This is a genomic window from Candidatus Allofontibacter sp. (assembly GCF_038145245.1).
Lineage (GTDB): Bacteria > Pseudomonadota > Alphaproteobacteria > Pelagibacterales > Pelagibacteraceae > Fontibacterium.
The window spans coordinates 1-56,566 of record NZ_JAYQPI010000004.1 but is presented as its reverse complement, the minus strand read 5'-3'; the positions used below and the strand labels follow the sequence as shown (position 1 = coordinate 56,566).

Annotated in this window: 60 protein-coding genes and 1 tRNA gene; 22 read left to right on the top strand and 39 right to left on the bottom strand. The window is 30.2% G+C overall.

The window, feature by feature from the left end:
* Together AC8IGH_RS01695 and AC8IGH_RS01690 are read left to right on the top strand one after the other, a co-directional pair.
* A partial coding sequence (locus AC8IGH_RS01695) for a putative 2OG-Fe(II) oxygenase (protein ID WP_507418985.1) occupies positions 1–276 on the top strand: 276 nt, incomplete at its 5' end.
* On the top strand, positions 269–649 hold the full coding sequence (locus tag AC8IGH_RS01690; RefSeq protein ID WP_507418984.1) for a DUF2237 family protein: 381 nt from the start codon (positions 269–271) through the stop codon (positions 647–649). The genes AC8IGH_RS01695 and AC8IGH_RS01690, both read left to right, overlap by 8 nt.
* Before the next feature lie 87 nt (positions 650–736).
* Here AC8IGH_RS01690 and AC8IGH_RS01685 read toward each other — a convergent pair whose 3' ends face one another.
* From AC8IGH_RS01685 to AC8IGH_RS01670, 4 genes are read right to left on the bottom strand one after another with little or no spacing between them, the layout of a single operon-like run.
* Entirely contained in the window at positions 737–2,431 is a 1,695-nt protein-coding gene (locus AC8IGH_RS01685; RefSeq protein ID WP_507418983.1) for a GMC family oxidoreductase, read from the bottom strand.
* Positions 2,432–2,445: 14 nt separating this feature from the next.
* Entirely contained in the window at positions 2,446–4,359 is a 1,914-nt protein-coding gene (gene dxs / locus AC8IGH_RS01680; protein ID WP_507418982.1) for a 1-deoxy-D-xylulose-5-phosphate synthase, read from the bottom strand.
* On the bottom strand, positions 4,359–5,243 hold the full coding sequence (locus tag AC8IGH_RS01675; protein ID WP_507418981.1) for a polyprenyl synthetase family protein: 885 nt from the start codon (positions 5,241–5,243) through the stop codon (positions 4,359–4,361). The genes dxs and AC8IGH_RS01675 overlap by 1 nt, the downstream gene beginning before the upstream one ends.
* A gap of 2 nt (positions 5,244–5,245) precedes the next feature.
* On the bottom strand, positions 5,246–5,527 hold the full coding sequence (locus AC8IGH_RS01670) for an exodeoxyribonuclease VII small subunit (RefSeq protein WP_507418980.1): 282 nt from the start codon (positions 5,525–5,527) through the stop codon (positions 5,246–5,248).
* A 16-nt stretch (positions 5,528–5,543) separates the two neighbouring features.
* Between AC8IGH_RS01670 and AC8IGH_RS01665 the strand changes: the two genes are divergently transcribed.
* Genes AC8IGH_RS01665 through AC8IGH_RS01655 form a run of 3 tightly spaced genes read left to right on the top strand, consistent with a single transcriptional unit; the run spans position 5,544 to position 8,021 of the window.
* The gene (locus AC8IGH_RS01665) at positions 5,544–6,500 is read left to right on the top strand and encodes an L-threonylcarbamoyladenylate synthase (protein WP_507418979.1); all 957 of its coding nucleotides are present in this window, start codon (positions 5,544–5,546) and stop codon (positions 6,498–6,500) included.
* Positions 6,493–7,230: an ABC transporter ATP-binding protein gene (locus tag AC8IGH_RS01660; RefSeq protein WP_507418978.1), complete on the top strand. Its 738-nt coding sequence runs from the start codon at positions 6,493–6,495 to the stop codon at positions 7,228–7,230. The genes AC8IGH_RS01665 and AC8IGH_RS01660 overlap by 8 nt, the downstream gene beginning before the upstream one ends.
* Complete coding sequence (locus AC8IGH_RS01655; RefSeq protein ID WP_507418977.1) at positions 7,227–8,021, top strand: ABC transporter permease; 795 nt, start codon at positions 7,227–7,229, stop codon at positions 8,019–8,021. The genes AC8IGH_RS01660 and AC8IGH_RS01655 overlap by 4 nt, the downstream gene beginning before the upstream one ends.
* A gap of 8 nt (positions 8,022–8,029) precedes the next feature.
* On the opposite strand, the gene AC8IGH_RS01650 is transcribed toward AC8IGH_RS01655, so the two are convergent.
* The 3 genes from AC8IGH_RS01650 to AC8IGH_RS01640 are packed head-to-tail and all read right to left on the bottom strand — an operon-like array spanning position 8,030 to position 10,832.
* Positions 8,030–9,433, bottom strand: coding sequence for an NAD(P)(+) transhydrogenase (Re/Si-specific) subunit beta (locus AC8IGH_RS01650; protein ID WP_507418987.1), 1,404 nt, complete (start codon positions 9,431–9,433; stop codon positions 8,030–8,032).
* Entirely contained in the window at positions 9,433–9,735 is a 303-nt protein-coding gene (locus tag AC8IGH_RS01645; RefSeq protein WP_507418976.1) for a proton-translocating transhydrogenase family protein, read from the bottom strand. The genes AC8IGH_RS01650 and AC8IGH_RS01645 overlap by 1 nt, the downstream gene beginning before the upstream one ends.
* Positions 9,735–10,832 (bottom strand): Re/Si-specific NAD(P)(+) transhydrogenase subunit alpha, encoded by a 1,098-nt coding sequence (locus AC8IGH_RS01640; RefSeq protein ID WP_507418975.1) that lies wholly within the window; start codon positions 10,830–10,832, stop codon positions 9,735–9,737. Before AC8IGH_RS01640 ends, AC8IGH_RS01645 begins: the two co-directional genes overlap by 1 nt.
* Before the next feature lie 189 nt (positions 10,833–11,021).
* On the opposite strand from AC8IGH_RS01640, the gene AC8IGH_RS01635 reads away from it, so the two are divergent.
* Positions 11,022–12,692, top strand: coding sequence for a formate--tetrahydrofolate ligase (locus AC8IGH_RS01635; protein ID WP_507418974.1), 1,671 nt, complete (start codon positions 11,022–11,024; stop codon positions 12,690–12,692).
* Between the two features lie 7 nt (positions 12,693–12,699).
* On the opposite strand, the gene AC8IGH_RS01630 is transcribed toward AC8IGH_RS01635, so the two are convergent.
* The 6 genes from AC8IGH_RS01630 to AC8IGH_RS01605 form a co-directional block, all read right to left on the bottom strand.
* Positions 12,700–13,011, bottom strand: coding sequence for a hypothetical protein (locus AC8IGH_RS01630; RefSeq protein ID WP_507418973.1), 312 nt, complete (start codon positions 13,009–13,011; stop codon positions 12,700–12,702).
* On the bottom strand, positions 12,969–13,997 hold the full coding sequence (locus AC8IGH_RS01625; protein ID WP_507418972.1) for a branched-chain amino acid ABC transporter permease: 1,029 nt from the start codon (positions 13,995–13,997) through the stop codon (positions 12,969–12,971). The genes AC8IGH_RS01630 and AC8IGH_RS01625 overlap by 43 nt, the downstream gene beginning before the upstream one ends.
* 3 nt (positions 13,998–14,000) lie before the next feature.
* Positions 14,001–14,906 carry a branched-chain amino acid ABC transporter permease gene (locus AC8IGH_RS01620; RefSeq protein ID WP_507418971.1) on the bottom strand — a complete coding sequence of 302 codons (906 nt, stop codon included), beginning with the start codon at positions 14,904–14,906 and terminating at the stop codon, positions 14,001–14,003.
* On the bottom strand, positions 14,899–15,696 hold the full coding sequence (locus AC8IGH_RS01615) for an ABC transporter ATP-binding protein (RefSeq protein ID WP_507418986.1): 798 nt from the start codon (positions 15,694–15,696) through the stop codon (positions 14,899–14,901). The genes AC8IGH_RS01620 and AC8IGH_RS01615 overlap by 8 nt, the downstream gene beginning before the upstream one ends.
* A 31-nt stretch (positions 15,697–15,727) precedes the next feature.
* On the bottom strand, positions 15,728–16,558 hold the full coding sequence (locus AC8IGH_RS01610) for an ABC transporter ATP-binding protein (RefSeq protein ID WP_507418970.1): 831 nt from the start codon (positions 16,556–16,558) through the stop codon (positions 15,728–15,730).
* A gap of 100 nt (positions 16,559–16,658) precedes the next feature.
* Complete coding sequence (locus tag AC8IGH_RS01605; protein WP_507418969.1) at positions 16,659–18,008, bottom strand: ABC transporter substrate-binding protein; 1,350 nt, start codon at positions 18,006–18,008, stop codon at positions 16,659–16,661.
* Positions 18,009–18,165: 157 nt separating this feature from the next.
* Here AC8IGH_RS01605 and AC8IGH_RS01600 point away from each other — a divergent pair, with 157 nt between their 5' ends.
* Complete coding sequence (locus AC8IGH_RS01600; RefSeq protein WP_507418968.1) at positions 18,166–18,660, top strand: HPP family protein; 495 nt, start codon at positions 18,166–18,168, stop codon at positions 18,658–18,660.
* Positions 18,661–18,663: 3 nt separating this feature from the next.
* Here the strand turns inward: AC8IGH_RS01600 and fdhF are convergent, their stop codons facing one another.
* The 4 genes from fdhF to AC8IGH_RS01580 are packed head-to-tail and all read right to left on the bottom strand — an operon-like array spanning position 18,664 to position 24,343.
* On the bottom strand, positions 18,664–21,426 hold the full coding sequence (fdhF, locus tag AC8IGH_RS01595) for a formate dehydrogenase subunit alpha (RefSeq protein WP_507418967.1): 2,763 nt from the start codon (positions 21,424–21,426) through the stop codon (positions 18,664–18,666).
* A gap of 3 nt (positions 21,427–21,429) precedes the next feature.
* Complete coding sequence (locus AC8IGH_RS01590; protein WP_507418966.1) at positions 21,430–23,079, bottom strand: NADH-ubiquinone oxidoreductase-F iron-sulfur binding region domain-containing protein; 1,650 nt, start codon at positions 23,077–23,079, stop codon at positions 21,430–21,432.
* A 13-nt stretch (positions 23,080–23,092) separates the two neighbouring features.
* Positions 23,093–23,938 carry a formate dehydrogenase accessory sulfurtransferase FdhD gene (gene fdhD, locus AC8IGH_RS01585; protein ID WP_507418965.1) on the bottom strand — a complete coding sequence of 282 codons (846 nt, stop codon included), beginning with the start codon at positions 23,936–23,938 and terminating at the stop codon, positions 23,093–23,095.
* Positions 23,939–23,947: 9 nt separating this feature from the next.
* Complete coding sequence (locus AC8IGH_RS01580) at positions 23,948–24,343, bottom strand: iron-sulfur cluster assembly scaffold protein (RefSeq protein WP_507418964.1); 396 nt, start codon at positions 24,341–24,343, stop codon at positions 23,948–23,950.
* A 43-nt stretch (positions 24,344–24,386) separates the two neighbouring features.
* Here AC8IGH_RS01580 and mobA point away from each other — a divergent pair, with 43 nt between their 5' ends.
* The gene (mobA, locus tag AC8IGH_RS01575; RefSeq protein WP_507418963.1) at positions 24,387–25,001 is read left to right on the top strand and encodes a molybdenum cofactor guanylyltransferase; all 615 of its coding nucleotides are present in this window, start codon (positions 24,387–24,389) and stop codon (positions 24,999–25,001) included.
* Positions 24,994–26,241, top strand: a complete 1,248-nt coding sequence (locus AC8IGH_RS01570; protein WP_507418962.1) for a molybdopterin molybdotransferase MoeA — start codon at positions 24,994–24,996, stop codon at positions 26,239–26,241. The genes mobA and AC8IGH_RS01570 overlap by 8 nt, the downstream gene beginning before the upstream one ends.
* A gap of 2 nt (positions 26,242–26,243) precedes the next feature.
* Here the strand turns inward: AC8IGH_RS01570 and AC8IGH_RS01565 are convergent, their stop codons facing one another.
* Positions 26,244–26,768, bottom strand: coding sequence for a molybdenum cofactor synthesis domain-containing protein (locus AC8IGH_RS01565; protein WP_507418961.1), 525 nt, complete (start codon positions 26,766–26,768; stop codon positions 26,244–26,246).
* Positions 26,769–26,803: 35 nt separating this feature from the next.
* Here AC8IGH_RS01565 and AC8IGH_RS01560 point away from each other — a divergent pair, with 35 nt between their 5' ends.
* A complete protein-coding gene (locus AC8IGH_RS01560) occupies positions 26,804–27,544 on the top strand; it encodes a sulfite exporter TauE/SafE family protein (protein ID WP_507418960.1) in 741 nt (246 codons plus the stop codon).
* Here AC8IGH_RS01560 and AC8IGH_RS01555 read toward each other — a convergent pair whose 3' ends face one another.
* Both AC8IGH_RS01555 and AC8IGH_RS01550 read right to left on the bottom strand, forming a co-directional pair.
* Positions 27,545–27,787, bottom strand: coding sequence for a c-type cytochrome (locus tag AC8IGH_RS01555; protein ID WP_507418959.1), 243 nt, complete (start codon positions 27,785–27,787; stop codon positions 27,545–27,547).
* An 88-nt stretch (positions 27,788–27,875) separates the two neighbouring features.
* A complete protein-coding gene (locus AC8IGH_RS01550; RefSeq protein ID WP_507418958.1) occupies positions 27,876–29,078 on the bottom strand; it encodes a sulfite oxidase in 1,203 nt (400 codons plus the stop codon).
* Positions 29,079–29,204: 126 nt separating this feature from the next.
* Here AC8IGH_RS01550 and moaA point away from each other — a divergent pair, with 126 nt between their 5' ends.
* From moaA to rpoH, 8 genes are all read left to right on the top strand, one after another.
* Positions 29,205–30,194, top strand: a complete 990-nt coding sequence (gene moaA, locus AC8IGH_RS01545) for a GTP 3',8-cyclase MoaA (protein ID WP_507418957.1) — start codon at positions 29,205–29,207, stop codon at positions 30,192–30,194.
* Positions 30,194–30,739, top strand: a complete 546-nt coding sequence (gene moaC / locus AC8IGH_RS01540) for a cyclic pyranopterin monophosphate synthase MoaC (protein WP_507418956.1) — start codon at positions 30,194–30,196, stop codon at positions 30,737–30,739. Before moaA ends, moaC begins: the two co-directional genes overlap by 1 nt.
* Before the next feature lie 31 nt (positions 30,740–30,770).
* The gene (locus tag AC8IGH_RS01535) at positions 30,771–31,040 is read left to right on the top strand and encodes a hypothetical protein (RefSeq protein ID WP_507418955.1); all 270 of its coding nucleotides are present in this window, start codon (positions 30,771–30,773) and stop codon (positions 31,038–31,040) included.
* Positions 31,040–31,480, top strand: a complete 441-nt coding sequence (locus AC8IGH_RS01530) for a molybdenum cofactor biosynthesis protein MoaE (RefSeq protein WP_507418954.1) — start codon at positions 31,040–31,042, stop codon at positions 31,478–31,480. Before AC8IGH_RS01535 ends, AC8IGH_RS01530 begins: the two co-directional genes overlap by 1 nt.
* 139 nt (positions 31,481–31,619) lie before the next feature.
* A complete protein-coding gene (gene pal, locus AC8IGH_RS01525; protein ID WP_507418953.1) occupies positions 31,620–32,096 on the top strand; it encodes a peptidoglycan-associated lipoprotein Pal in 477 nt (158 codons plus the stop codon).
* A gap of 802 nt (positions 32,097–32,898) precedes the next feature.
* A tRNA-Arg gene (locus AC8IGH_RS01520) sits at positions 32,899–32,973 on the top strand.
* Between the two features lie 12 nt (positions 32,974–32,985).
* Positions 32,986–33,969, top strand: a complete 984-nt coding sequence (locus AC8IGH_RS01515; protein ID WP_507418952.1) for an RluA family pseudouridine synthase — start codon at positions 32,986–32,988, stop codon at positions 33,967–33,969.
* Positions 33,970–34,007: 38 nt separating this feature from the next.
* A complete protein-coding gene (rpoH, locus tag AC8IGH_RS01510) occupies positions 34,008–34,907 on the top strand; it encodes an RNA polymerase sigma factor RpoH (RefSeq protein WP_507418951.1) in 900 nt (299 codons plus the stop codon).
* On the opposite strand, the gene AC8IGH_RS01505 is transcribed toward rpoH, so the two are convergent.
* From AC8IGH_RS01505 to AC8IGH_RS01415, 19 genes are all read right to left on the bottom strand, one after another.
* On the bottom strand, positions 34,897–36,186 hold the full coding sequence (locus AC8IGH_RS01505; protein ID WP_507418950.1) for an adenylosuccinate synthase: 1,290 nt from the start codon (positions 36,184–36,186) through the stop codon (positions 34,897–34,899). The genes rpoH and AC8IGH_RS01505 overlap by 11 nt on opposite strands.
* 37 nt (positions 36,187–36,223) lie before the next feature.
* Positions 36,224–37,018, bottom strand: a complete 795-nt coding sequence (gene thiD, locus AC8IGH_RS01500; RefSeq protein ID WP_507418949.1) for a bifunctional hydroxymethylpyrimidine kinase/phosphomethylpyrimidine kinase — start codon at positions 37,016–37,018, stop codon at positions 36,224–36,226.
* Positions 37,019–37,020: 2 nt separating this feature from the next.
* Complete coding sequence (gene glmM / locus AC8IGH_RS01495) at positions 37,021–38,358, bottom strand: phosphoglucosamine mutase (RefSeq protein WP_507418948.1); 1,338 nt, start codon at positions 38,356–38,358, stop codon at positions 37,021–37,023.
* Between the two features lie 2 nt (positions 38,359–38,360).
* Complete coding sequence (folP, locus tag AC8IGH_RS01490; protein ID WP_507418947.1) at positions 38,361–39,425, bottom strand: dihydropteroate synthase; 1,065 nt, start codon at positions 39,423–39,425, stop codon at positions 38,361–38,363.
* Positions 39,426–39,440: 15 nt separating this feature from the next.
* Entirely contained in the window at positions 39,441–41,339 is a 1,899-nt protein-coding gene (gene ftsH / locus AC8IGH_RS01485; protein ID WP_507418946.1) for an ATP-dependent zinc metalloprotease FtsH, read from the bottom strand.
* Positions 41,340–41,382: 43 nt separating this feature from the next.
* Positions 41,383–42,714, bottom strand: coding sequence for a tRNA lysidine(34) synthetase TilS (gene tilS / locus AC8IGH_RS01480; RefSeq protein ID WP_507418945.1), 1,332 nt, complete (start codon positions 42,712–42,714; stop codon positions 41,383–41,385).
* Positions 42,680–43,663 carry a tol-pal system protein YbgF gene (gene ybgF / locus AC8IGH_RS01475; RefSeq protein WP_507418944.1) on the bottom strand — a complete coding sequence of 328 codons (984 nt, stop codon included), beginning with the start codon at positions 43,661–43,663 and terminating at the stop codon, positions 42,680–42,682. Before ybgF ends, tilS begins: the two co-directional genes overlap by 35 nt.
* Positions 43,664–43,746: 83 nt before the next feature.
* Positions 43,747–44,223, bottom strand: a complete 477-nt coding sequence (gene pal / locus AC8IGH_RS01470; RefSeq protein ID WP_507418943.1) for a peptidoglycan-associated lipoprotein Pal — start codon at positions 44,221–44,223, stop codon at positions 43,747–43,749.
* A gap of 82 nt (positions 44,224–44,305) precedes the next feature.
* Complete coding sequence (gene tolB, locus AC8IGH_RS01465; protein ID WP_507418942.1) at positions 44,306–45,646, bottom strand: Tol-Pal system beta propeller repeat protein TolB; 1,341 nt, start codon at positions 45,644–45,646, stop codon at positions 44,306–44,308.
* A 1-nt stretch (position 45,647) separates the two neighbouring features.
* Positions 45,648–46,454, bottom strand: a complete 807-nt coding sequence (tolA, locus tag AC8IGH_RS01460; protein ID WP_507418941.1) for a cell envelope integrity protein TolA — start codon at positions 46,452–46,454, stop codon at positions 45,648–45,650.
* Between the two features lie 4 nt (positions 46,455–46,458).
* Positions 46,459–46,893, bottom strand: coding sequence for a protein TolR (gene tolR / locus AC8IGH_RS01455; RefSeq protein WP_507418940.1), 435 nt, complete (start codon positions 46,891–46,893; stop codon positions 46,459–46,461).
* On the bottom strand, positions 46,894–47,541 hold the full coding sequence (gene tolQ / locus AC8IGH_RS01450) for a protein TolQ (protein WP_507418939.1): 648 nt from the start codon (positions 47,539–47,541) through the stop codon (positions 46,894–46,896).
* An 82-nt stretch (positions 47,542–47,623) separates the two neighbouring features.
* Entirely contained in the window at positions 47,624–48,037 is a 414-nt protein-coding gene (locus AC8IGH_RS01445; protein ID WP_507418938.1) for a YbgC/FadM family acyl-CoA thioesterase, read from the bottom strand.
* A complete protein-coding gene (locus tag AC8IGH_RS01440) occupies positions 48,030–48,527 on the bottom strand; it encodes a crossover junction endodeoxyribonuclease (protein WP_507418937.1) in 498 nt (165 codons plus the stop codon). Before AC8IGH_RS01440 ends, AC8IGH_RS01445 begins: the two co-directional genes overlap by 8 nt.
* Before the next feature lie 4 nt (positions 48,528–48,531).
* Positions 48,532–49,275, bottom strand: a complete 744-nt coding sequence (locus tag AC8IGH_RS01435) for a YebC/PmpR family DNA-binding transcriptional regulator (protein WP_507418936.1) — start codon at positions 49,273–49,275, stop codon at positions 48,532–48,534.
* A gap of 4 nt (positions 49,276–49,279) precedes the next feature.
* Positions 49,280–50,089, bottom strand: coding sequence for a TIGR00282 family metallophosphoesterase (locus AC8IGH_RS01430; RefSeq protein ID WP_507418935.1), 810 nt, complete (start codon positions 50,087–50,089; stop codon positions 49,280–49,282).
* The gene (locus AC8IGH_RS01425) at positions 50,089–50,637 is read right to left on the bottom strand and encodes a 5-formyltetrahydrofolate cyclo-ligase (RefSeq protein ID WP_507418934.1); all 549 of its coding nucleotides are present in this window, start codon (positions 50,635–50,637) and stop codon (positions 50,089–50,091) included. Before AC8IGH_RS01425 ends, AC8IGH_RS01430 begins: the two co-directional genes overlap by 1 nt.
* A 5-nt stretch (positions 50,638–50,642) precedes the next feature.
* On the bottom strand, positions 50,643–51,071 hold the full coding sequence (locus AC8IGH_RS01420) for a cell division protein ZapA (RefSeq protein ID WP_507418933.1): 429 nt from the start codon (positions 51,069–51,071) through the stop codon (positions 50,643–50,645).
* On the bottom strand, positions 51,065–51,589 hold the full coding sequence (locus AC8IGH_RS01415) for a hypothetical protein (protein WP_507418932.1): 525 nt from the start codon (positions 51,587–51,589) through the stop codon (positions 51,065–51,067). The genes AC8IGH_RS01420 and AC8IGH_RS01415 overlap by 7 nt, the downstream gene beginning before the upstream one ends.
* Before the next feature lie 75 nt (positions 51,590–51,664).
* Between AC8IGH_RS01415 and tkt the strand changes: the two genes are divergently transcribed.
* From tkt to thiE, 4 genes are read left to right on the top strand one after another with little or no spacing between them, the layout of a single operon-like run.
* Positions 51,665–53,647 (top strand): transketolase, encoded by a 1,983-nt coding sequence (tkt, locus tag AC8IGH_RS01410; protein WP_507418931.1) that lies wholly within the window; start codon positions 51,665–51,667, stop codon positions 53,645–53,647.
* A gap of 12 nt (positions 53,648–53,659) precedes the next feature.
* Entirely contained in the window at positions 53,660–54,847 is a 1,188-nt protein-coding gene (locus tag AC8IGH_RS01405; protein WP_507418930.1) for a phosphoglycerate kinase, read from the top strand.
* Positions 54,848–54,874: 27 nt separating this feature from the next.
* Entirely contained in the window at positions 54,875–55,891 is a 1,017-nt protein-coding gene (locus tag AC8IGH_RS01400; protein WP_507418929.1) for a class I fructose-bisphosphate aldolase, read from the top strand.
* Between the two features lie 4 nt (positions 55,892–55,895).
* On the top strand, positions 55,896–56,510 hold the full coding sequence (thiE, locus tag AC8IGH_RS01395; protein ID WP_507418928.1) for a thiamine phosphate synthase: 615 nt from the start codon (positions 55,896–55,898) through the stop codon (positions 56,508–56,510).
* Positions 56,511–56,566 lie beyond the last annotated feature (56 nt).

Here is a 56,566-nt window from a genome sequence, read left to right as displayed (position 1 = left end):
GTTGGTTATCTTAAAGTTCCAAAATCTCTAAATGAAGATATAAGAACTCACAAACACAATTTAAAAACCCATGGCACAATTGATTTTATTCATGGATCAAGAAATTTTTTAAATAAAAGTATTTATAATCATATACCAAAAGTTGGCGATATGATCTTATTTCCAAACTACTTAATGCACACTGCTTACCCTTTTCAATCAGGTGATGAACGAAGATCATTTTCATTTAATGCAACCATTGATGAAAAAATTGCAAACGTTTTTAAACATGAATAAAATTCCAAAACAAAAAAACGTACTAGGTGAAGATATTGAGCCTTGTTCTATGAATCCAGTAACCGGTTGGTTTAGAGATGGTTCGTGCAACACAGATAAAACAGATGTTGGAATGCACTGTGTCTGCGCAAAAGTTAATAGTGACTTTCTAAATTGGTGCAAAGAAAACGGTAATGATTTAATTACGCCTCATCCTGAGTTTGGATTTGAAGGTTTAAAAGATGGAGATAATTGGTGTGTTTGTGCAAGTTGGGTAAAACGGGCAATTGACGCTGGACACGGATGTAAAATCTATCTTAGAAGAACTCATTTAAAGACCTTGGAAGTCATACCCATGGACACTTTAAAGAAGTTTGCTGTGGATATCTCTTAATTCAAAGTTCAGATGTTCTCGTTTTGATTCCATTTTGATTCCATTTTGAATCAAATTTTCTACTTTAAAGAGTGTATGTTAATAACTCTAAATATTAGATAAAATCTCCCTAGCAACTGTTTCTGCAATAACCATTACAGGGGCATTAGTATTACCTGAAGTAATTGTTGGCATTGAAGATGCATCTACTACTCTCAAACGCGATATTCCTCTAACTCGGCAATTTGAATCGAGAACTGTTAGTTCATTTTCCGCAACTCCATTACTATCTATTTTTCCCATAGCACAAGTTCCAACTGGATGAAAAATAGTTGTTCCTAAATTTCTTGCAGCATTTATTAAATCATTGTTTGTTTGAATATTTTCTCCTGGAAGAATCTCTTTTGGACTAAATGGCTCTAAAGATTTACTATGCATAATCTCTCGTGTTTTTTTTAAACCTATAACTGCAACTTTAAGATCTTCTTCTGTAGATAAATAATTACAAAATATTTTTGGATAATTCATTGGATCTGGACTTACAGCTCTAATCCATCCTCTAGAAGTTGGTCTTAAATTACAAACGCTTGGAGTAATGGCGTTATAAGGATGTAAATTTTCTCCAAATTTAGGAAGGGATAAGGGTTGAACATGCCATTCCATATTTGCGCTTGCTTGACTGGAGTCGCTTTTTGCGAATGCACCTAATGTAGAAGGTGGCATGGTAAGAGGTCCTGATCTAAATATGGCATACTGCAAAGCCATTCCAACTCGAGTTATTAAATTTTTATATAATGTATTTACAGTCTTACAATTTGAAACCTGATAAACTGATCTAATTTGCAAGTGATCTTGTAAATTTTCTCCAACTCCTTTTAAATTTAAAACAGGATTTACTCCTATAGACTTCAGATAATCTGATGATCCTATTCCTGAAATTTGTAATAAATGTGGAGAGCTTATAGCCCCCGAAGCTAGAATAACTTCATTCTTTGCCGTAACTATTTTTTTATTGTTTTGATTTAATATTTCTAGTCCATAAACTTCATTTTTAGAATTGGCCCATGCTTTAGTTTGATAACATTTTTGATTTCTTGTCGTGTCTGAAATGTTTTTTGTAAGGATTTTTAAAACTTGAGTTTGTGTCATTACAGTTAAATTTTTTCTATCTCGAATAGGATGTAAAAAAGCATCTGCCATAGACCAACGCACACCTTTTTTTTGATTTACATGAAAATATGCAGAGCCAAAATTATCGCCTCTATTAAACTCTGGAATTGAAGGAATGCCTTGTTCACTTGCAGCCTTTTGCCAAGCATCTAAAATTTTCCATTTTACTCTTGGTTTTTCAACTCGGATCTCTCCTTTGTCTCCATGCCACTCATTCGCTCCATCAAAATAATTTTCTATTAATTTATGTGTCTCTAATACATTTTTCCAATTCCAATTTTCATCTCCTGTAACTTTAGCCCAATGATTGTAATCACCAGATTGACCTCGCATATAAATCATTGCATTAATTGATGAGGACCCACCAACAACTCTTCCTCTTGCATAATGGATCGATCTTCCATTTAATCCAGGATCACATTCAGTTTTAAAACACCAATCAGTTCTAGGGTTTGTAATAGTAAATAAATAGCCAACGGGTATTTTAATCCAAAACCAGTTATCTTCTCCGCCTGCCTCAATTAATAAAACTCGATGATTTGAGTCTTTAGACAAACGATTTGCAAGTAAACACCCTGCGCTTCCAGCGCCAACAATAATTGTATCGAAATTTAATTGATTTGAATGGTTCACATCAAATCTTCTAATTACTTTATTGATCTAGATAAAGTTTTCTCACCAAAAAAAACATCTAGAGCTTTTTTAGATATGTGCGAAGCATTAAGCTCTGCAACATCATACATTCTTTCTGGTTTATCTTGATCGATAAAAACATCTGGTAAGATCATAGATCTAAATTTTAACCCTTTATCAAAAACTCCACTCTCTGCTAATAAATGCGAAACATGGGAACCAAATCCACCTATAGACCCTTCTTCAATTGTAATTAATACTTCGTGATTTTTTACAGTCTCTAAAATTAACTCTTCATCTAATGGTTTTGCAAATCTTGCATCAATAACTGTTGTAAATATTCCTTTTGCATCTAATTGCTGAGCTGCTTTAACGCATTCATGTAATCTTGTCCCTAAACTTAATAAGCAAATTTTATTTCCTTTTTTGATTACTCTTCCTTTTCCTATTTCTAATACTTCATTAATATTTGGAAGATTAACTCCATAACCATTTCCTCTTGGATATCTAAATGCTGAAGGCCTATCGTTTATTGTAACAGCAGTATTAATCATTCTAACTAATTCTGCTTCATCGCTTGGTGCCATTACTATAAAATTTGGAAGTGTTGCAAGATAAGTAATATCAAATGAACCTGCGTGTGTTGGACCATCTGCGCCTACTAAACCCGCTCTATCAATTGCAAATCTTACTGGGAGACATTGAATTGCAACATCATGAACTACTTGATCATAAGCTCTTTGTAAAAATGTTGAGTAAATTGTTGCGAAGGGTTTGTATCCTTCTGTAGCAAGTCCTGCTGCGAAAGTTACTGCGTGCTGCTCTGCAATACCAACATCAAATGTACGTTTTGGAAATTTTTTTGCAAAAATATCTACCCCTGTTCCTGAAGGCATTGCTCCTGTAATTGCAACAATTTTATTATCTATTTCTCCATGTTTCGTAAGAGTTTCACCATAAACCTTTGTAAATGTCGGTGCATTAGATGTAAGTTTTACTTGCGTTCCTGTAATGACATCAAATTTATTAACCCCATGAAACTTATCCTCTGAAGTTTCTGCTGGCTTATAACCCTTTCCTTTTTGTGTGATAACGTGAACTAAAAATGGTCCACTATGTTTTGAGTCTCTTACATTTTTTAACACTGGAATTAACTGATTAAAATCATGTCCATCGATAGTTCCTACATAATAAAATCCAAGCTCGTCAAATAAAGTCCCTCCAACTGCCAGACCTCTAAAATACTCCTCAAATCGTGCAGCTCTTGATTTGATTGATTTTGGAAACAATGATGCAATTTTTTTTAAAAAACCTCTAAATCCTATATAAGTTTTTCCTGAAAGTAATTTTGCAAGATATGATCTCATTGCACCCACTGGAGGAGCGATAGACATATCGTTATCATTTAAAATAACAATTAATCTAGATTTCATTGAACCTGCATTATTCATGGCTTCATAAGCCATTCCTGCACTCATGGCTCCATCCCCAATGACGGCTATCACATTGTTATTTCTATCGTCCAAATCTCTTGCAACGGCCATTCCTAATGATGCTGATATAGAAGTTGAACTGTGTGCCGCGCCAAATGGATCATAAATACTTTCAGATCTTTTTGTAAATCCAGATAACCCCTTACCTTTTCTTAGAGTTCTAATTTTATCTCTTCGCTCTGTTAAAATTTTATGTGGATAAGCTTGATGACCTACATCCCAAACCAATCTGTCATTAGGAGTGTCAAAAAGATAATGAATTGCAATAGTTAATTCAACAACACCAAGGCCGGCACCAAGATGCCCTCCTGTTACTGAGACTGCATCAATTAATTCTAATCTTAATTCATCAGCTAAAGTTTTAAGTTGAGAAACTTCTAACTTTTTTAAATCTTGAGGGTTTTTAATTTTATCTAATAACGGGGTATTCAACATTAATGATCTCTTCTTAGTAAAAAATTGACAGAATCTATCAATCTATCAGCTCTTGATCCATATTTATTTTTTAATTTTTCAGTAATTTCATCTAAAAGCTCATAACAAAATTCAATAGTTTTATTTATGCCAAGACTTTTAATAATTGTTGCTTTACCTTTTTGTTTATCTCTTCTTGTAGGTTTGCCAGTTTTATTTTTATCTCCGTATAAATCTAAAAGATCATCTGTAATTTGAAAAAGAAGACCTATACTCAATCCAATTTTTTTTAAAAATTTTCTCTGTAAATTCTTATTTGCCAAAATTGCAACACTTTCTGTACAAAAACTAATCAATTCGCCTGTCTTTTTATTTTGCATATCAATAATTAAATTTTTATTTACTCTCATCTTTTCAAATTTAAGATCTAAAAATTGACCTCCAGCAATACCAGCATACCCTGCTGAAGATGCTAATGCGTTAATTAAATTTATTTTTGATTTGGCATTAATGCTAATATTATTTGAGCTTAAAATTTCAAAGGCAAGTGTAAGCAAAGAGTTGCCTGCTAAAATTGCAGTCGCTTCTCCAAAAACTTTATGGGTACTTTTTTTTCCTCTTCTATAATCATCGTCATCCATACTTGGAAGATCATCATGAATTAATGAATATGAGTGTATGCACTCGACAGCTGCTCCAACAGCGATCAGTTTTTTATAATTTAAATTAAAGAGTTTTCCTGAGGTGACTATTAAATAAGATCTAAATTTCTTGCCACCTGAGAAAAGTCCATACTTCAATGCTTCGTATAGTTTACTCTTTTGCGATTGCTTCCTTAGATAATTTTTAAGAAAGATATCAACATGATTAGCGACTTTTAGAATTTGCTTCTCAGTGTTTTTCATTCTTAGGAATTTTTATTAAATTCCTTAGTTGAAAATTTACCGTCTTTATCAATAATAATTTGTTCTACTTTTAATGTTGCTTCCTTTAATTTATTTTCACAATGATTTTTAAGATGAACGCCCCGCGTATATTCTTCAATAGACTCTTCTAAATTAATAGACCCATCCTCTAGCTTACTAACAATATCTTCTAGCTGTTCTAATGCTTCCTCAAAGGACAGTTTTGCAATATCTGGAGAAATATTAGATTTTTTCATATAAGTATTTTTTTTAGAATTACTCATTTATATTAAATAATTAATGAAAAATATCTATTCAAATATTTATAAACCCACAAAAAATAATTTAAACAAAGCTAAGATTGCCCTAGAAAAAGGAGATGTAGTTGCAGTTCCAACTGAAACTGTCTATGGTCTTGCAGCTAATGCTTACAATACTAAGGCAGTAAAAAAGATTTTTTTATTAAAAAAACGACCAAGTAATAATCCTTTAATTATTCACTTTAGGAATATTAAACAAATAAAAAAAGAAGCCATAATTAATAAAAATTTTTTAAAACTTGTTAAAAAGTTTTCACCGGGACCTTTAACTTATGTTTTAAAAAGAAGAATAAGTTCTAAAATATCAAAACTCGCAAATAAGAATCTTGATACAATTGCTGTAAGAATCCCTAGTGAAAAAAACATAACTAAATTATTAGATATTCTAAAATTTCCGCTAGCTGCTCCAAGTGCAAATAAATCAAAATCTTTAAGTCCGACAACTGCAAAACATGTTGCGGAAGAATTTGGCGCCAATATTAAAATAATTATTGATGGTGGAGTTAGTAAAATTGGTATTGAATCAACAGTTATAGACTTAACAACTAAACCCAAAATATTAAGAGAAGGTGGAGTATCCTCTGAAATTATTGAAAAATTTTTTAAAATTAAATTAGCTCATAATAAAAATAAAATTATTAAATCACCTGGACTAACTGGCCTTCACTATTCACCTGGCATGCCAATTTATTTGAATAGAGAAAAGGCTGCTAGAAATGGTGCATTAATTACTTTTGGTAATACAAACTATAATAATCAAAGTACTTTTAACTTAAGTACCAGAGGTAATTTAAAAGAAGCTGCTAAAAATTTCTTTAATATTTTAAGAGTTATTAAAAATAAAAAATTTAGATCTATAAGTGTTAATAAAATACCAAATAAAGATTTAGGCAAAGCAATCAATGATAGACTAAGAAGAGCTGCATATTATGAGTGAAAATATTATAGAAGTTAGAAATCTATCAAAAAAATTTAAAAATCATTATGCAGTAAACAATATTTCCTTTGATTTAAAACGAGGTGAAATAAAAGGAATCTTGGGTGCGAATGGAGCTGGAAAAACAACTACAATAACAATGCTGTTAGGATTGTTAACTCCAACCTCGGGAAGTATTAAAATATTATCAACAAATATCTCTGTCGATAGACATAAAATCTTAAACAAAATAAATTTTTCATCTCCTTATGTAGATTTACCAAAAAAATTAACTGTAAAACAAAATTTGCTTGTCTACGGAATGTTATATGGAATTAAAAATATAAATAAAAAAATTAAAAGTGTTGCAAAAGAATTAGGTTTTGAAAGTTTGCTTGATACTAAAGTGGGTGAGCTTTCTTCTGGTCAAAAAACCAGAGTATCTTTGGGTAAAGCAGTAATTAATGATCCGGAAATATTATTTTTAGATGAGCCTACTGCCTCATTAGATCCAGATACCGCTGATCGCGTTAGGACTTTTTTTGAAAAATTTTGTAAAAATCACAATACAGCAATTATTCTGGCTAGTCATAATATGGAAGAGGTTACTAGACTTTGTGACACGATAATTATGATGAAGAATGGAAAAATTACAGATCAAGGATCTCCTAACAGTCTATTAAAAAAATATGGGAAAAAAAAATTAGAAGATGTATTTCTTAAAATCGCAAGGGATAAAAATAATTCATGAAGTCTTTAATTAGAATTTTTGCATTAGTTGTTAGATATTTTTATTTAATAAAAACTTCTTTTCCTAGAATTTTAGAACTCATGTATTGGCCAACATTTCAAATGATATTATGGGGATTAATTTCAAAATACTTAACAAACTCTAATGACACCGCCATACAAATTGGTGGTGTATTAATTGCGGGAGTTTTGTTGTGGGATGTATTGTTTAGAAGTCAATTAGGTTTTTCTTTATCCTTTTTAGAGGAAATATGGTCAAGAAACCTTGGACAGTTATTCGTCAGTCCTCTTAAACCATTAGAAATGGTTTTATCGTTAATGACTATAAGTTTTATAAGAACAATAATTGCAATCATTCCAGCAGCTCTACTTGCAATACCACTCTATTCATTTTCTTTATTTCAAATGGGGTTGAGTCTTATGATGTTTTTTACAAGCTTGTTAATGACAGGATGGATACTAGGAATATTTATTATTGCAGCAATTATTCGATTTGGCGTCTCTGCTGAAAGCCTGGCTTGGGGAGCTATTTTTACATTGGCTCCATTGAGTGCTGTTTATTATCCCGTTGAAACATTGCCTGAATGGATTAGATGGCTTTCATTATCGTTTCCACAAACTTATGTTTTTGAAGGAATGCGGGAAATTTTATTTAATAATAGTTTTAACGGTACCTATTATTTAAAATCTCTAGCTTTAAATGTTGTGTATGCATTTATTGCAGTTGTAGTCTTTTTAGTATCTTTTGAAGGAGCACGAAAACGAGGCGGACTTATTAATACGGGGGAATAAATTATTACTTAATCAAGATTTTTGATTATGTCTTCAACCATTTTTTTTGCATCAGCAAAAAGCATTAGAGTATTATCTTTATAAAAAAGTTCATTATCCACCCCAGCATACCCAGCTGCCATTCCCCTTTTTACAAATAAAACAGATTTTGATTTATCAACGTCTAATATGGGCATTCCAAAAATTGGGCTTTTTGGATCAGTTTTAGCTGCTGGATTAGTTACGTCATTTGCTCCAATTACGAATGCGACATCTGTATTTGAAAAATCATTATTTATATTTTCAAGTTCAAATACTTCATCATAAGGTACATTTGCCTCGGCTAACAAAACATTCATATGCCCAGGCATTCTCCCGGCAACAGGATGAATTGCATAAGAAACTCTTACACCTAATTTTTTTAATTTATCTGCCATTTCGCGAAGAGCGTGTTGAGCTTGTGCGACTGCCATTCCATAACCTGGAACAATAATAACTGAAGAAGCATTTTTCATTAAAAAGGCCGCATCATCTGCCCCTCCTTGTTTTACAGGCTTAGTATTTTTTTGAACTGCTGCAGTAGAGGTATCGCCACCAAAACCACCAAGAATAACATTAAATAACGAACGATTCATTCCTTTACACATAATATAAGAAAGGATGGCGCCAGAAGATCCAACTAAGGCACCTGTAATAATAAGAGCAATATTTTCTAAGGTAAACCCTATACCAGCGGCCGCCCAACCAGAGTAAGAATTTAACATCGAAACAACTACTGGCATGTCCGCTCCTCCTATTGGAATAATAATTAAAAAACCAATTAGGGTTGAAATAATTATAATTGCCCAAAATAAATTTTCAGATTGTAATTTTGTGAAAGAAAATATTAAAAAAATTATTAACAATCCTATAAATAAATTTATAAAGTGTTGCCCTTTAAATATTATTGGACTTCCAGACATCAAGCCTTGAAGTTTTAAAAAAGCAATACAAGAACCGGAAAATGTGATTGCTCCAATCGCTATTCCTAAAGACATTTCGATTAAAGATAGAATTTTAATATTCCCAACTTGTCCTATTCCAAATGATGAGGGGTTATAAAATGCTACAATTCCAACAAGAACCGCTGAAAGACCTACTAAACTATGAAAACCTGCAACTAATTGCGGCATTGCTGTCATGGATACTCTAAACGCTATTAATCCACCTATTAATCCACCAATAATAATTGGAACTAAAATATAAAAAATATTTTCTTTAATTTGATTAATGTCGCCAAGAGATAAAAGCGTTACAATTATTGCAAGCGACATACCTAAAATTCCAAAAAAATTTCCAGTTCTTGAAGTTTCAGGAGAAGAAAGTCCTCTAAGAGCCATAATAAATAGTATGCCAGTTACTAGGTACAATGTTGCAGTAATATTTGCTGAGATCATTTCTTTTTATTTTTTTTATACATTTTTAGCATTCGTTGGGTTACCAAAAAGCCGCCAAAAATATTAACTGATGCAAGTAAAATTCCAAGAATTCCTGGAAACTTCGCAAAAAATCCTTGTGTAATAGGAGACAATCCTACTGCAACCAAAGCTCCTACAATAATTACTGACGAAATTGCATTAGTCACTGACATTAAAGGTGTATGCAAAGCTGGGGTTACACTCCACACCACATAATAACCTACAAAAATAGATAAGATAAAAATAGCAAATCTAAAAATAATTGGGTCAATTTCCATTAATTAATCTCCTTATTAATATAAACTGCTTTAATAATTTCATCATTTTCATCAATCTTTAATTTTTTTTGAACCTTGTCATAAATAATCTCTAAAAAATTTAATATATTTTTTGCTAATAAAATAGAAGCGCTTTCTGAAATTCTGCTTGGAAAATTTTTATACCCTATAATTTTGACTCCATTTATAACAACAACTTTTCCTGGCTCAGAAAATGCTGAGTTGCCACCTTGCTCTACAGCTAAATCACAAATCACTGAACCACTCTTCATTGATTTAACCATCTCTTCTGAAATAATTCTTGGAGCTTGTTTTCCAGGAATTAATGCAGTGCAGATAACAATGTCTTGATTTTTAATTGTGATTTTTAACAATTCTTCTTGTTTTTTTTTGTCTTCAGCATCTAGTTCTTTTGCATAACCACCGCTTGTTTCTAAATTTTTTGAACTTTCGGCAAAAATAAATTTTCCACCCAAACTTTCGACCTGCTCCTTAGAGGCAAGTCTTACATCTGTTGCTGACACAACTCCTCCTAATCTTTTTGCTGTAGCAATAGCTTGAAGTCCAGCAACACCTGCTCCGACGATAAAAAATTTTGCAGGGGTGATAGTTCCAGCGGCTGTCATCATCATTGGAATTGCCTTATTAAATTCATAAACTGAATCTATAACTGCTTTATAACCAGCTAAATTAGCTTGGGACGATAAAATATCCATCGATTGAGCTCTAGTAATTCTTGGAAGTAATTCTAAAGAAAATATTTTTATATTTTTTTTTAATATCTTATTAATTTTATCTTTATTTAAGTGAGGAAAAAAACTACCAATTAATACTGCCCCCTCTTTTATTGATGAAATCTCAGATTCGCTAGGACAATTAATTTTTATAATAATATCTGAAGTTTTGTAAATTTCATCTTTAGTTAATATTTTAGCACCTAATTTTTGTAGCTCACTATCGCTAATATTTGAATTTTTACCAAAGTCTTTTTCTAACTGTACAGAAAATCCATGAGAAATGTATTTTTTAATTGTGTCTGGAGAAATTGCTATTCTCTTTTCATTTATATCGTTTTCAATAACTGACCCTAATATCATTCTGGATAACTCTTAATAAAATTTAAAATAATTTAAAAAATTATTGAACATGTTCTATTATCAAATATAAATTTCAATTAATAGAAGAGAAAATAATACACGTAATAAGTGCTATTAATTTTTCTAATATCTTTAAAGAAACTACAAACGCTGTTATCTCATTGGTACTTAAAAAATAATTAAAAAAATATGCTTAGTGATATCGAAATAGCTCAAAAGGCCAAAATGCGTAAAATAGTTGATATTGCAAAAGAGCGTTTGGATATTCATGAAAATGATCTTGAGAACTATGGTCGCTATAAAGCAAAAGTATCATTCTCCTATTTAGATAAATTAAAAAATAAAAAAGATGGAAAATTAATCTTAGTTACAGCTATTAGTCCAACTCCTGCAGGTGAAGGTAAAACTACAACCACTGTAGGATTAGGAGACGCATTAAATTGTATTGGAAAAAAAACAATGATTTGTTTGCGCGAACCTTCTTTAGGTCCAGTATTTGGAATCAAAGGTGGAGCTGCTGGAGGAGGACTTGCACAAATTGTGCCAATGGAAGATATAAATTTACATTTCACCGGTGATTTCGCTGCTATTGCAGCTGCTCATAATTTGTTAGCGGCAATGTTAGATAATCATATTTATCACGGTAATGAATTAGGAATTGATGTCAAAACTATTCAATGGAAACGTACTGTGGACATGAATGATCGTGCTCTTCGTAAAATTACTTTAGGATTAAATGAAAAAAAAGAAGGTTTTCCACATGAAGGTGGTTTTGACATTGTTGCAGCATCTGAGATCATGGCAATCTTTTGCCTATCAACTTCTCTTGAAGATTTAAAAAAACGTATTGGCCAAATTGTTGTAGCTTATAATAATAAAAATCAGCCAGTTCATGCAAAGGATTTAAAGGCTGTTGGTGCTATGACCGCACTTTTAAAAGATGCGTTAGCCCCAAATTTAGTTCAAACTTTGGAAAATAATCCGGCCTTTGTTCATGGTGGTCCTTTTGCAAACATTGCACATGGTTGCAATTCTATAATAGCTACTAAAGCGGCATTAAAAATTGCAGACTATGTAGTTACCGAAGCTGGTTTTGGTGCCGACTTAGGTGCTGAAAAGTTTATTGATATTAAATGTAGAAAATCTGGACTTCAACCTTCTGCAACTGTGCTGGTTGCAACTATTCGTGCAATAAAATATCACGGTGGCGCTGAACTTTCTAATTTAACTAAAGAAGATTTATCAGCTCTTGATAAAGGGCTTGTTAACTTAGAACGTCATGTCGAGAACATGACTAAAGTTTTTAATTTACCATGTGTTGTAGCTATTAATAAGTTTACCAGTGATACACCAGCTGAGATTCAATTAATTTTTGAAAGAATGAAAAAATTAAATGTCAAAACTGTACTTTCTTCGCATTGGGGTGATGGTGGCAAAGGTGCTGTTGATCTTGCAAAAGTAGTTATTGAATTATGTGAAAATTCTAATCAAAAGATGCAGTATGTCTATGAGGATAAAGATACATTAATTGAAAAAATTAATAAAGTTGCAAAGAAAATTTATAGAGCAAATGAAGTTACTATGGATGACAAGGTAAAAGCTCAGATTAAGAATTTACAAGATACAGGATATGGTCATTTTCCAGTTTGTATTGCAAAAACCCAAAGTTCTTTTTCTACTGATCCAAAATTAAGGGGCGCTCCTTCAAATCACAGTATTGCAGTTCGTGAAATACGTTTTTCTGCTGGAGCTGAATTTATAGTTATAATTTGCGGAAATATAATGACTATGCCTGGTTTATCTAAAAAGCCTTCTGCAGAGAATATTGATTATATTAACGGTAAAATTGTAGGTTTATAATACTAAATTACCTTCCCCACTTTTCTTTAAACTGCTCAGGGTACTGTCTTTGACTTTGATCGCAAATTCCAAATAATCTTGCATAGGGAAAATCTTTAAAACTTTTAATATCATTCATTTTTTCTTTTAAACTTTTGTTTACGTAAGCTTTATTTTGTTCTCCCCAAATATAAATATGTCCAGCGTCAGCGCATTTTTCTAATGCAGACTTTCTTGTTGAAAGCAAAACTATTACTAAGACAATGACTATAATAGAAATTACAGTAATGAAATAAATTAAGATTTTGTTTTTATTACTTTTCGTTTTAACGTTTCCCATAATTTTGCAAATCCTAAAGGCTCAAAAATCATTAAAGTTATAATTAGTCCGCCAAATACGATTTGCTCAATAGAACTGATGATTGTTGCATCTATTAAGCCGTGAAATACGTTGTTACCAATAGCGTTTAACACAACTGGAAAAAGTAAAATAAATGCTGCACCAATAAATGCACCAGAAATTGTTCCTAAACCTCCTATAATGGCCATAAACATAATTTTAAAAGATAAACTAATGTTAAATGCTGCAAAAGGTTCAGCACTTTTTAAATATGTAAAAGTAAATAAAACTCCTGAAATACCACATAAAAAAGCGTTAATTGCAAACGCTTGTAATTTTGTTTTTAGAAGAGAAATTCCCATAGACTCAGCAGCAATATCCATGTCTCTAACTGCCATCCAGTTTCTACCCGTAGAACCTCTTGCCATATTAATAGCGAGTAATGTTAAAACAATAACAATCGCTAAAACTAGAAGATACATTTCTTTTCCTTGAGTAAACGCTACTCCATTTATAAATATTTTTTGAAAAGTAGTTGATCCAGAGACGTCATAGTTTTTAAACCAAGGAAATTTATCAATAACCCAAACAATAAAAAATTGGGAAGCTAACGTTGCAACCATTAAATAAATTCCTCTAATTCTAAGACTTGGTAAACCAAATATGATACCAAGCAATGCTGCGATTAATCCTGATAAAACTAATGCTACTAAGAAAGGCATTCCATCAATTCGAAGCATCATATTGTAACAAGCATACGCTCCTGCACACATAAAACCTGCGGCACCTAAAGATAATTGTCCCGTATAACCCATCACAATATTTTGTCCTAAGGCTGCAATGGTTAAACACAGCCATGGCAATAAAATGGAACTATACCAATAATCAGCTTTAACAAAATTTGGTATAATTAAAAAACCTATAACCAATAAAACGACAAAGTTTATAATATCAGCTTTTGTATATCTCATAAAAACAGGTTTCATAAATTAAACTCTCCTAATTATTTTTTCTCCAAATAGCCCTTCAGGTCTATAAAGTAAAAATAGTATCGATAACATGTACGGAGCCCACGCTTCAATTCCACCTTTAAAGTAGGGTCCAATATAAACTTCTAAAACTTTTTCAACTGCTCCCACAAGCAAACCTCCAACAATTGCCCCTGGAATCGATGAAAATCCTCCAATAATTAAAACTGGCAAAGCTTTTAATGCTAATTCAATTAAAGCAAATTGAACTCCTGCTCTTGCTCCCCACATCATTCCAGCAACTAATGCAACAACTCCTGCTGCAGACCAAACTAATAACATGATATGCTTTAAAGGAATTCCTATAGAGCTAGCTGCTCCTGGGTCATCTGCAACTGCTCTTAAACCAAGACCAATTTTTGTAAATTTAAATAAAAGAGTTAAAAGCACAATCATACTAAAAGCAACTAAGCCTGCTGTTAGATCTAGTGCACTAATAAACAATTTTAAATTATCTGCAATCCACGGAATAGGAAAATCTCCAATTCCAAGACTTAGTTTTCTAACTTCAACACCCCATTTTGCTTGAGCAAGTCCTTCAAGAACGAAACCAAGACCAATAGTTGCCATTAAAATTGTATCTTCGCTTTGATTCATTAATGGACGAAGCACTAATCTTTCGGTTACTAAACCTACTAATATCATTAAAAAAACAACTGCAAAAAAGGCTACACCGAATGGTACTCCGTATTCCATTAACCCAACAAATGAAAGTACAGCAAAAAACACCATGGCACCTTGTGCAAAATTGAATGTTGATGACGCTTTATAAATAAGAACAAAACCAAGAGCGACTAACGAATACATTGTTCCTGACAATAATCCTCCAACCAAAACTTCAAAAAAGAATAAAATACTATCAGTCATGAGCTACTCCTAAATAGGCATCGATTACTTTTTTATTATTTCTTACAACGTCTGGAATATCATCTCCAATAACTTTTCCATAGTCTAAAACTACTACTCTATCTGAAATATCCATGACTACACCCATATCATGTTCAATTAAAACTATAGTAGTTCCAAACTCATCATTTACTTTTAAAATAAATCTACACATATCTCTTTTCTCTTCGACATTCATACCAGCCATTGGCTCGTCTAAAAGTAATATCGGAGCCTCCGTTGCCAACGCACGACCCAATTCCACTTTTTTTTGCAATCCATAAGGTAATTTTGCAACTTCAGTATTCTTAATATCTTCTATTTCTAAAAATTTAATTATCTCTTCACACTTTTCTATATTGGTTCTTTCTTCTTTTAAAAATCTTGGGAACTGAAGAGCAACCTCAACAAAATTTGATTTGCTGTGAAGTTTTCTTCCAACTAAAATATTATCTAAAACTGACATTCTTTTAAAAAGAGCTAAATTTTGAAATGTTCTTGAAATTCCTTTTTGCGCCATGATATTTGGAGTAATAGTGTTTAATTCCTCTCCTTTAAAAAATATTTTACCTTCTTGAGGTTTATAAATCCCATTAATACAATTAAGCATTGAGCTTTTACCTGCTCCATTAGGGCCAATAATTGCTCTTATTTCGTGTTCTAAAACATTAAAAGAAATATTGGTGATCGCCTTAACTCCACCGAAAGATAATGTTATATTTTTTACTTCTAAGATTGGTTTTCCTATTTTAAATTTTCTAGTATCAGACATAGATTTTTTTTTCTTTATTTTTACCTTATTTTTAAGCGATTTTCTTTTTTTCGGCATTTTTCCTTTTTTCAGTATCTTTAATTGCATCTCTAAAATTTAATCTTTTACCTTTTGATATACCTAAATATAATTCTTTTACTTTTTCGTTATTCGCTAAATTTTTGGCAGTTCCCTCTAACATAACATTGCCTGTTTCGATGATGTATCCATAGTCAGAATTTTTTAAAGCGATATTCGTATTTTGCTCTGCTAATAATATACTTACTCCTTCTTTTTCATTTAATTCTCTAACTATATTAAATATTTCTGCAACTAATTGAGGAGCCAAACCCATTGATGGTTCATCTAACAAAAGCATTTTTGGTTTAGCCATCATTGCTCTTGCAACGGCTACCATTTGTTGCTCACCACCTGAAGTAAAACCCGCTTGACTCTTTCTTCTCTCCTTTAATCTTTTAAAATAGGTATAAATCTTTTCAATTTCAGCATTTAAATCTCCTCTAGATAACTTTCTTGAGTAGGCACCAGAAATTATGTTTTCCTCAACTGTCAAATGTCCAAAACATCTTCTTCCCTCTAAAACTTGAACCATTCCAAGTCGAACCATGTCAGCTGGGTTTTGTTTTTTTATCTCAACTCCATTATAAATAATTGAACCCTTTGTTACTTCACCTCTCTCTGAAGCTAACATTGTTGAAATAGATTTAAGAGTAGTACTTTTACCAGCGCCATTTGCACCAAGTAATGCAACTATCTTTCCTTTAGGAACAACTAATGAAACATCATGTAAAGCTAAAATAACTTTATTATATGCAACTTCTATATTTTTAACTTCTAAAATATTTTCAGAGCTTTTCCCCATTTAATCCCTTTTAATTTTATATACGCAACTTAATTATTAAAAAGGGAGTGTAAACATTTATTTTATTTACACTCCCTAAATAAAAATAATCTACAAAAGATTATTTACATTTTTTAACAGTCATCTTATTTTCTGCTGCATATTTGGCAGCTGACTCTTCGATTTGAACTCTTATTGCTTTTGGATCGTTAGGAGCTGTCCAATCTCTAACTTTTTTGAAAGCTTGAGCTTTTCCATCCCATTGCATTAAAGCAAATTTACCAGCGCCTTCATGGTTTTCGCAAGAAATAGCAAATGGAGCTAACATACCTTCAATGCCATATTCTTTAAGTTTAGCATCTGTGATATTTAAAGCTTCATAACCATCTCTGAACTCAGCACCAGTAACCGCTTTTCCAACTTTATTATGGATTTTTTGAGCATTTTTTAATGCTTCAACCCACATTACTGCAGCACCTAAGCCTCTGTTATAATAAACAGTTCCAACTCTTTTTGGATCAGCCATGTTACCTTTTCCAGCTTTATAGATTTTTTCCTGAATATTTTTAATCAAAGGAAAATTTTTTCCAGGTAAAGCATTAGCAACAACATATGTTCCGTTAGCTGAATCACCAGCAGGAATCATATCCTCCTCGGCTCCACCAAAAGTAACATACATCATTTTTGTTCTTGGGAAATTAATTCTAGCAGCATTTGTCATTGCTGTTGAATTCATTCCAGAACCTGCGCCCCAGAAAGTAACCCAATCAGGTTTCTCTTGTCTAATTTGTAACCACTGAGATTGTTGTTCTAATCCTGGAGGAGCAATAGCAATTTCTACTAACTTAAATCCCCATTCATTCGCAAGTCTTCTCATTGTTGGAAGTGGCTCACGTCCGTACGCTGTATCAATGTGAAGATGAACTATTTTTTTACCCTTTAATTTTTCAGGACCACCACCTTCTAATTCAGCCATCCATCTTAATTTAACTGCAATTTGAGACCAGTAATGACTTGCAGCATTAAATACCCATGGCCAAACTCTACCATCTGCAGCATCTGTTCTTCCATATCCGTACTGAGCTAAAACAACATTATCTTCTGCCATACGGTTTATGACTGCGTAAGCACCTGGAGTTCCTAACGTATCAAATACTACAATTTTTTTACCATCTTTAGTCATTAGTCTTTGATAACACTCAACTGTTTTTGCAGCGTTATATTCTGTTTCGCACTCTTGCCATGTCAGCATAACTCCATTTACGCCACCAGTAGCATTGACATAATTCATATAGTCAATTTGTGCGCCATAATAACCAGTGCCCATTGCCGAATATGGACCTACTCGACTACTAGCCACAGGAAAATATTGTGTTTCAGCAGCAAATAAATTTACTGGTAAAACCATTGTTATAAAAAAAGTAGCCGATGCAAGAATCGAAACTACTTTTTTTAGATACTTATTAATCATTTATTAACCCCCTTATTGTTTATTAATGAATTTATATTCAGAAAAAAAATTACATTCAATTCAATTATAGTTAAGTATATGAAATTAAATTTTCAACTTATAAGTGTAACCAAAATTAAATATAAATTCTCAATTAAATGGTAAAAGAATTAGTAAAATGATTAGAACAATAAGAGACAATTATAAAAAAGCTCTAACTGCAAAAATATTCTCAATTCTCACAATTGGCACACTTTCTTTTTTAAGTTTTAAAACATCATTTGGTTTATTTCTTGTAGGATCATTTGGGGCCTCTATGGTCTTAGTTTTTGGATATCCAGAAAGTCCATTTTCTCAGCCAAAAAATATATTTTTTGGTCATTTTATTACATCTCTTGTTGGCGTATTAGCTTTAAATCTTTTTTCGATAGAACAACATTATTTATTTTTACAAATTGCTATTGCTGTAGGTTTTGCAATCTTTTTAATGATATTACTAGGAGTTACTCATCCTCCAGCAGGCGGCAATCCAATCTTTATAATTCTTGGCGGAGCAAATTACCAATTTTTATTAAATCCTATCATTTTAGGATCTGCAATAATTATAATTTATGGAATTATTTTGAACAGATTTATTTTAAAAAAAAATTATCCAATTAATTGGAAAATATAATTACTATTTAACCTGAACTTGATATTCGTTTTCTTTAGGCTCAAAACGATTTGAAATTTTTTTAACATCCACTGAAGAAACTTTATATTCTGCGCACATTGTTTCTTCATCTTTTCCGTGACCTGTTACCATGTTAACCATATGTTCTGGGAAGTGAAAAGTTGTAAAAACAACACCTTGTTTGACTTTGTCTGTTACTTCTACTTTTAAATCAACTTTACCTCTTCCAGAATATAATCTTCCAAAATCTCCTGTTATTAAATCTCTCTCCGCCGCATCTTTTGGATGTATTAAAAGAATATCTTCATCCATAATATCAATATTGTTTGTTCTTCTTGTCATCGTACCACAGTTATAATGTTGCAACGCACGACTAGTGGTTAATATTAATGGATATTCTTTTTGATTTGTTTCAATTTCTGTGGACTCTTTCCAATCAAAGTTTTTAAGTCTTCCTTTTCCAAATTTAAAAGTTTGAGTATGCAAAATCTTAGTGTCTGTTCCATCTTCTTGAACTGGCCATTGCAATCCAAACTGACCCAATCTTTCTCTAGTTACTCCTTTAAAGAAAGGCACAATATCTGCAATTTCTTTTAATACTTCATCTGCATCATAGTTTGGTTGATTAAAACCAAATTTTTGCATCATTTGCGTTACAATAACCGCATCTGTCTTAGTTCCAGGAAGTGGTGGCACTGCTCTATTAACTCTTTGTATTCTTCTTTCAGTGTTCGTAAAAGTTCCATCTTTTTCTAGGAAAGTAGTTCCTGGTAATACTACTGTTGCAAGTTTTGCAGTTTCGCTCATAAATATTTCTTGAACAACTAAAAATTCTAATGACTCCATAGCCTCAATAACGTGCGAACTATTAGGGTCTGTTTGAACAATATCTTCTCCTATAATCCAAACAGCTTTAAGCTCTTTTTTAATTGCGGCCTCAAACATTTGAGGAATTTTTAAACCTGGTTTTGTTGGATGGGTAACCCCATATTTTTCAGTATAAAATTTTTGGTTTTTTTCGTCGGCAACATTAAAATAACCAGCTCCTTGATGCGGTTGACATCCCATGTCGGCAGCTCCTTGAACGTTATTTTGCCCTCTTAAAGGATTTACACCAACACCTTTTCTTCCAATATTTCCTGTAATCATTGCAAGATCTGCAATTAACATGACTGTTTTTGAACCCTGTTCATGTTCTGTAACTCCTAAACCATGAAACTCCATTGAATTCTTAGCGGTCGCATAGGCTATCGCTGCTTCCTTAACTAATTGTTTATCTACTCCGGCAACTTTTGCTAACTCATCTACATCTTGTCTTGCTATTTCTTTAATAAAATTTTCAAAGCCCTCAGTTCTGTCTCTAACAAAATCAACATTATATAATTTTTCTTTAATTATAAAATGAAGCATCATGTTTAAAACGGCTACGTTAGTACCAGGTCTTAACTTGATATGATAATCTGCGAGTTTAGCAAGTTCTGTAGTTACAGGATCTAAAACAATTAATTTTTTTCCTTTCATTACTTGTTGTTTAATCTTGGCTCCTGTTACTGGATGAGCATTTGTAGGATTTGCTCCTATTACTAAAAATAAATCTGCGTGATAAATATCTTCTGTAGAGTTAGTGGCTGCCCCTGTTCCAAATGTTTGTTGCATACCCCATGCAGTTGGTGAATGACAAATTCTAGCGCAACAATCGATACTATTTGTGCCAATAACGGCTCTAATCATTTTTTGAAATAAATAATTTTCTTCATTGGTACATCTTGCAGAAGAAATTCCTGCAATTGCATCTGGGCCATGATCTTTAATAATTCGATTTAATTCTTTTTTTATAAAATCATATGCTTCATCCCAAGAAGCTGGTTCAAATTTTCCATTTCTTTTTATTAATGGAGTTCTTAATCTGTCCGGATGGTCATAAAAACCAAAAGCATATCTGCCTTTAATACATGTATGACCAGCATTGACTTCGGTTTGTTTAGGAGTGTCAATAGATACTACTTTATTATCCTTAATAGACGCTTCAAGATTACAGCCAACTCCACAATAAGAGCAAGTCGTTCTAACTTTTTTATCCACCGCAGCAGATTTAGATTGAAAAATATCTGAAATTGCATCAGTTGGACAAGTATGTGCACATGCACCACATGAAACACATGAAGAATCTCCAAACAACATATTATTGTCTGTTGTAATTCTTGATTCAAATCCACGTCCACTCATTGTTAAAACAAATGAACCTTGAATTTCATCGCAAGCTCTTACGCATCTTCCACAATTAATACAATGATCTAGGTTCATTCTCATATAAGAATGAGAAGTATCTTTCGGAATACCTTTGTGTTGTTTTGGATTATTATATCTATGATCTGAAATTCCTAAATCGTTAGCAACTTTTTGAAGTTCACAATTATTATTCACTTCACAAGTTCCGCATTCCATCGGATGGTCTGTTAAAACAAGTTCTACAATATTTTTTCTAAGAGTTTTTAAATTATCATTATTTGTAAAAATATGTTGGTTTTCAACCACTGGAGTATGACAAGAAGCAACTACTCGAGTAGGTCCGTCTTTTACTAAAGCAACTTCAACTGAACAAATTCTGCATGCTCCATAGGGAGCTAAGTTTGGATCGTCACAAAGGGTTGGAACTTTATCTTCTCCTAAATAACCCTTAACAAATTTTAATATAGATGTGTGATGAGAACCAATTTCATATGGTTTTCCATCAATATATGCAATTTTTCTTTTTTCTGAGCTCATTAGTTAAGCTAAAGTATCATTTTTCATTTCATCGGAGAAGTACTTTAGAATGTTCATAATAGGAGTTGGTATCGCTCCACAAAGAGCGCATAAACAACCCTTTTGCATAGTTTTTAAAAGATCGTTTAATAGTTGCATAGGAATTTTAGCTGTTTTTTTCATTACTTGATCGAACATCTCTTTTCCTCTGTAAGAACCTAATCTTCCAGGAAAGCATTTGCCACATGATTCTTCGGCTGAGAATTCAAATAAGTGATGAATGTATTCAACCATTGGAAAATTTTTAGGAATACTTACGACACTCGCATGACCTAACATAAAACCTTTGGCGCTAAATTCTTGAAAGTCTAAATTTAAATTATCAATCTCACTTAAAGGAACAACCCCACCTAATGGACCTCCGATTTGAAAAGCTTTAACAGGTTCTTTATATCCACCACCAATTTCATTAAATATTTTTTTCATTGGAGTACCCATATCAATTTCATAAACTCCTGGATTCTTAAAAAAACTATCAAGACAAACTAATTTTGTACCAGCAGATTTTTTATTTCCAATTGCTGCAAATTTATCAGCACCATTAATTAATATTCCAGTAACTGCAGCTAGTGTTTCAACGTTATTCACGACCGTTGGTTTTTTATATAACCCTTCTGTAACTGGGAATGGAGGTCTAACATCAACTTCGGCTCGTCTACCTTCAATTGATGCAATTAATGCCGTTTCTTCACCGCAGATATATGCACCTTGTCCAATACAAATATAAATATCAAAAGAAAAACCTGTTCCTAAAATATTTTCTCCAAGTAAACCTGTTTTTTTTAATTCATTAATACAGCCATTAATTGCTTCGATTGATTTTGGATATTCTCCTCTAATATATAAAACTCCTTCATCGCTTCCAATGACATACCCGCAAATTATCATTGCAAATAAAACTTTTAGTGGCTGATCCTCTAATAAATACCTATCCGAGAAAGCTCCTGAGTCACCTTCATCAGCATTGCAGATAACATATTTTTTCTTTACTTTTTCTCTACTGCAAAAATCCCATTTCATTCCAGTTGGAAAACCTGCCCCGCCTCTACCTGTAAGATTAGAGTCTAATATGGATTTAATAATTTCTTTTTTATCTTTTTTAAGGAATTTTGTTAATTGATCTTTAACTTGGTTAATAGAAGATAATTTATCATCCATTAAAAAACTTGTACTAGCATAACTTTTTGAAAAAAATTTATCTTGTTTAATTTTTTCACCTTTTAAAATTTGATCAATTTTTTCTATATCTTTGCCTGCATAATTATCGCCGTTGTAATGAAATGCATTATTTTCATAACAATGACCCAAACAAAACATTACTCCCACTTTATCATCACCTAATTTTGATTTTAGTGTCTGCTTTAATTTATCTTGCGTTCCAGCGCACATACAGGCGCTACCATTACAAACAAAAGCTTTCTTTTCACGATGAGCGGGCCTTAAGAATTCATAGAAACTTTCTGCCCCATAAACAGTTGAAACACCTAAATTATACTCATTTGCGATCTCTTTATTATCTTTTGGATGATTCTTTAAAACATTATCTGAAATTTTCTGAAATAAATTATGCTTTAAACCAACTTTACCAGATAAATTACTAATATTTTTTGACATACAATTACAAATATTAATTATTTATAATTACTTTTTGGGCATTGGTATACACATTAAAACTGTTGTCTTTAACAAAACCAATCAATGTTAATCCAAATTTGTTTGCTAAATCAATAGCAAGACTTGTAGGCGCTCCAACGCCAATCATTATTCCAATATTTGTCATTAAAACTTTTTGTACAAGCTCAAAATTTAAACGTCCTGAGCAAGCAATAAATTGTTCTTTGGAATTAAGTAAATTGTTTTTTAAAATATTACCTACTAATTTATCTAAAGCGTTATGTCGACCAACATCTTCGTTTATTGCTATTAGTTTACCATTACTTGAAAATAAACCGCTTGCATGAATTCCGCCTGTTTTAGAAAATTCTGATTGATTACTTTTCAAAATTTCAGGGGACTGAAGAATTGTATCTTTAGTTAATATTGGCTCTGTTAAAGAGATATTATCTTTTTTTATTATTTCTAGTGCATCTAAAGAAGATTTTCCACAAACCCCACAAGAAGAATTAGTTAAAAAATCTCTTTTAACTTTAGCAATATTAACATTTTGAGAATTATTTAGAGTGGCTAATATTTTATTTTGAATATTGTATTTTCCTACTTTATCACCAAAACTTTTTATAGAATCAATATGAATGATATTTTGAATAATCTGTTCATTAAATAAAAAACCTCTTACTAAATCCTCATCATGACCAGGGGTTCTCATGGTAATAGATAAAATTTGATTAACCCATTTATCATGTTCGTTTTTAAATTTTATTGAAATTTCTAATGGCTCTTCGATAGAGATTAGATCATCAACTTCTTCTGTTTGATTAGATTTAAATTTTAAAATCTTATATTTAGAATTCATTAAATCATTCTATTGTAGTGCTTTTAAAACAGTTCTTAATGGAAGTAATAAACATTCTTTTCTAGCCATATTTTTTTTATCAAAGATTTCTGAAAATTCTTTCCAACTATCTTTAGGATTTAATTGAGTATCTTTAAACATACCTTCAGCAATATTAAAAAAATCTTTAAATTCTTTTATATTTTTATTTTTAATCGTTCTCGAAAGTAAACTAACAGAAGCTTGACAATATATACAAGACTTACAGTTGTAGGCCATATCTTCTATAATATCTTTTTTTACAATTAAACTAACTTCCATTTCATCTCCGCAGATCGGGTTTTTATATTTTGATGAATGAGTTGAATTGCTAAGTTCTTTTTTATTTTCTGTGTGCGAAGCAATTTCCAAAATTTTTAAATCCATTATATATCTTTAATTGGTGTTTTAATGATTTATATTTAGATTAATGAATAATAACAGCATTTTAGGAGTTGTACTAGCAGGAGGACAATCGAAAAGATTTGGTCAAGATAAATCTCAAGTGCAATTAGGAGATAAAATATTAATCGACTATATTCTGTTAGAAATCTTAAATGAATTTAATGAAATTTTATTAATTTCAAATAACGATATTAAATTTTTAAATTCTAAAAAAATTATAAAAATTGAAGATTATAAAAAAGATTTAGGACCGTTAGGAGGTGTTTTGACGGCCATGAAATGGATTAAAGAAAATAATAAAAATTATAAATGGATTTCTACTTTTCCTTCTGACACTCCATTTTTTAGCAAGAAATACCTACAAGATTTCCTCAATCATATTAACGAAAAGGACGGTAAACTCTTTTTTATTAAGTCTAATGATAAAAGGCACAATATATTTGGTTTATGGTCACTAGAACTATTAAGCAGATTAGAAGATGATGTCATTAATAAGGGAGAGCGTAAAGTGGAGATTTGGGCTAATAACGTTGGCGTAAAAATAATTAATATGAATTTTAAAAAAAACGATCCTTTTTTTAATATTAATACAAAAGACGATTTAGAAAAAGCAAAGGAACTAATAAAAATTAATGATTAGCTACATAAAATCTCAACAAATTTTAAAGAAAGCATCTATTAAAATTGAAGATGAAATTATTAATAGTGAAAATTCACTTAATAGAGTCTTGTCCTTAGATATCTTCTCAAAACATAATTATCCTGCTGCAAATAATGCAGCATTTGATGGCTTTGCGGTTAACTCAGGTGATACTAAATTTTTAAATAAAAATTATCCTCAAAAATTTAGAATTATAGGATCAATGATTGCGGGAACAAAGCCTATTAATAAAAAAATTAAAAAATTTGAAACAGTTGAGATTATGACCGGCGGGATTATTCCAAAAGGCTTTAATACTATTATCCCGATTGAACAAATTATTTTTTACCCAAATAAGGATAATCCAAAATACATTGTCGTTGATAAAAAAATTAAAAAAAATCAACATGTTAGATTTTTAGGTTCTGATTATAAAAAAAATGATGTTATTATTAAAAAAGGTACAATTATAAACTCAAATCATATTTTGGCTTTAAAAACCTTGGGGATTAGAAAAATTAAAGTCAAAAAAAAACCTAACATATTATTTTTTTCAACTGGCAATGAAATCTCTAATAGTGAAAATATTCCCTCATGGAAAGTTAGAAATTCAAACGGTCCTTATATAAAATCATTAAATGAGAATTTTTTATTTAATTTTATTAATGGAGGAATCTTAAAAGATAATCATTCGTCGCTTTTTAAAAATCAGATAAAAAAATTATTAAGATCTAAGGTAGACTTAATTATAACATCAGGCGCTATTTCAGCTGGAAAATTTGATTTTATTCCTAGTATTATTAAAACTTTTAAACTCTCAAATTATTTTAAAGGAGTTGAGATCAAGCCTGGAAAACCGGTATTATTTGCAAAAATTAGAGGAAAAAATAAAGCGTTGTTTGGGCTGCCCGGAAATCCTATTTCAACAGCTGCTTGCTATAGATTTTTTGTAAATCCCTATCTGCTAAACATTTTAGGGGTACAACCTGAAAAACCAATTAAAGCAATTTTAAAAAATAATTATTTTAAAAATAAAAACATGACCCATTTCGTTAAAGCTAAATTAATTTCTTCAAATTCAGGTAAACTTTATCTCGAGGCTTTAAAAGGACAAGATTCTTTTAGAATAAAACCATTTGTACAATCTAATATTTGGGCTGTTTTTCCAGCAGGAAAACAAATTTTTAAAACAGGAGATAAAATTAATTGTTTTTATCCTAATTATCCAAATACTATTTAATATTATTTTTCTTTAAGACGAGGAATAATATTAATAAAATTGCAAGGTTGAAAACGAGAGTCTAATTGAAATTTTAAAATTCCTTCCCAAGCGTCGGTTACTGCCCCGGAAGATCCTGGCAAAGCAAATATATATTTTCCTTTACATATAATTCCTTGTGCTCGTGACTGAATAGTCGAAGTCCCAATTGTCTTAAAACTTAACATTCTAAATATTTCACCAAATCCAGGAATATCCTTATCTTTAATTTCATCTAGCGCTTCGATTGTTATATCTCGACCTGTCAAACCAGTCCCACCAGTACTAATAATTATATCAACCGCCTCATCACACCAAGTAAGAATAGTTTTTTTAATTTGTTCCTTATCGTCTTTTAAAATTTTTTTGCCAACAACACTATGACCTAATTCTTTAATTTTATTTACTAGTATATTGCCAGATGTGTCGTTTGATTCATTTCTAGTATCTGAAATAGTTAAGACGGCAATATTAACTGGTATAAATTTTTTTGTACTATCAGTTTTCATAATTATGTATCATTAATACCTATAGATTTAAAAATATGCTATCCATAATTTTTTTTTTAGTTGCAGCAGTTTATGCAAGCGTTGGCTTTGCAGGAGGAACTTCATATTTAGCATTATTAACAATTTATGATGTAGAATATTTGCTAATTCCCATTATCGCTTTAACTTGCAATATTATTGTCGCAAGCGGAAATTGCTTCAATTACATCAGAGCTGGACACTTAGATATTAAATTTTTAACTCCCTATTTTTTAGGTTCAATACCTTTAGCTTTTATTGGTGGAAAATTTCAAATAACAAAAGATTTTTTTCAAATTTTATTATTTTTTTGTCTAACAGTAAGTAGCTTATTACTTATAATGCAAACAAGACAATACAAATTAACAAATGAAATCATTAAAAAAATTCCATTTTTTATTGCTGTTTTGATTGGTGCCATTATTGGATTAGTATCTGGAATTGTTGGAATTGGCGGAGGAATTATACTTTCGCCTATACTATTCAATTTAAAAGCTGCACACCCTAAAAAAATTATTATGGCTGCTTCTTTATTTATTCTAATAAACTCTATTGCAGGTTTTTTAGGGCAAATTCAGAAATTTAATAATATTTCACAACTACAACCTTACTTATATTTACCTTTGGCCGTATTATTAGGAGGTCAGCTTGGAAATTTTCTTAATATAAAAATATTAAAATCACACATTCTTGCTTTATTAACATCAATACTAGTTCTGATTGTTGCAATTCGTTTAGGTTTAAAAATATTTTTTTAATTATTTTGTAGCTTTTTCGACGTAAAAAGAAACTGCTTCTATTTCTTGAGGAGTTAGAATTTTATCGTTTCCAAAGGCTGGCATTATTCCAATACCATTCGTAACTGCTTGTTTTACTTGTGCTTGTGTTGGTTTTAGTTCGTCTAAACTTGGCCCAATATCTCCTTTAGATTTTGCATTTGCTAATTGGTGACAACTTGCACAATTTGCTTTTTCATTAAATATTTTAAGACCTAAAACCATTTTATCTTGATCGGCTTTTACGCTGAATTGCAAAAAAAAATATACAAGAAGAAAATTAAAAAAAATTTTCTTAAATTTAATTAAAAATTTATGCAACTGAAATTTTAACGCTATGATCTAGCCAACCATTATGAGAATAGCCACTATTATTCTCAAGTCTTAATTTAGGTTGTGACCCTTTTTCATCAGTTGCTCGAGATGCGACTGTATAATTACCTTTTTCTAAATTTGCTTCAAATTGAAATTGTCTCCAAGCAAATTTTCCAAGATTTGGTCCAACAAATTTTGCATTCTTCCAAGTCTTTCCCTCATCAATAGACAGAGCAACACCTTTTAAAGGAGCACCATTACTAAATGCAACACCAGTAAATACAACTTTTCCTGAATTTGCTGCAGTAAGCGGTGAAGTAATCCAACTTTTTACATTCATTTCCCAGCAGGTATCATCCTTAACATTTGCTTTCTCGCCAATTTTGTAAATTCTATAACGAGTAGACATAATTTTATAATCAGACTCTTTGTCTGTGAAAGCTAATTTATTAATATGTTTAACATTATTTATTCCATAATATCCTGGCACAACTAATCTAAGTGGACCTCCATGTGCGTTTGGAATTGGAACTCCATTAATTTCCCAAGCTAATAAACAATCTTCATAAGTTGAAATTGGAACAGATCTTTCAACGGCACCTTCTTTTGGATCAATATCTTTTGGTGCATCCGCTCCTGTTCCTGTTATAAACTTAGCTCCGGCAGTAAGTCCTCCGCAAAGTTCTGCTAAATATTTAATTGAAACACCTGAAAAAAACACGCACGCCGCACTACCTGTGTCCCATTTAGTTCCACTAGGTCCATGAGCAAAAAATTTACGTCCATTTCCAGAACACTGAAGAACCATTGGGGTAATCTTTAGAGGCATTTTTTGAAGCTCTGCTAAAGTAAATGTTCTTGGTTTTTGAACTCCGTGAACTTCTAATTTCCAATCAGGTCTATTGCCAATTTGCCCGTCAGTTAAAGATTTAACATTATTTCTAACATACATATTTTCAATTGGAGTAACAATTCCACTTCCAATCATATCACGGTGAGTCTCGATTGTTCCCTCAGAGTGAATAATTAATGCATTTCTATTTTTCCACTTAATATATTCAGGAGTAGCTTTTGGAGTGGCGCTAGCATGATCTGCTTTTGCAATATTAAAATTTGAAATTGATGAAATTGCGGCTACACCAGCAATTGCTGCTGAACCTGTTAAAAAAGATCTTCTATTTGGACTTGTAACTTTTTTCATACAAAACCTCCTAAAGTTAAGTTCGCATAAAAAATATAATGAAAATTTAGAAGTTTGTATATTCACTTATTAAGTGAAAAAAAATCTTTTGACTATCTTGCTATTATAGATTGTAATCTCAAATTAATGGTTCATTTAAAAGATAATTTTGGCAGAACTTTCCCTTATTTTAGAATTTCAATTACTGACGTTTGCAACTTTAAATGTGGTTACTGTCTACCTGATGGTTATAAAAAACCAGAGAATAAAAAAAGTTTTTTAACTTTAGATGAAATTAGAAGAATTGGAATTGCCTTATCAGAGCTTGGTGTATGTAAAATTAGATTAACAGGTGGTGAGCCCACTGTTCGAAAAGATTTTTTAGATATTGTTAAAAATTTAAAATCCCTTCAAGGAATTAAAAAAGTAGTAATGACTACAAATGGTTATAACTTAAAACTAATTGCAAAATCGCTGATGGAGCAAAAAATTGATGGAATTAATATTAGCATCGACAGTTTAGATAGAGAAAAATTTAAATTTATTACTGGGATGGATAAACTTGAAGATATCATGACAGGTCTTGAGATCTTACAAAAAAATAATTTCAAAAAAATAAAGATAAATGCTGTTTTGCTTAAAGGTGTAAATGATAGTGAAGAAGACTTTAATAATTGGCAAGAATTTATAAAATCTAACTATGTTGATTTTCGTTATATAGAATTAATGCAAACAGGCGATAATTTAGATTACTTTAAAAAATATCATGTCTCTGCAAATGTATTTAGAGATTACTTATTAAAAAATGGATGGATTCATCAAACTGCAGGTTTTGATTCTGGGCCAGCTAAAAGTTACATTCACAAAAATTTTAATGGTAAGTTTGGGATTATAGCGCCCTATTCAAAAGATTTTTGCAAAAGCTGTAATCGTTTAAGAATTACAGCTCAAGGAGATTTAAGATTATGTTTATTCGGAGATACTGGAATATCTCTGCGTGCATTATTGCAAAGCGATGATCAAATTCCTGAACTTAAAAATTTAATTAACAACCAATTAAATTTTAAAAAAGAATCCCATTATTTGGAATTAGGAAATACTGGACTGACATCTCATCTTGCAAGTATTGGAGGATAATGACAAATCTTAAAATTGTAGACACTACTGTTTTAAAAGATTGGGCAAAAGAAATATTTTCGAACAATAATTTTCATATGGTGGATGTTTCTCAGAAACAAAATACTCACCGTAAAGCATTAGCTATGGGCAAAATATATGTAGGTGAAAAAACATTTAAATTAATCCAAAATAAACAGATGCCTAAAGGTGATCCAGTGTCTTTAGCGGAAGTGGCTGCTTTATTGGGTGTAAAAAAAACTAGTGAGATTATTCCGTTATGTCATCCTTTAACTGTTGATTATAGTTCAACAAAAATTATTCAAAATCCTAATGATTTTTCACTAGAAACTTACTGTGTAGTTGCTGCATTCGCAAAGACAGGTGTAGAGATGGAAGCGATTATGGGAGTAAATGCAGCGTTAGTAACAATTTATGACTTATGCAAGATTGTAAATCCTGATCTTAAAATTGATGGAGTTCGTTTGCTAATTAAACAAGGCGGCAAGTCAGGAACATGGATAAATCCAAATGGACTACCAGAATTTTTACAAGATTTATTCTAAAAATTTAAATAACAAATAAATTTAATTTATTATGAAAATTAAAATAAAATTATTTGGAAATTCCAAAGATATTTTTAAAAGTTCAACTTTACATCTAAAGTTTAATAAAAGAATAAAAGTTAAAGATATTAGAAAAAAATTAATAGAAATTATTGAAGAAAAACATAATTTAAATAAATCTTATAAAGATCTTATAAGAAAATCAGCGTTTTGCTCCGAACAAAATGAAATTGTAGGAGACTCTTACATTTTAAAGAAAGATAAGATTATTTCTATTATACCACCAATTGGAGGAGGTTAATGATACACGCAAAAATTGTTGATACAAAAAAAATTAGCATTAAAAAAGCAGAAAAATTTATAAAAGATTTTAATGCTGGTGCGAGTATTTTTTTTATAGGGAATATAAGAAAAAATAACAATAATAGGAACGTTACAGGTATTACTTATGATGCTTTTGATAAGCTTGTAATAAAAATTTTTAAAAAAATTTATACTGAAGGAGTTAAAAAATTTAAATTAAAAAAAGCAAAAGTTTTTATAGAACATGCCAAAGGGTATGTTCCATTGGGAAAACCTTCAATTATAATTGCAGTATCATGCAAACACAGAAATGAAGCTTATCAATTATCTAGATATTTAATTGAACAAATCAAAATTAGAGCACCTATTTGGAAAAAAGAATATTATAAAAATCAAAGATCAGAGTGGCTCAAGGGAACTTCAATTAAAATTAAATAACATTATTATAGATATAAAATCATAAAATTTTTTATAAATAACCTTCTGATTGAAATTTAAACTCATAATTGAAATTTGTCTTAATTAGGACACATTTAAAAATTAGCCTAAAAAAAATAATTAAGGGGAGAAAAATATCATGATCAAAAATATTTCAAAAATAATTATTGCATTTTTATCTATACTTATTGTTAGCTGCACAACACAAAAAGCAAATGTAAATAAAATTGAAATTGATAATGATATTTATGCAGGGACAGAAACTATTAAATTTTTAGCCGACGGAGTTAAAGATAGAGTCTTTTTTGCAACTAACAAATACAATATCTCAACTCAAGGTATTGATACCCTTTTAAAGCAAGCAAATTATCTTAAAAATAATCCTAATTTGAATGTCACTTTAGAAGGCCATGCCGATGAAAGAGGAACAAGAGAGTATAACTTAGCTCTTGGTGAAAAAAGAGCAAATGCAGTTAAAGATTTCTTAATTGCAAACGGTATAGCTTCATCAAGAATTAAAGTTGTAAGTTATGGTAAAGAAAGACCTGCAAATCCAGCTTCTAATGCTGTGGCATGGTCACAAAATCGAAGAACAGTAACAGTTAAAATTAATTAATTTTTTAGTTTTTCTTAAATAATATTAAGAAGAAATATTTAAAATGGCTAACTTGTTATTTGCATTTTTCTACAGCTTGCCAATAATAATGCTAGTATTATCTTTATTTTTCATATTTGTATTTATTACTTTCCGCAAAAAGCGAACGATAGATGATTATACGCAAATTAGAGTATTCAATTCTATTTTTAAAAAATATTTAATAACGAACCTTATACTTTCATTAATTATCCTAAAATTAAATATTGAAAATATCTTTGATGCTCCTGCTTTTTATATTTTAATATTTATATTATTGACTGTATTAACTTTAATTTTTGCCCACTTTAATTATTTTAAATACGATTCACTTACTTCGCTACGAAATATTAAAATTAAATCAATTCACTTTATTATGATAGTTTCACATTTTCTGAAAATTATTATTTTGCTTACAATAATTTTTAATAATGAATATTATTTTTAACAATAGTGAATAAATCTACTGATAAAAAAATAAATAAAAAAAAATTATCAAACTTTAAAATTATAATATGGATGATTATTATAATAGCTGTTGGTTATTTCTTAAATCAATATCTATTTAATATGTTAAATTGGATATTTTCTTATCTAGTTATTATTTAAAAATTCATTAATAACTTTGAAACACATATATAATATATAACAAATCTATTTTTTAACTTTTTAAAGTAAGTTGGTCATTCTACTATCTTAAAATTCTCTGGTAGATGATTCTATTCTTTGTTAATTTAACTTCGAAATAATAAATTAATAAAACTTATCTGATTAAATAAGTTTCGGTCTTGTAGTGAAATGGATATCATCCTAGTCTTCGAAACTAGAGTTCTAGGTTCAAGTCCTAGCAAGACCACCAAAATTACAATTCATGTCTATAAACGAATACAAATTTGAAATAACAGAAGAAAAAAATAATAAACGTTTAGATTCTGCTCTTGCCGTTCTAATTCCAGAAATTAGCAGAACAAGAATTAAAAATATTATTAATGAAGGCTTTGTTAAAATTAATAAAATTCAAATCACACAACCCTCTATCAAAATACGATCGTCTGATATTATAGAAGTTTCAATACCTAAACCTAAAGAAGTTAATATTTCAGCAAAAAATATTAAATTAGATATTCGTTTCGAAGATGAAGATTTATTAATTGTTAATAAATCTCCAGAAATGGTTGTTCATCCTGGTGCTGGAAATTTTGATAACACCTTAGTAAACGCATTAATGTTTCATTGTAAAAATAAACTTTCAACTATTGGGGGAGAGTTAAGACCTGGCATAGTTCATAGAATTGATAAAGGTACAAGTGGCCTGTTAGTAGTTGCAAAAAATGATAATGCACATATTTTTTTATCAAAACAATTTGCAGAACATACTATCAAAAGAGTCTATGAAGTTCTTGTTTATGGAAGAATGAAACCTAGTGCTGGGCAAATTTCCTCTATGATTGGCAGAAGTAAATTCAATAGAAAAAAAATGAGTATTAATACTTCTAGAGGAAAAGATGCTGTTACAAATTATAAAACTATGGAATTTTTTTCAGGTAAAAAAATTCCCGATATGAGTCTTCTAGAATGCAGACTGGAGACTGGAAGAACTCATCAAATACGCGTTCACTTATCCTCCTATGGCAATCCTATTATTGGAGATCAAATTTATGGAAAACAAAATAAATTCATTAGAGACATTGATCCTAAATTTAAAGAATTATTAGAGGGATTTAAAAGACAAGCTTTACATGCAAGATCAATTGGATTTATTCATCCAACTACAAAAAAAGAAATTGAATTTGAATGTGAAAAACCAAAAGATTTTGAAAATCTACTAAAAACAATCAAAAAGCTTAAGTTTTAATATCTTGTTATACAAGTTATAATGCTTACATAAATATAATGGAAAAAAATGAAAAAAATTCTAATCTTCCAATTCTTTCACCTGAAGGAAGTTTAAATTCCTATTTATTAAAAATTAGAAAATTCCCAATGTTAGAGCCAGAGCAAGAATATATTCTTGCAAAAAATTGGCGCGAAAAAGGAGATAGAGAGTCAGCTCATACTTTAGTTACTAGTCATTTAAGATTAGTTGCAAAAATTGCAATGGGATACAGAGGTTATGGTTTACCTGTGGGAGAATTAATATCTGAAGGAAATATCGGTTTAATGCAGGCCGTTAAAAAATTTGATCCTGAAAGAGGATTTAGACTTGCAACTTATGCAATGTGGTGGATTAAAGCTTCAATTCAAGAATATATTCTAAGATCATGGAGTTTGGTTAAAATTGGTACAACTGCAGCGCAAAAAAAATTATTTTTTAATCTTAGAAAATTAAAAAACCAGATTTTTGCAATTGAAAGCGGTGATATGACTGAAGCACATGTTAAAGAAATAGCAAATCGACTAGATGTAAATGAAGATGAAGTTATTTCCATGAACAGAAGAATGTCAGGACAAGAACAATCTTTAAATGCTAAAATTTCTGATGAAGAACAAGGTAGTCAATGGCAGGATTGGATTGTAGATGAAAATGCCGATCAAGAATTATTGATCTCACAACGCCAAGAATTAAATCAAAAACATGCTTTATTACAAACAGCTTTAAAAGTTTTAGATGAAAGAGAAAAAGAAATTTTATACGATAGAAAACTTATTGATGAACCAAAAACTTTAGAAGAACTTAGTCAAAAATATAAGATTAGTAGAGAAAGAGTAAGACAAATTGAAAATAGAGCTTTTGAAAAAGTTCAAAAAGCAATGTTAGAAAATATTAAAACAAAACCTTTCATTACGCATTAAAAGGATCTTCGACAAAGATCGTATCATCTCTTTCAGGACTTGTTGAAATACTTCCAATTTTAACACCAATAAAATCTTCAATAGCTGCGATATAAATTTTTGCCTTTTCAGGTAATTCTTTATAATTTCTTATTCCTTTTGTTTCAGACTTCCAGCCTTCAAAAGTTTTATAGATAGGTTCTACTGCAAATTGATCTTCTGATGCACTTGGAAAAAAATCAATTTCTTTGCCGCGTAATTTATAACCAACACAAAATTTTATTTCATCTAACGTATCAAGCACATCTAATTTAGTCAGAGCAATACCTGTAATGCCTGAAATGGTTGCTGATTGTTTAACAAGGACTCCATCGAACCAACCACATCTTCTTTTTCTATTAGTGACTGTCCCAAATTCATGGCCTCTTTGACCAATCAATTCTCCAGTTGCATCTTTAAGTTCTGTTGGAAAAGGACCTTCTCCAACTCTTGTTGTGTAAGCCTTAGTAATTCCAAGAACATAATCAATTGTTTTTGGACCACAACCAGTGCCAACCGATGCTGTTCCAGCAACCGTATTTGATGAGGTAACATAAGGATAGGTTCCATGGTCTACATCAAGCAATATTCCTTGTGCACCTTCAAATAATATTTTTTTATTTAAATTTTGATATTCAGCAATTTTTTTCCAAACTGGTTGAGAAAATTTTAATATTTTTGGAGCAATTTTTAATAATTCTTTAATTAATTCTTCTGATTTATATATTTTTTTTTTAAGTCCTTTTCTGATTGCATTATGATGCTCTAAAATAACTTCAAGTCTTTGCTCTAAATTTGTCTTAGAACGCAGATCCATAACTCGAATAGAACGTCTACCAATTTTGTCTTCATAGGCTGGTCCTATTCCTCTTCTTGTTGTTCCAATTTTAGATTTTGCAGCATCTTCTCTGATCTCATCCATTTCTTTATGAAATGGTAAAATTAAAGTTGCTGTATCAGAAATAATTAAATTATTTTCGTTAACATCAATTCCTTTTTTTTTAATCTCTTCAATTTCCTCAAGTAAAGCCCAAGGATCTATAACAACTCCGTTTCCAATAATTGAGATCTTATTGCCTCTAACAATTCCTGATGGGAGTAATTTTAATTTAAAAACTTTTCCGTTAATAACTAGGGTATGACCTGCATTATGACCACCTTGAAATCTAATAACGACATCAGCTTGCTCTGAAAGCCAATCCACAATCTTTCCTTTGCCCTCATCACCCCACTGAGAGCCTACAACTACAACGTTTGTCATAAGTAAATTTTTAAATCTCGATAAAGATCTAAATTATTTAATTTAATAAAGCCATATGATTAATTGGCCCATGTCCTCTTCCAAATTTTGGATTTAATAAAATTGCTTTATGTACATACTGAATAGATCGCTTGCACGATTCGTTCATATTATAATTTTTGGAAATAAAAGAAGCGATTGCACTTGATAATGTACAACCTGTACCATGCGTATTTTTAGTTTTAATTTTTTTATTCTTAAAGATTTTAATATTTTCTTTTGAAACTAGTACATCCTCAATAATAGATTTATTATTATGTCCTCCTTTTATAAGTACAAACTTAGGTCCAAACTTTAGTATTTCTTTTCCAGCATTAATTACATCCTCTAAGTTATTAATTTTTTTTTTTATTAATGTTTCGGCTTCTGGAATGTTTGGCGTTACTAATAATGCAAAGGGTAATAGTTTTTTTCTAAGATAATTAATAGAACTACTACTTATTAACTTGTGACCTCCTTTTGCAACCATCACAGGATCTATCACAATGTTTTTTAATTTATTTTTTTTAATAGCTTTTATCACTACTTTTATGACACCTATATTATGCAACATGCCGATTTTCACGGAATTTGGCTTAATATCTTTAACTGAAAATGAAATTTGATTAAAAATTTCTTTTGGAGGAATAGCAACAATTGATTTTACTCCTGTTGTATTTTGAGCAGTAATTGCAGTAATTGCTGTCATTGCATAAACACCGAGAGACGTGGCTGTTTTTATATCTGCTTGAATACCAGCTCCACCACTAGAGTCTGAACCTGCAATAATTAATAGTTTGGAGTTTAGTTTCAATGTTAAACGTAATTCATAATTAGTTTCTTTACTTCACTTACAGTGTCTTTAATTAATTTTTTATCTGAACTTTCAACCATTATTCTAACAAGATTTTCAGTTCCTGATTTTCTAACTAATAATCTACCTTCCTGTTTTAAATTTTTATCAATTTGATCAATTTTTGATTTTAAAGATTTATTTTCAACAATATTTTTATTCTTAACCTTAATATTTTCTAATACTTGTGGAACTTTTTTAAATACTGAAAATACCTTACTTGCTTTGCCATTATTTTTTAAAGAATTTAAAACTTCTAAAGCAACTAATAAGCCATCTCCTGTCGTTGCGAAATTTCCAAGAATAATATGTCCTGATTGTTCTCCTCCCAAATTGTATTTCAAACTATTCATTTTTTCTTTAACATATCGGTCACCAACATCTGCTCTATAAAATTTAATATTATTATCTTTAAAATAATTTTCTAATCCTAGATTAGTCATTAATGTTCCAACTACGCCTCCTTTTAAGATTTTTTTCTTTTTCCAATTTTTCGCAATCATTGCAATAATTTGATCTCCATCAATAATATCTCCTTTTTCATCGCACATAATGACCCGATCCGCATCCCCATCAAACGCTATACCAATATCTGCTTTATGAGTTTTTACTGATTGTTGAATAAGTTCTGGATGTGTAGAACCGCAATTTTTATTAATATTAAAACCGTCTGGGTTAATTCCAATAGCTATAACTTCAGCTCCTAATTCACGAAGCAAAGCAGGTGCAGATTTATATGCAGCGCCATTAGCGCAATCTAAGAATATTTTAACTCCTGACAAATTAAATGATCTCGAAAAAATGTTTTTTAATATTCCTATGTAATTTTCAGTTGCATCTTCTAACCTTTTTGCTCTTCCTAATAAATTTGGCTTAACTAAATATTTTTCTATTTTATCATCGATTAATTTTTCGATTTGCTTTTCTACTTTGTCAGAAAGTTTCATTCCGTCAGGACCAAAAAGTTTTAATCCATTGTCGATATGGGGATTGTGTGATGCTGTTAACATAATTCCAAGATCTGCTTTCATAGATTTTGTTAACATCGCAAGTCCATTAGTTGGTAATGGTCCAAGCAATAAAACATCCATACCAGAAGAAATAAGTCCTGATACTAAAGCAGGTTCAAGCATATAACCTGATAAACGTGTATCTTTTGCGATAATTGCTTTATGCCTTTGCTTGTTTTGATTAGAAAAATACGTTCCAGCAGCAAGACCAAATCTAAAGAACATTTCTCCTGTAATGTTTCCCTTATTAACTTCTCCTCTAATACCGTCAGTTCCAAAATATTTTTTCATTATTATTTTTTTAAAAATTGTGAATAAACTTTAAGAGCTTCGTTGGTTTCTTGTATATCATGAACTCTAAATAGCTGAATACCTTGTAAATAAGAATACAAAACAGAGCCAATTGTGCCCCCTAATCTTTGAGGATTATCTTTTTCTCCCATAATTTTACCTATAAAACTTTTTCGCGAAGGCCCCACCATTATCGGATAACCTAAACTATGAAAAAGTGAAATCTTAGAAATAATTTCTAAGTTATGTTCTAAAGTTTTTCCAAAACCAATTCCTGGATCAATAATAATTTGTTCATCTTTAATTCCATTATCTTTTAAAAATTTAATTTTTTTCTCAAAATAATCAAAGATATCTAGTAACACATTTTCATAAGTTGGATTATTTTGCATATTCTCCGGTATACCTTGTGAATGATTTAAAATAATTGGTTTTCCAGAATCTTTTACAACTTGATAAGATTGTTCATCGAAATCTAATGCAGAAACATCATTAATTATATCAACTCCAATACTTAATCCATGTTGCATAACTTTAGATTTTCTTGTGTCTATTGAAACTAATTGTTTTGGATATTTATTTTTTATTAATTGAATTGTGTCTGATACTCTTGCTATTTCATCTTGCTCGCTAACTGATTTAGCACCAGGTCTTGTCGACTCTCCACCAACATCAATAATATGTGCTCCAAAGTCTATCATGTCTTTTACATGATCAAGTGCTCTAAAAGTATTATTATATTTTCCTCCATCAGAAAAACTGTCTGGAGTAACATTTAAGACTCCCATTAAAATAGGATTTTTAAGATCTAAATTTAAAATATTACTCCTTTTGAATGTTATTTTATCCAAATCACTTTGTATTTCATTTTTAAATTCTAAATTTTCTATTTCTTGAACACTATATTCTTCAACTATATTTGAATCTGATTGTCTTTTTAAAATTTCTACTGATAAAAATCCCAAATTTTCAAGTCCGCAAAGACTTTTGGCTGTTCCATTTTGAATAAAATAATTGGCCTTTTGGCCATAAACTATATTTGTTGGCCTTATATAAGTGCCCTTCATGGAAGAAAAGTTAGATTAACTTTGCGTATTAGGCTTTAAACCTATCGTTCCTAAAGCGCTACCTAATTTTTTCTTAGTGGTACTAACCTCTTCTTTTGCAGATAGACGTTTTGGATAAATATTTTCAAAAACTATTTTCTTAATTTCTTCACCTGATAACGTTTCATATGTTAATAAAGCTTTTGCAACTTTATGAAGGTCGTCAATTTTCTCGGATAATATTTTTTTAGCTCTTGTATATCCGGACTCGACAATTTTTTTAACTTCAGCATCAATTTTTTTAGCCGTTTCTTCTGAAACGTTTTGCTGTCTAGAAACAGATCTTCCTAAAAATACTTCTTCTTCATTTTCTTGATAAGCAATAGGTCCTAATTGATCACTCATTCCATATCTTGTGACCATATTTTTTGCCATTTTTGTTACCATTTCGATGTCAGATGATGCTCCAGAGGTAACTTTGTCATAACCAAAAATCATTTCCTCAGCAATTCTTCCTCCCATTGCAACAGAAATATCTCCGTACATTTTTTCTCTGGTTACAGACAATTGATCTCTTTCTGGAAGTCTCATTACCATACCTAAAGCTCTGCCTCTTGGAATAATTGTTGCTTTATGAATTGGATCAGAAGTTTGCTCATATAAAGCGACAACTGCATGTCCGCCTTCATGATAAGCAGTTAAAGTTTTTTCTTCTTCTGTCATGATCATAGATCTTCTTTCTGCCCCCATCATGACTTTATCTTTAGCTTCTTCAAGATCAGACATAGTAACAATTCTTTTATTTTTTCTTGCAGCAAGCAAAGCGGATTCATTAACAATATTTGCAAGATCGGCACCTGAAAAACCAGGCGTACCTCTTGCTATAACTTTGGGATTTACGTCTGGACCAGTTGTAATCTTTTTAAGATGAACTTTTAAAATAGCTTCTCTGCCAATAATATCTGGGTTAGATACAACAACTTGTCTATCAAAACGACCTGGTCTCAGTAAAGCAGGATCTAAAACATCTGGTCTGTTTGTTGCAGCAATTAAAATCACTCCATCATTAGTTTCAAATCCATCCATTTCAACAAGCAGCTGATTTAATGTTTGTTCTCTCTCATCGTTACCACCGCCTAATCCAGCACCTCTACTTCTACCAACAGCATCAATCTCATCTATGAATATAATACAAGGAGCGCTCTTTTTTCCTTGTTCAAACATATCTCTAACTCTAGATGCTCCAACTCCAACAAACATTTCTACAAAGTCTGAACCTGAAATTGTAAAGAAAGGAACATTTGCTTCTCCGGCAATTGCTCTTGCTAATAAAGTCTTACCAGTTCCTGGAGGTCCCACAAGTAAAGCGCCTTTTGGAATTCTTCCTCCTAATTTTTGAAATTTTCTAGGGTCTTTTAAAAAATGAACAATTTCTTCTAATTCTTCTTTTGCCTCTTCAACTCCAGCAACATCTTGGAATGTTACTCTACCATGAGCCTCAGTTAGTAATTTTGCTTTAGACCTTCCAAATCCCATAGCTCCACCTTTGCCACCTTGCATCTGACGCATGAAAAATATCCACACTCCAATAAGTAGCAACATCGGAAACCATGATAATATTACTCCCCACAATGAAGGTCCCTTTTCTTCTCTAGGTCCAGCAGTAATTGAAACACCTTTTGCTGATAATTTTTCTACTAGATTTGGATAATTTGGAGAATAAGTTTTAAAACCTTTGCCATCTCTAAAACTTCCTGAAATTTCATTTCCTCTAATGTCAACTGATGCAACGTTACCTTTGTCTACTTCTGTTAAGAAAGTAGAAAAAGGCATTTCAGTTTTACCAGTAATTGAACCTGGATTTTGAAAAAGATTATATAGTCCTAAAACGAGTAGAACGATTACGCCCCACATCATTAAATTACGCAAATTCATACTTTAAAAGTAGTCATTATTTTAAATTAAACAAGTACTATTCTCAAATAAATCTGAGATAAGTTACTGCAAAACTATCATTTTTTATATTGTATTTTCTGTTCTTAAAATTAAGGAAAGGAACAAATAACAATTCCCCATTATTATTCCAAAAAGACGGTAAAGTTTTTTTTGCTTGTGCTGGAATCTTGCTCATATAATTGAATTTATTTTTTTTTAAATATTCAATCCCATCAGTTCCTAATCTTTTGACAACAAATTGTTGTTGATTGTTAAAATTTTTACAAACTAAAAAACGATCATCCCAATTTTTTTTTTGTTTTACTTTATTTAAAGTTTCAACGGCAACATTTCTATCTTCTCTAAAAAATGAAATTAAATTTTTATTTTTTTCAATTAAGCATCCTCCTAAAGTTGATGATTTATAAGATTTTGTCGATAAATTTTTCATTAAAGTTTTTAAACTGTCCGATCTTGGCGGATAATATTCGCCAGAAACAAAATGAATTGCTTTAATAAGAGTTCTAAAAATTACTTCTTGTGCTTCATTTTTAAAAATAGAAGACTTAAGAGTTGCATAACCTTCTTTATAAAAATTTAGATACTTTTTTTCTGATTTAAAAATATAAAATTCTAGTGAATTCTTTGCAGTATTAAGATTTTCAATAGTTTTAATAATACGTTTTGGGTCAAATCCTTCTTTCTGCAATTTGCTTTGGATTTTTCTAATTCTAACTCTTAAAAATTTATCATTTTTATTTGATGGGTCTTTAATCCATGATGAATAAGATGCTTTAGTCACATTTAATAATTCTTGTTTATTAAAATTTAATAAAGGTCTTAAAAGATAAAAATTTTTGTTAAATTCAAAAATATTTTGTAATGATGTTAAGCCTTTTATACCGCTGCCTCTAATTAATCTTATATAAAAATTTTCAATTAAATCATCTTGATGATGGGCAAGAATTAGAAATTTAATTTTATTTTTTTCACAATATTTCTCAAACAAATCATATCGTAAATCTCTAGCTTTTTTTTGGATATTAGAAAAAAATCTTTTACCCTGATAACTTAAAATTTTCGCTTTGATCTTATTTTTTGTTAAATTTAAATAAGTTTGTTTTGCTTCATTAGTAGAATTTTTTCTTAATTTATGATCAATAATTAAAGCAACAAAATCATTATCATTCTCTAATGAATACAACTTTGCAAGCACACTTAAAGCCAAACTATCGCTACCTCCGGATACCGCAATAGCAAATTTTTCTTTGCCAACAAAAGATGAAATTTTTTCTCTGAAATGAAAATAAATCTGATTTATTTTTTTAACTTCTAATAGCTTAAGATTTACCACAATTAAATCTTTTCTTTTCATAAGATGATTTTTGTAAAATTGCAGCATCAGTCTTAGGATATGCTTTTTTTAAATTAATAATCATCTTACAACCTTGTTCAATTTCACCAAGTTCTGCAAGAGTGACGCCTAATTTTAATAAATTCTCTGGAGCTTTTGGACTATTAGGATATTTTTGATAACCGTCTAAAAAAGCTGTCGCAGCGTCATCATAAAGTTGTCTTATGTAAAATGTTTCCGCATACCAAAATTGTGCGCTTCCTGCGAGTTCATGCTTTGGATGAGTATCTACAAATTCTTTAAAAGCAGTCTCAGCTTTTTCAAAATCTCCATTTTTCATGATATTCATTGCATATTTATATTGTTCAGCAGTTGAAGCTTTTGGCAAAATTTTTGTTTTAGGTTTATTAACTTTTTCTTTTAATTTTATATTTTCAGACTCGGTTACTTTTTCTTGGTCTTGATTAACTTTTTCTTTTTCTGAGTTAATCTCTTCTTCGATTATAACTTCTTCAGAATTTAAAATATTAGTTTCATTTTTTTTAACAGGCGGAATATTATTTTCTATTGTAACTTCTTTAGGAGCGCTTACTTTTTCACTAATAATTTTATTATTTTCTAATTGTTGAAATCTTAATTGATTATCATTTGAAACTTTATTTAACCGATCTGACAACTGCTGAAGTTTATAATTATTTTCTTCAAACTTTGATGTCATTTGCTGTATTTGCTTTTCCAGTTCTGAAATTTTAGCTAATTGTCTAGTTAAAGCTTCGTTGACCGCAATATTATCTGAAGGTAAAGCAGCATTTTTACTATAAACAGCTTTCTCTAAGGTTTGAATATCTTTTTGAATCTTTTCTAATCTATCTAATAATTCATTTGTTTTATTATCTTGTTGCGCATAAGCAAATTTCGCAAAAAAGAAAATAATTATGATTTTTAGTAAAAAGTTTTTTTTAAAAAACATTCTTATTTATTGTATTTAATTTAAATGGCAAAAAAAAGACCCTAATGAGTTTATCATTAGGGTCTTTTATAAAGTTTTTAATATTAGTTAGTTTTAACTGTTACAGCTCTTCGGTTTTGCGACCATGCCAAAACGTTTGAAGCTGGATTAGCAGGTTTTTCTTTACCGTAGCTAATAACCTTAATTCTATTTGCAGCAATACCATTGCTGATTAAGAAGTTTTTAGCTGCTGTTGCTCTTCTTTCGCCAAGGGCCAAGTTGTATTCTCTTGTTCCTCTTTCATCGGCGTGACCTTCAAGAACCACATTTAAAGTTGGGTTTGCTTTTAAATATGTAGCTTGTTTTGCAAGAGTTGCAGTTGCAGCTGAAGTCAATTCTGATTTGTTAGTTGCAAAAAATACTCTATCTGGCACTCCATCAGCTAAGAATTTAACTGTTTCTGTTCCAGTATAAGCATCATCACTTTTTGTTGTTGTTGTTGCTTGTTGTGTTGCACAAGCACCTAAAAATAAAGCTACTACGAGACTTAGAGCAACTTTACCTAGATTGTTTGATAACATTACTATTTCCTTCCATTATTTTTATTATTTTTCAAATTCTTTTGTTAATTCAATAAATAAGTTAATGCAACTAATAATTTAATTATTTTCCAGACAACAATCCTGACCAAGATGGATCTGATGCATCTGTTGGAGTTGGAATTAATCTTTCATTATAACCTGTTAAATCAATAGACCATAATTTTGCTCCACCTCCTCTTCCGCCACTGTCAGATGCAGTTTCTCGGTAAAATATAAGCACTCTTCCATTGGGAGCCCATGAAGGCGCTTCTTGATAATAATTTTCCGTCAATAATCTTTCACCAGAACCATCTGATCTCATCACTCCTATATAAAATTTATTCCTATATAATTTGGTAAAAGCAATCAAATCTCCTCTTGGTGACCAAACTGGAGTTCCATAAAGTCCCTCTCCAAATGATATTCTTTTCACGTTTGAGCCATCACTCTTCATTGTGTAAATTTGCTGAAATCCACTACGATCAGAATTAAATGCAATATAAGAACCATCTGGGGAATAAGAAGGCGAAGTATCTATTGAAGGATGATCTGTTATTTTTTCAACAATTCTAGTTTTAATATCCATTGTATAAATATCAGAGTTACCTTCCTGTGCAAAACTCATGATTATTTTTTTACCATCAGGTGAAAAGCGAGGAGCAAAAGTCATTCCTGGAAAATCACCAACTAAATCTTGGATTCCAGTTTCAAGATTTAATAAGTAAACTCTAGGTAAATTCTTAAAGTAAGACATATAAGTTACATGCTGACTTGTAGGGTTAAATCTAGGAGTTAAGACTAATTCATTACCTAGCGTTAAATATTTTACTCCAAAACCATCTTGATCCATTATTGCTAATCTTTTTTTTCTATCTACTTTTGGACCACTCTCAGCCACGTAAATTATTCTAGTATCAAAATAACCTTTTTCTCCTGTTAATCTTTCATAAATCTTATCTGAAATCATATGAGATACCCTTCTCCAATTATCAGGTGCGGTATAAAAAGCTAAAGCTGATAATTCATTTGCTGATACGACATCCCATAATTTAAATTCAACTCTCAATCTATTTTCTTTTTCTAATGAAATTTTCCCAGTTACAAGTACTTGAGCTTTTATAAAAGCCCAATCTTCAAATCTTGGTTTATTATGAGCAAGTTCTGGTTTTTGTATAAAAGATTTTTTCTCTAGTGCAAAAAATAAACCCGATCTTGAAAGATTATTTTTTATAAGTTCAGGAATTTTACTTTCAAGTTGTAATTTTTTTATATTATCATTTAATTTTGAGTCTAAATAAAAATCTGAGATCGCTGTTGGCAAAGGATCTAAATTGCCTCTTGTAATATCAACTGAAACAAGCGCAAATGATTTTACTGTTAATATAAAAAATAAAGCAAAAATTGTAAAAATTTTATATTTCATATTAGCCTTTTAACATTTCTTTAGCGTCAAAGTTTAATTGCATTTCTTTCCACTTTTCATATCCGCTGGAGGGTACTTTAAGAGGATTGCATAATTTAACAGCTCTCAATGCACTCTCTGCTAATATCTTATAATATGTTTGTCCAGTCATACTCATTCTAGCTTGATCTAAAATTTCACTACTAACTAATGAACCGTCAGGATTAAGTTTAATCTTTATTCTAACTGTTAAATTCTCATTATATGGAAGTCCAATGGGTATATTCCAACATTTAAATATTTGAGCTTTAATGGCGTCTTCTTGAGTTATTGTTAGTTTAGATGTGACTATATTTTTTTGCTGGCTCTGAGTAGCTTCTAAACTTGGTTTATTATTAGCTTCTGCATTGTCTTTTTTAGATTTATCTATAAGTGCAGAAATCTTATTTGGATCAAAAATTTCTTTTTTTTCAAATTCAGAAGTTTGTTTTTTTAATTCTTCAACTTTAACTGGGTTTTGTCTTTTTTCTAATAATTCTTTAATTTTTTTTATATTTTCTGGTAAAGGAACAGCATCTGGTTTTTCTTTTGGCACGATCTTAGGCGGTGCTTGTCCAGTTACAACTCTATCTTTTATTTTTTTATCAGTTTTTTCTCCATCGGAGACTTTGGGTGCATAAGGAATATTTGTTCTATCTCCAATTTGAACAAGATCTACAGATATAACCAAAGGTGCCTGCACTCTACCCATTAAAAAAGGTAGCGTGACACTGCTAATAATAAGAATAATAAAATGAGCTATAAAAGAAATTTTAAGGCTCTTTTGCATCAAGTTATTTTTTACGTTTAGAAAGCGGTGGTCCTGAAATTAAAGCAACCTTTGTAAAGCCAGCTCTTGAAAGCAATCCCATCACTTCCATAACTTTTCCATAATCTATAGCTTTATCGCCTCTTACATAAATTCTAGTATCAGTTCTATTTTTTGACATTGCTAAAATTTTAGGAACTAACTGACTTGTTTCCACTTGAGTTTCTTGAATAAAAGTTTCTCCTTTAGCATTAATACTAAGTGTCAAAGGCTCTTTATCATCAGGTAATGAATTTGCTGAACTGTCGGGTAAATTAACCGACACACCTGCTGTTAACATTGGCGCTGTGATCATAAAAATAATTAATAAAACCAACATCACATCGACAAATGGTGTAACGTTTATCTCACTCATAGGTTCTCGTTTTCGAGATCTATTGTTCTGAATTTTAAAAGCCATTTATGTAATAGAAATAAATGATTGGCTAAAATTTTCTAAACGTGTTGAATATTTTTTTGAGTCACTAGTAAACTTATTGTAAGCAACAACTGCTGGTATCGCAGCTAACAAACCTAAGGCTGTTGCAAATAATGCTTCTGCAATTCCTGGCGCTACAATAGCAAGACTAGTGTTTTTAGAGATAGCAATAGATTGAAATGAATTCATAATCCCCCATACAGTTCCAAATAAACCAATAAATGGAGCTGTTGATCCAACTGTAGCTAAAAAAGTTAATTTTTTCTCTACAGTTTCCATCTCTTTATCTATTGCGCTACCCAAAGCTTGCAAAACTCTTTCTTGAACGGCTGTAGATCTAGATTTATTTTTTATCATAAAATCCATGCCAGCTTTAAATACATTTGCCATAGGATCTTCATTATAATCCTCTAATTTTTTATATAAACTGTCCGCAGATTTTGAAGACCAAAACTGCTCCTCAAAAAATGATGATGTTCCATTAATTTTTTTGAATAATTTATATTTTTCAATAATAATTGCCCAAGAATAAACAGAGGCTGCAATTAAAATAATAATTACAAATTTAACAACAAAATCTGCTTTGAAAAATAATGAAAAAAAAGAAAAGTTACTAGCTGCAAAATTCATAATTATTTTTATTTAGTTTTAATGTTTTTTAATTTTAAAACTTGTCATTTATTTGTCTTCGCGACAAATATCTAGCGCTTTGTTATATGCAGGAGCCTAATTTTGCTTTTAAATCCTCAGAAATTATTTTAGGTTTTCCAAGTTCATCTATAATGACTAATTCTACGAAGGCTTCAGCTATAATTTCTTTATCTCTTAAAGCGTTTTGTGTCATTTCTATTCTTAAGTTGGATACTTTATTGACAATCGTTTCAATGGTCACTTTATCCTCAAATCTAAAAGATTTTTTATATGTAATATTAAACTTATGGACTACAATATTAATTTTTAATTCTTCATTCAAATACTTATGATTATAGCCAAGAGAATAAATTAACTCAGTTCTGGCCCTTTCAAAGTACTTTAAATAATTTGCATAATAAACTATTCCTCCGGCATCAGTATCTTCATAATAAACTTTGGTTTGATAAATAAATTTTTTTACTATGCTAGCCATAAAAACTATCGTTTTTGTAATTGTCTATAAAATATTTTCCAATTAAAATTGCATCTGCTTTATTAGAATCTTTTTTTCTGGCAAGCTTTGGAGATATATTTGGGTAAATTTCTATTACTTTTGTTCTACTTGCATCTTTAACTGATCCAATCAAATTAAAATGTTTTTTCCATTTTGCTGGTCTTACAAAATAAATTGGAAAGCCTAGTGCCGCACATATTCCCTTAATAATTCCAAAAGACTGTCCAAAATTAAACATACTAGTTACTCCTTGACCTGGCATAGCATTTACTTGTTCTACGATTACTGAAACTTTATCACTTTCATTTAAAAAACTTTTGAATATATGAGTAACTTGTGCAGAATTAATTTGTCTTTTATTCTTTTTTCCATCAACCATTGTTGGAACATCAAATATTTCTAAAATATCTTTATTTTTGAAAATACAGATGGCTCCACTTACTCCTGGATCAATAGAAAATACTAACAATTTTTTAATTCGCTCCTTCTAGTAATTTCTCGTCAACTTCAAAATTCGTAAAAACATTCTGAACATCGTCATCATCTTCTATTTGATCTAAAAAATTTATAACTTTAGTAAATGTTTCTTTGTCTAAATTAACTTTACTAAGAGGATTCCAAATAAGACCTGCGAAACTAAAATCTTTAATTTTTTTCTCTATTTCTTCTCTAACAGAATTAAATTCTTCTTTTTTGCAATTAATTTCATGATAAAGATCTGTGGTCACACAATCTTCTGCCCCTGCATTAATAGCAAGTTCTAAAGCATCGTTTGCGCTCATTAATTCTTTCTTTATCTTGATTTGCCCTATTTGTTCAAATTGATAACTAACAGATCCAGATTCGCTTAAAGTCCCTCCAAATTTTTGAAATATAGTTCTAATATTTGACACTGAGCGATTTTTATTGTCGGTTAGTACTTCTACAATGACTCCTGTTCTTCCAGGACCAAATCCCTCATATCTTGAAAATTCATAGGTATTGTCAATATTACCTTGTGATTTTTTTATAGCTCTTTCAATATTATCTTTTGGCATATTCGCTGCTCGTGCTGCTTGAACAGCGGCTCGCAATCTTGGATTCATTTCTGGGTCTGGTGTTCCAAGTTTTGCTGAAACAGTTATTTCTCTTGAAAGTTTAGTAAAGAGCTTAGAACGTATCTTGTCTGCACGTCCCTTTCTGTGCATCATATTTTTAAAATGCGAATGACCTGCCATAATATTAAAATGATCTTTGATTAAAATGAGCGCCAATAGTGATAGGTTTTATTTCCTTTGCAAGACCAGTCTTTTCATCAGCTATAACCTTAATTCCAGACAAAGTTCCTTTACCTAATGCTGGAGCCAAACGTTCAAGATTTGGTTGCTTTAAAAATTTTTTTAATGCTGCATCTTTATTCATTCCTATAACTGAATCATAATCTCCACACATCCCAGCATCAGTTTGATAAGCAGTTCCATTATTTAGAATTCTAAAATCATAAGTTGGAACATGACTATGCGTTCCTACAACTAATGTTACTTGACCATCAAGAAAATGACCCATAGCCATTTTTTCACTAGTTATCTCAGCGTGGATATCAACGATGATAAAATCTACATCCTTCTTTAATTTTAATGATTGCAATTTAAGAGAGATACAATTGAAAACATCATCTGCTTTTTTCATATAAACATTTCCCATAATATTAATTACAGCAACTTTTTTATTATTTTTTAAAAAATAAATTTCACAACCAGATCCTGGAGTTCCCTCTATAAAATTCAATGGTCTCAGTAATCTTTTTTCTGCAGATATAAAATCTGCCGTTTCCTTTTGATCCCAAATATGATTTCCAGAAGTAATTACATCAACGCCAACAGAAAATAATTCATCACAAATCTTTTTAGTAATTCCATATCCACCAGCTGCATTTTCTCCATTCACTATAACAAAATCTATTTCTTCTTTAGTTTTTATTTTTGGTAATTCGGATAAAACTATATCCCTCCCAGATCTACCAACAATGTCGCCTAAGAACAAAAAATTCATTAAATATTTAAAAATCCCTTTTCTGTAAAAACTGCATCCAAGCAAAAATCTGTTTTTAATTTTTTTAATTTTTCTTTTTTTTGAAATGAAAAACCAATACCGATTGTACTAAATTTTTTTTTATTTTTATTTAACATGTTAAAATATTTATCATAATATCCAGAACCATAACCAAGCCTATTACCATATTTATCAAAAGCTAACAGCGGAACCAAGAAAACATCAGGTATTAAAGTTTTGGCGTGGATATAAGTTTGCGGTATTCCATATTTATTTAATTGCAAAACACTATTTAGTTTCCATTCTTTAAATTCCATCAATTTATTATTTTGATTAATAAATGGTAATGATAATGAGACTCCTTTTTTAAATAATAATGTATTAAAAATTTTTAAATCTAATTCAAAGTTCACAGAATAATATGAAGCAACGGTATTATTTTTATATTTCATAATTTCTTTAAATAGGGGAATAAAATCTTTTTCTTTTAAATTAAAATATTTTTTCCTTCTTAAGGAAAAAAAGTATTTCCTTAATTCTTTTTTCATTAAATTTAATTAATTTTTTCTAGAAAATTATTTATTGAATTTGAAACTTTTTCTAAAGACTCTGAATAGTTCTTTTCATTATCTGAAATTTTACTTTTAAGGTCTTGCAGTTCTGTTTGAAGACTTTTAATCTCATTTTCTTTATCTTCCTTATACAATATTGATAAGCTTTTAATTTCTTTAAATTTATCAAGTAAAGTCTTGTTTTGCTTTTTAAGTCTTTCTATAGACTCTTTAATAGTGAACATCTCATCGATAACCTGGATAGAGCTAATTAATAAAAGTTTACTTTCGCCAATATTTCCAAGATCATTTTTAAGTTGTTCAAACTTTGAATTTAAATGCAAAGATAGTTTTTCTAATTCCTGTTCTTGCCCATCCTCGCAAGAAAGAATGTAATCTCGATTATTAAACTTAACAGTAACGTTTACCATTTATCAAACTCTCCCAACATAGCATCGGTCTCTTGGCTTAATTCATCAATTTTTTTAACAAACATTTTTTTATTTTTTAATATTTGTTCCAATTGTTCTTTTGTTGACTGCAGTTCACTTTGAACGGAATTTACCTCTTCTTTCAAATTTTTATTTATATTTTCAGTTTCAGTTATTTTATATCTGGACTCCTCTAATTCTAATTCCATTTTAGCTAACTCATCTTTTATAGTCTCATTTTCTTTTTCTATAAGGTCAATTTTATTTAATAATTCATGATTACTTGAGTCTTGATTATTTAGTTTTTGTTCGAAAACTTTTAATTCATTAACGATATTATCTTTTTCTTGTTCTAAATTTTTTGACTTTTGATGTAATTCTTCTTTTTCTTTTTCTAACCGAGAACTCAATTTTTTTAAATAACTGCTTTCTTCCTTGGAGTTTTTAATTAAATCTGCGATTGAATCTAGTTTGTTTAAAGTTTCGAATAGCTGTGTTTCTTTATTTTTTAAATTCATTAAACTAAAAAAAATTGTTTAATTTGCATCTTAAACATAATAATAATTCCTGCAATCCAAGTCTATCTATGTTTCATGGCAAAAAATAATTACTCAGATCTAGCTAACGCAATAAGATTTTTGTCAATTGACGCAGTACAAAAAGCAAATTCTGGTCACCCAGGTATGCCTATGGGCATGGCTGATGTTGCAACGATTCTTTTTAATAAATTTTTAAAATTTAACCCTCTTAATCCTTCATGGTTCAATAGAGATAGATTTGTTTTATCAGCAGGTCATGGCTCTATGTTGTTGTACTCTGTTTTATATTTATCTGGTTATAAAACTGTTACAATTGAAGATATTAAAAATTTTAGACAATTAAATTCTATTTGTGCTGGACATCCTGAGTATGAAAAAAACTCTGGAATAGAAACAACCACAGGTCCTTTAGGCCAAGGTATTGCTAATGCTGTTGGCTTTGCTTTAGCTGAAGAAATTAATAGAAAAAAATTTGGTGAAAAGATTTGTAATCACAAGACTTATGTTATTGCTGGTGATGGTTGCTTAATGGAAGGTATTAGTCACGAAGCAATGAGTCTGGCTGGACACTTAAAGCTTAAAAATTTAATATTATTTTTTGACAATAACTCTATTTCTATCGACGGAAACACAAACCTTAGCATTTCTGATAACTATAAAAAAAGATTTGCTTCATATAATTGGGATTTAATTGAAATTAATGGTCATGATCATAATCAAATTTCTAAAGCTATAAATAAAGCGCAAAAAGCAAAAAAACCAACAGTTATATCTTGCAAAACAGTCATTGGTTATGGCTCTCCAAATAAAAGTAATACGGCTTCAGTCCACGGAAGTCCTTTGGGAGGTGCTGAAATTGAGTTAGTTAGAAAAAAACTTAAATGGCCATACCAACCATTTGAAGTGCCTGAAGATATTTTAAAAGAATGGAGAAAATTAATTACTACTGGAAAAAAACATGAAGAAAATTGGAAGAAAAATTTTGATAAATTAGAAAAAAATAAAAAAGAGGAACTTTTAAGAATTAAATCTGGAAATTTACCGAAAAATTTTAATGAGAAGATTAATCAAATTAAAGATAAATTTTTTGATAATTCAAAACCTATTGCAACAAGAAAATCTTCAGAAGCATGTCTTGAGGCAATTACAACATTTATTCCAGAACTTATAGGAGGTTCTGCAGATTTAACTGGTTCTAATAATACAAAATCATCATCACAAAAAATAATCAAAGCCAATAATTTTAACGGAACGTACATTCACTATGGAATAAGGGAACATGGTATGTGTGGTGTAATGAATGGTTTAGCTCTAGACCAAACTACTATTCCTTATGGGGGAACATTTTTAATATTCTCTGATTATTGCAAACCCTCAATTAGATTGGCAGCTTTAATGAAGCAAAGAGTTATATATGTGCTAACACATGACTCTATCGGCCTTGGAGAGGATGGACCTACCCATCAACCGATAGAACAACTATTTAGTTTAAGATCGATTCCAAACTTAAATGTATTTAGACCGGCTGACTCTATAGAAACTTTAGAGGCTTGGGAATTAGCATTAAAATCAAATACATCTCCTAGTGTTCTTGCTCTTACGAGACAAGATTTACCAATGGTTAGAAAAAAAGAATCTAAAGAAAATTTAACACAATATGGTGGATACATATTGAGTGACTCTAATAAAGATAATTGCAATCTAACAATTATTGCAACTGGATCGGAAGTAGAGATAGCTTTAAATGTTCAAAAAAAATTACTTGAGCAAAATATAGAATCGAAAGTTATTTCTATGCCTTGTTTAGAATTATTTGAAAAACAATCTCAAGAATATAAAAATAAAATTTTAGGAAAAAGCTCTTTTAGAGTAACAATTGAAGCTGGGGTGACAATAGGTTGGGAGAAATATACATCTAATGGAATCTCTTTTGGAATTAATTCATTTGGGAAAAGCGCTCCTTACAAACATATATATAAACATTTTGGTCTTACTTCTGAAAATATTGTATCTGAAATAAAAAAAAATTATAAATAATTAAGCTCTTTAATGAATAATCTAAGTACGCTTTCAAACAACGAAGATATTAAGAATAAAACTATTTTTTTAAGAGTAGATTTTAATATTCCAATCAAAGATGGAAAAATAATTGACGATACAAAGATCGTTAAAATGAAAGATATTATTAATAAGCTATTATCCAAAAGAACTAAAATTATCTTATGTTCCCATTTAGGAAGACCTCAAAAAAATGGCAAAGATGGATTATCTCTCAATCAAATTAAAAATAAGTTAGAGAATATTTTTAAAAAAGAAATTGTCTTTTTAGATAATTACTTAAATATTGAAACTAAAAATAATATAAAACAATCAGATAAAGATTTATTTCTTCTAGAAAATATTAGATTCCACAAAGAAGAAGAGAAAAATGATACTGAATTTTCAAAACAATTAGCAGATCTTGCGGATATTTATATAAATGAGGCATTTTCTTGCTCCCATCGGGCTCACGCTTCTGTGACTGGAATAACTAAATATGTAAAATCGTATGCCGGAGAAACAATCATTAACGAATTAAATTCTTTAGAAAAAATTTTTAATAAATCAAATAAACCTGTTACTTGTATTATTGGTGGCTCAAAAATATCTACAAAAATTGATTTAATTTCTAACTTAATTAAAAAAGTAGATTTTATGATTATCGGAGGAGCTATGGCCAATAATTTTATAAAATATAATAATTTCAAGATTGGAAAATCTTTATTTGAACCAAATAAAGAAGAGACTATAAAAGAAATTATAAACACAGCTAACAATAATAACTGTAAATTAATAATTCCTAAGGATGTTATTGTTTCAAATAATGAAAATACTGCAGGAAAAAATAAAAGTTTATCTGAAATTGATTCTGATGATATTATTTATGACATTGGAGCTAATACAATAAAAAATATTAGTGAAATTATTAATTTATCTAAAACTTTGCTCTGGAATGGTCCGTTAGGATTTTTTGAAAAAGACTTTTTTGCTAATGGAAGCAACAAAGTTGCACAATTAATTAAAGTAAATACTCAAAAAAAATTATTAATATCTATAGCTGGAGGTGGAGATACTGCTGCAGCAATCAAAAAAGCAAAAGCTGAAGATGGTTTCAGTTACATCTCAACTGCAGGTGGTGCTTTTTTAGAATGGCTTGAAGGAAAAATACTTCCTGGACTAAAAGTCCTTGAAAAATAATTTTTAAATAACTAAAAGATTAGTTCTATGAATAGTATCGAGTCTATTGCTCTTGCAATGGTACAAAAAGGCAAAGGAATTTTAGCTGCTGACGAAAGCAATAGCACGATGACTAAAAGATTAGATTCTGTAAAGATTCCTTCTACAGAAATAAACAGATTAAAATTTCGAGAAGCAATTTTTACATCTAAAAAAGTTCAAAATTTTATAAGTGGAGTAATATTATTTGACGAAACAATAAAACAAACTGCATCCAGTGGTAAAACTATTTCAAAATTATTAAGTGACCAAGGAATTATTCCTGGAATTAAAGTTGATAAAGGGGTTAAGCCTCTTGCTCTGTCAAATAATGAAAAAATTACTGAAGGACTAGATGGTCTTAAAGATAGATTAATCGAATATTATAAATTAGGAGCTCGATTTACTAAATGGAGAGCTGTCTATGATATATCAAATATCTACCCGTCAAAAACTGCGATAGTAGCGAATGCGCATGCGCTTGCAAGATATGCTGCTATTGTTCAAGATACAAATATGGTTCCAATTGTTGAGCCTGAAGTTTTGATGGATGGGAACCATGATATTAGAAAATGTTATGATGTCACTTCTTCAGTTTTAACTGAATGTTTTAATCAACTAATCATACACAAAGTAAATTTGAAAGGAATAGTGTTAAAACCAAACATGATATTAAACGGTTCTGAGTCTGGCAAAAAAAATATAACCGAAGAAGTTGCTGAAAAAACTCTTGATTGCCTAAAAAAAAATGTTCCAAAAGAAGTTCCTGGAATAGCTTTCCTTTCAGGGGGACAAAGCGAAATTGAAGCAACTGAAAATCTTAATTCTATTAATAAAATAAATGATACAAAGTTTGCATTTACCTTTTCATACGGTAGAGCATTGCAGCAAAGTGCACTAAAAACTTGGGCAAAGAATATTAATGACAAAGCCACTGTTCAAGCAGTATTTGATATAAGATCTGAAATGAATAGCCTTGCCTCGATTGGAAAGTGGAAATTAGATTTAGAAAAAAAAGCGGCTTAATTTATTGAGTAAATTTCTTTACTTAATTTCTCCTGAAAAAATTTTAGATCATAAAATTTTTCTTAAAAAACTGGAACTTATTTTCACAAGTAATATTATAAAATTTTTTCAACTTAGAATTAAAAATCAAAAAAGAAAAAAAATTATATTTCTTGGAAAAAAAATATTACTACTTACTAGAAAATATAAAGTTAATTTTATTGTAAATGACGATCCTTATATTGCAAAAATATTAGATGCTGATGGTTGTCATCTTGGACAACAAGATATGTCTATAAACTTTGCAAGAAAAATATTAAAAAAAAAATCAATTATTGGCATAACTTGTCACAACTCTAAGATACTTGCTGCAAAAGCTTCTGCTAATAAAGCAAGCTATTTAGCTTTTGGTGCTTTTTATCAAACCAAAACTAAAAAAACAAAATATAGAGCAAAATTGAGTTTAATTAGATGGGCTAAAAAGAATATCAACAAACCTATTGTTGCAATAGGAGGAATTAATCAAAAAAATTATGTAAAAATATTAAATGCTGGAGCAAATTATATAGCATGTTCAGCTAGTATATGGAAAAGTAACATGAAAAACCCATTAACTGCTGTAAACATGTTTAAAAAATAGATATATGTTCTCAGAATAAATATGAAAATTTTAGGATCAGACATCAGGGTTGGCAA

Bases quoted from the DNA above. Each gene is read 5' to 3' on its own strand.
- AC8IGH_RS01690 (WP_507418984.1), top strand. From the start codon at position 269: ATGAATAAAATTCCAAAACAAAAAAACGTACTAGGTGAAGATATTGAG.
- dxs (WP_507418982.1), bottom strand. From the start codon at position 4,359: ATGTTGAATACCCCGTTATTAGATAAAATTAAAAACCCTCAAGATTTA.
- AC8IGH_RS01675 (WP_507418981.1), bottom strand. From the start codon at position 5,243: ATGAAAAACACTGAGAAGCAAATTCTAAAAGTCGCTAATCATGTTGAT.
- AC8IGH_RS01670 (WP_507418980.1), bottom strand. From the start codon at position 5,527: ATGAGTAATTCTAAAAAAAATACTTATATGAAAAAATCTAATATTTCT.
- AC8IGH_RS01665 (WP_507418979.1), top strand. From the start codon at position 5,544: ATGAAAAATATCTATTCAAATATTTATAAACCCACAAAAAATAATTTA.
- AC8IGH_RS01660 (WP_507418978.1), top strand. From the start codon at position 6,493: ATGAGTGAAAATATTATAGAAGTTAGAAATCTATCAAAAAAATTTAAA.
- AC8IGH_RS01655 (WP_507418977.1), top strand. From the start codon at position 7,227: ATGAAGTCTTTAATTAGAATTTTTGCATTAGTTGTTAGATATTTTTAT.
- AC8IGH_RS01645 (WP_507418976.1), bottom strand. From the start codon at position 9,735: ATGGAAATTGACCCAATTATTTTTAGATTTGCTATTTTTATCTTATCT.
- AC8IGH_RS01640 (WP_507418975.1), bottom strand. From the start codon at position 10,832: ATGATATTAGGGTCAGTTATTGAAAACGATATAAATGAAAAGAGAATA.
- AC8IGH_RS01635 (WP_507418974.1), top strand. From the start codon at position 11,022: ATGCTTAGTGATATCGAAATAGCTCAAAAGGCCAAAATGCGTAAAATA.
- AC8IGH_RS01630 (WP_507418973.1), bottom strand. From the start codon at position 13,011: ATGGGAAACGTTAAAACGAAAAGTAATAAAAACAAAATCTTAATTTAT.
- AC8IGH_RS01625 (WP_507418972.1), bottom strand. From the start codon at position 13,997: ATGAAACCTGTTTTTATGAGATATACAAAAGCTGATATTATAAACTTT.
- AC8IGH_RS01620 (WP_507418971.1), bottom strand. From the start codon at position 14,906: ATGACTGATAGTATTTTATTCTTTTTTGAAGTTTTGGTTGGAGGATTA.
- AC8IGH_RS01615 (WP_507418986.1), bottom strand. From the start codon at position 15,696: ATGTCTGATACTAGAAAATTTAAAATAGGAAAACCAATCTTAGAAGTA.
- AC8IGH_RS01610 (WP_507418970.1), bottom strand. From the start codon at position 16,558: ATGGGGAAAAGCTCTGAAAATATTTTAGAAGTTAAAAATATAGAAGTT.
- AC8IGH_RS01605 (WP_507418969.1), bottom strand. From the start codon at position 18,008: ATGATTAATAAGTATCTAAAAAAAGTAGTTTCGATTCTTGCATCGGCT.
- AC8IGH_RS01600 (WP_507418968.1), top strand. From the start codon at position 18,166: ATGATTAGAACAATAAGAGACAATTATAAAAAAGCTCTAACTGCAAAA.
- fdhF (WP_507418967.1), bottom strand. From the start codon at position 21,426: ATGAGCTCAGAAAAAAGAAAAATTGCATATATTGATGGAAAACCATAT.
- AC8IGH_RS01590 (WP_507418966.1), bottom strand. From the start codon at position 23,079: ATGTCAAAAAATATTAGTAATTTATCTGGTAAAGTTGGTTTAAAGCAT.
- fdhD (WP_507418965.1), bottom strand. From the start codon at position 23,938: ATGAATTCTAAATATAAGATTTTAAAATTTAAATCTAATCAAACAGAA.
- AC8IGH_RS01580 (WP_507418964.1), bottom strand. From the start codon at position 24,343: ATGGATTTAAAAATTTTGGAAATTGCTTCGCACACAGAAAATAAAAAA.
- mobA (WP_507418963.1), top strand. From the start codon at position 24,387: ATGAATAATAACAGCATTTTAGGAGTTGTACTAGCAGGAGGACAATCG.
- AC8IGH_RS01570 (WP_507418962.1), top strand. From the start codon at position 24,994: ATGATTAGCTACATAAAATCTCAACAAATTTTAAAGAAAGCATCTATT.
- AC8IGH_RS01565 (WP_507418961.1), bottom strand. From the start codon at position 26,768: ATGAAAACTGATAGTACAAAAAAATTTATACCAGTTAATATTGCCGTC.
- AC8IGH_RS01560 (WP_507418960.1), top strand. From the start codon at position 26,804: ATGCTATCCATAATTTTTTTTTTAGTTGCAGCAGTTTATGCAAGCGTT.
- AC8IGH_RS01555 (WP_507418959.1), bottom strand. From the start codon at position 27,787: ATGGTTTTAGGTCTTAAAATATTTAATGAAAAAGCAAATTGTGCAAGT.
- AC8IGH_RS01550 (WP_507418958.1), bottom strand. From the start codon at position 29,078: ATGAAAAAAGTTACAAGTCCAAATAGAAGATCTTTTTTAACAGGTTCA.
- moaA (WP_507418957.1), top strand. From the start codon at position 29,205: ATGGTTCATTTAAAAGATAATTTTGGCAGAACTTTCCCTTATTTTAGA.
- moaC (WP_507418956.1), top strand. From the start codon at position 30,194: ATGACAAATCTTAAAATTGTAGACACTACTGTTTTAAAAGATTGGGCA.
- AC8IGH_RS01535 (WP_507418955.1), top strand. From the start codon at position 30,771: ATGAAAATTAAAATAAAATTATTTGGAAATTCCAAAGATATTTTTAAA.
- AC8IGH_RS01530 (WP_507418954.1), top strand. From the start codon at position 31,040: ATGATACACGCAAAAATTGTTGATACAAAAAAAATTAGCATTAAAAAA.
- pal (WP_507418953.1), top strand. From the start codon at position 31,620: ATGATCAAAAATATTTCAAAAATAATTATTGCATTTTTATCTATACTT.
- AC8IGH_RS01515 (WP_507418952.1), top strand. From the start codon at position 32,986: ATGTCTATAAACGAATACAAATTTGAAATAACAGAAGAAAAAAATAAT.
- rpoH (WP_507418951.1), top strand. From the start codon at position 34,008: ATGGAAAAAAATGAAAAAAATTCTAATCTTCCAATTCTTTCACCTGAA.
- AC8IGH_RS01505 (WP_507418950.1), bottom strand. From the start codon at position 36,186: ATGACAAACGTTGTAGTTGTAGGCTCTCAGTGGGGTGATGAGGGCAAA.
- glmM (WP_507418948.1), bottom strand. From the start codon at position 38,358: ATGAAAAAATATTTTGGAACTGACGGTATTAGAGGAGAAGTTAATAAG.
- folP (WP_507418947.1), bottom strand. From the start codon at position 39,425: ATGAAGGGCACTTATATAAGGCCAACAAATATAGTTTATGGCCAAAAG.
- ftsH (WP_507418946.1), bottom strand. From the start codon at position 41,339: ATGAATTTGCGTAATTTAATGATGTGGGGCGTAATCGTTCTACTCGTT.
- tilS (WP_507418945.1), bottom strand. From the start codon at position 42,714: ATGAAAAGAAAAGATTTAATTGTGGTAAATCTTAAGCTATTAGAAGTT.
- ybgF (WP_507418944.1), bottom strand. From the start codon at position 43,663: ATGTTTTTTAAAAAAAACTTTTTACTAAAAATCATAATTATTTTCTTT.
- pal (WP_507418943.1), bottom strand. From the start codon at position 44,223: ATGTTATCAAACAATCTAGGTAAAGTTGCTCTAAGTCTCGTAGTAGCT.
- tolB (WP_507418942.1), bottom strand. From the start codon at position 45,646: ATGAAATATAAAATTTTTACAATTTTTGCTTTATTTTTTATATTAACA.
- tolA (WP_507418941.1), bottom strand. From the start codon at position 46,454: ATGCAAAAGAGCCTTAAAATTTCTTTTATAGCTCATTTTATTATTCTT.
- tolR (WP_507418940.1), bottom strand. From the start codon at position 46,893: ATGGCTTTTAAAATTCAGAACAATAGATCTCGAAAACGAGAACCTATG.
- tolQ (WP_507418939.1), bottom strand. From the start codon at position 47,541: ATGAATTTTGCAGCTAGTAACTTTTCTTTTTTTTCATTATTTTTCAAA.
- AC8IGH_RS01445 (WP_507418938.1), bottom strand. From the start codon at position 48,037: ATGGCTAGCATAGTAAAAAAATTTATTTATCAAACCAAAGTTTATTAT.
- AC8IGH_RS01435 (WP_507418936.1), bottom strand. From the start codon at position 49,275: ATGGCAGGTCATTCGCATTTTAAAAATATGATGCACAGAAAGGGACGT.
- AC8IGH_RS01430 (WP_507418935.1), bottom strand. From the start codon at position 50,089: ATGAATTTTTTGTTCTTAGGCGACATTGTTGGTAGATCTGGGAGGGAT.
- AC8IGH_RS01425 (WP_507418934.1), bottom strand. From the start codon at position 50,637: ATGAAAAAAGAATTAAGGAAATACTTTTTTTCCTTAAGAAGGAAAAAA.
- AC8IGH_RS01420 (WP_507418933.1), bottom strand. From the start codon at position 51,071: ATGGTAAACGTTACTGTTAAGTTTAATAATCGAGATTACATTCTTTCT.
- AC8IGH_RS01415 (WP_507418932.1), bottom strand. From the start codon at position 51,589: ATGAATTTAAAAAATAAAGAAACACAGCTATTCGAAACTTTAAACAAA.
- tkt (WP_507418931.1), top strand. From the start codon at position 51,665: ATGGCAAAAAATAATTACTCAGATCTAGCTAACGCAATAAGATTTTTG.
- AC8IGH_RS01405 (WP_507418930.1), top strand. From the start codon at position 53,660: ATGAATAATCTAAGTACGCTTTCAAACAACGAAGATATTAAGAATAAA.
- AC8IGH_RS01400 (WP_507418929.1), top strand. From the start codon at position 54,875: ATGAATAGTATCGAGTCTATTGCTCTTGCAATGGTACAAAAAGGCAAA.